Annotated in this window: 55 protein-coding genes (2 of these 55 only partly in view); 26 read left to right on the forward strand and 29 right to left on the reverse strand. The window is 71.7% G+C overall.

Features of this window, described 5'->3' with window-relative positions; translation table 11 throughout:
- Positions 1-739 carry the start of a hypothetical protein gene (locus tag ACQCO7_RS14675; protein WP_464072256.1) on the reverse strand. The gene continues 899 nt to the left of window position 1, outside the view, so 739 of the gene's 1,638 nt are visible here — the first part of the coding sequence; the start codon lies at positions 737-739; the stop codon falls past the left edge of the window.
- A 131-nt stretch (positions 740-870) separates the two neighbouring features.
- Positions 871-2,937: a hypothetical protein gene (locus ACQCO7_RS14680; RefSeq protein ID WP_464072257.1), complete on the reverse strand. Its 2,067-nt coding sequence runs from the start codon at positions 2,935-2,937 to the stop codon at positions 871-873.
- 86 nt (positions 2,938-3,023) lie between these two features.
- Here ACQCO7_RS14680 and ACQCO7_RS14685 point away from each other — a divergent pair, with 86 nt between their 5' ends.
- Entirely contained in the window at positions 3,024-3,437 is a 414-nt protein-coding gene (locus tag ACQCO7_RS14685; protein ID WP_464072258.1) for a hypothetical protein, read from the forward strand.
- Between the two features lie 57 nt (positions 3,438-3,494).
- On the opposite strand, the gene speD is transcribed toward ACQCO7_RS14685, so the two are convergent.
- A complete protein-coding gene (gene speD, locus ACQCO7_RS14690; protein ID WP_010358337.1) occupies positions 3,495-3,875 on the reverse strand; it encodes an adenosylmethionine decarboxylase in 381 nt (126 codons plus the stop codon).
- A gap of 356 nt (positions 3,876-4,231) precedes the next feature.
- Between speD and ACQCO7_RS14695 the strand changes: the two genes are divergently transcribed.
- The 4 genes from ACQCO7_RS14695 to ACQCO7_RS14710 all read left to right on the forward strand — a co-directional run bounded on the left by ACQCO7_RS14695 (position 4,232) and on the right by ACQCO7_RS14710 (position 7,875).
- On the forward strand, positions 4,232-6,103 hold the full coding sequence (locus ACQCO7_RS14695; RefSeq protein WP_464072259.1) for a GNAT family N-acetyltransferase: 1,872 nt from the start codon (positions 4,232-4,234) through the stop codon (positions 6,101-6,103).
- Complete coding sequence (locus ACQCO7_RS14700; RefSeq protein ID WP_464072260.1) at positions 6,100-7,209, forward strand: HAD-IIIC family phosphatase; 1,110 nt, start codon at positions 6,100-6,102, stop codon at positions 7,207-7,209. Before ACQCO7_RS14695 ends, ACQCO7_RS14700 begins: the two co-directional genes overlap by 4 nt.
- A complete protein-coding gene (locus ACQCO7_RS14705) occupies positions 7,206-7,502 on the forward strand; it encodes an acyl carrier protein (protein ID WP_010358341.1) in 297 nt (98 codons plus the stop codon). Before ACQCO7_RS14700 ends, ACQCO7_RS14705 begins: the two co-directional genes overlap by 4 nt.
- A gap of 82 nt (positions 7,503-7,584) precedes the next feature.
- Positions 7,585-7,875 (forward strand): chaplin, encoded by a 291-nt coding sequence (locus ACQCO7_RS14710; protein ID WP_409115984.1) that lies wholly within the window; start codon positions 7,585-7,587, stop codon positions 7,873-7,875.
- 79 nt (positions 7,876-7,954) lie between these two features.
- Here the strand turns inward: ACQCO7_RS14710 and ACQCO7_RS14715 are convergent, their stop codons facing one another.
- From ACQCO7_RS14715 to ACQCO7_RS14745, 7 genes are all read right to left on the reverse strand, one after another.
- Complete coding sequence (locus tag ACQCO7_RS14715; protein ID WP_464072261.1) at positions 7,955-8,818, reverse strand: tyrosinase family protein; 864 nt, start codon at positions 8,816-8,818, stop codon at positions 7,955-7,957.
- The gene (locus tag ACQCO7_RS14720) at positions 8,802-9,215 is read right to left on the reverse strand and encodes a tyrosinase family oxidase copper chaperone (protein ID WP_464072262.1); all 414 of its coding nucleotides are present in this window, start codon (positions 9,213-9,215) and stop codon (positions 8,802-8,804) included. Before ACQCO7_RS14720 ends, ACQCO7_RS14715 begins: the two co-directional genes overlap by 17 nt.
- 127 nt (positions 9,216-9,342) lie before the next feature.
- Positions 9,343-9,852, reverse strand: coding sequence for a hypothetical protein (locus ACQCO7_RS14725; RefSeq protein WP_464072263.1), 510 nt, complete (start codon positions 9,850-9,852; stop codon positions 9,343-9,345).
- Between the two features lie 243 nt (positions 9,853-10,095).
- A complete protein-coding gene (locus tag ACQCO7_RS14730; RefSeq protein ID WP_055718218.1) occupies positions 10,096-10,590 on the reverse strand; it encodes a DUF5949 family protein in 495 nt (164 codons plus the stop codon).
- 159 nt (positions 10,591-10,749) lie between these two features.
- Positions 10,750-11,040, reverse strand: a complete 291-nt coding sequence (locus tag ACQCO7_RS14735) for a hypothetical protein (RefSeq protein ID WP_010358350.1) — start codon at positions 11,038-11,040, stop codon at positions 10,750-10,752.
- Between the two features lie 271 nt (positions 11,041-11,311).
- A complete protein-coding gene (locus ACQCO7_RS14740; protein ID WP_464072264.1) occupies positions 11,312-12,250 on the reverse strand; it encodes a hypothetical protein in 939 nt (312 codons plus the stop codon).
- A gap of 230 nt (positions 12,251-12,480) precedes the next feature.
- On the reverse strand, positions 12,481-12,720 hold the full coding sequence (locus ACQCO7_RS14745; protein WP_050371008.1) for a chaplin: 240 nt from the start codon (positions 12,718-12,720) through the stop codon (positions 12,481-12,483).
- A gap of 266 nt (positions 12,721-12,986) precedes the next feature.
- On the opposite strand from ACQCO7_RS14745, the gene ACQCO7_RS14750 reads away from it, so the two are divergent.
- The 9 genes from ACQCO7_RS14750 (at position 12,987) to ACQCO7_RS14790 (ending at position 23,721) form a co-directional block, all read left to right on the forward strand.
- Complete coding sequence (locus ACQCO7_RS14750; protein WP_464072265.1) at positions 12,987-14,087, forward strand: DUF3344 domain-containing protein; 1,101 nt, start codon at positions 12,987-12,989, stop codon at positions 14,085-14,087.
- Positions 14,088-14,141: 54 nt separating this feature from the next.
- Positions 14,142-15,320, forward strand: coding sequence for a glycosyltransferase (locus ACQCO7_RS14755; RefSeq protein WP_464072266.1), 1,179 nt, complete (start codon positions 14,142-14,144; stop codon positions 15,318-15,320).
- A complete protein-coding gene (locus ACQCO7_RS14760; RefSeq protein ID WP_464072267.1) occupies positions 15,317-16,717 on the forward strand; it encodes an exopolysaccharide biosynthesis polyprenyl glycosylphosphotransferase in 1,401 nt (466 codons plus the stop codon). The genes ACQCO7_RS14755 and ACQCO7_RS14760 overlap by 4 nt, the downstream gene beginning before the upstream one ends.
- A 5-nt stretch (positions 16,718-16,722) precedes the next feature.
- Complete coding sequence (locus ACQCO7_RS14765; RefSeq protein WP_464072268.1) at positions 16,723-18,030, forward strand: O-antigen ligase family protein; 1,308 nt, start codon at positions 16,723-16,725, stop codon at positions 18,028-18,030.
- 185 nt (positions 18,031-18,215) lie between these two features.
- A complete protein-coding gene (gene murJ, locus ACQCO7_RS14770; RefSeq protein ID WP_464072269.1) occupies positions 18,216-20,060 on the forward strand; it encodes a murein biosynthesis integral membrane protein MurJ in 1,845 nt (614 codons plus the stop codon).
- Positions 20,044-20,790, forward strand: a complete 747-nt coding sequence (locus ACQCO7_RS14775) for a polysaccharide deacetylase family protein (protein ID WP_464072270.1) — start codon at positions 20,044-20,046, stop codon at positions 20,788-20,790. Before murJ ends, ACQCO7_RS14775 begins: the two co-directional genes overlap by 17 nt.
- The gene (locus ACQCO7_RS14780) at positions 20,787-21,920 is read left to right on the forward strand and encodes a glycosyltransferase (RefSeq protein ID WP_464072271.1); all 1,134 of its coding nucleotides are present in this window, start codon (positions 20,787-20,789) and stop codon (positions 21,918-21,920) included. The genes ACQCO7_RS14775 and ACQCO7_RS14780 overlap by 4 nt, the downstream gene beginning before the upstream one ends.
- On the forward strand, positions 21,917-22,618 hold the full coding sequence (locus tag ACQCO7_RS14785; RefSeq protein ID WP_464072272.1) for a YveK family protein: 702 nt from the start codon (positions 21,917-21,919) through the stop codon (positions 22,616-22,618). Before ACQCO7_RS14780 ends, ACQCO7_RS14785 begins: the two co-directional genes overlap by 4 nt.
- On the forward strand, positions 22,615-23,721 hold the full coding sequence (locus tag ACQCO7_RS14790) for a GNAT family N-acetyltransferase (RefSeq protein ID WP_464072273.1): 1,107 nt from the start codon (positions 22,615-22,617) through the stop codon (positions 23,719-23,721). Before ACQCO7_RS14785 ends, ACQCO7_RS14790 begins: the two co-directional genes overlap by 4 nt.
- Before the next feature lie 28 nt (positions 23,722-23,749).
- On the opposite strand, the gene ACQCO7_RS14795 is transcribed toward ACQCO7_RS14790, so the two are convergent.
- A complete protein-coding gene (locus tag ACQCO7_RS14795) occupies positions 23,750-25,111 on the reverse strand; it encodes a glycoside hydrolase family 26 protein (RefSeq protein WP_464072274.1) in 1,362 nt (453 codons plus the stop codon).
- A 172-nt stretch (positions 25,112-25,283) separates the two neighbouring features.
- On the opposite strand from ACQCO7_RS14795, the gene ACQCO7_RS14800 reads away from it, so the two are divergent.
- Positions 25,284-26,717 carry a carboxylate--amine ligase gene (locus ACQCO7_RS14800; protein WP_464072275.1) on the forward strand — a complete coding sequence of 478 codons (1,434 nt, stop codon included), beginning with the start codon at positions 25,284-25,286 and terminating at the stop codon, positions 26,715-26,717.
- Positions 26,717-28,102 (forward strand): NAD(P)-binding domain-containing protein, encoded by a 1,386-nt coding sequence (locus ACQCO7_RS14805; RefSeq protein ID WP_464072276.1) that lies wholly within the window; start codon positions 26,717-26,719, stop codon positions 28,100-28,102. The genes ACQCO7_RS14800 and ACQCO7_RS14805 overlap by 1 nt, the downstream gene beginning before the upstream one ends.
- Positions 28,103-28,215: 113 nt before the next feature.
- On the opposite strand, the gene ACQCO7_RS14810 is transcribed toward ACQCO7_RS14805, so the two are convergent.
- From ACQCO7_RS14810 to ACQCO7_RS14820, 3 genes are all read right to left on the reverse strand, one after another.
- Positions 28,216-29,184 carry a chaplin gene (locus ACQCO7_RS14810; RefSeq protein ID WP_464072277.1) on the reverse strand — a complete coding sequence of 323 codons (969 nt, stop codon included), beginning with the start codon at positions 29,182-29,184 and terminating at the stop codon, positions 28,216-28,218.
- A gap of 167 nt (positions 29,185-29,351) precedes the next feature.
- A complete protein-coding gene (locus ACQCO7_RS14815; protein WP_050371019.1) occupies positions 29,352-29,579 on the reverse strand; it encodes a chaplin in 228 nt (75 codons plus the stop codon).
- 245 nt (positions 29,580-29,824) lie between these two features.
- Complete coding sequence (locus tag ACQCO7_RS14820; protein ID WP_464072278.1) at positions 29,825-30,235, reverse strand: rodlin; 411 nt, start codon at positions 30,233-30,235, stop codon at positions 29,825-29,827.
- Between the two features lie 222 nt (positions 30,236-30,457).
- On the opposite strand from ACQCO7_RS14820, the gene ACQCO7_RS14825 reads away from it, so the two are divergent.
- From ACQCO7_RS14825 to ACQCO7_RS14835, 3 genes are all read left to right on the forward strand, one after another.
- Positions 30,458-30,859: a rodlin gene (locus ACQCO7_RS14825; RefSeq protein WP_055722897.1), complete on the forward strand. Its 402-nt coding sequence runs from the start codon at positions 30,458-30,460 to the stop codon at positions 30,857-30,859.
- Positions 30,860-31,036: 177 nt separating this feature from the next.
- A complete protein-coding gene (locus ACQCO7_RS14830; protein ID WP_464072279.1) occupies positions 31,037-32,062 on the forward strand; it encodes an LCP family protein in 1,026 nt (341 codons plus the stop codon).
- 119 nt (positions 32,063-32,181) lie between these two features.
- On the forward strand, positions 32,182-32,589 hold the full coding sequence (locus tag ACQCO7_RS14835; protein WP_355865340.1) for a rodlin: 408 nt from the start codon (positions 32,182-32,184) through the stop codon (positions 32,587-32,589).
- 58 nt (positions 32,590-32,647) lie between these two features.
- On the opposite strand, the gene ACQCO7_RS14840 is transcribed toward ACQCO7_RS14835, so the two are convergent.
- The 7 genes from ACQCO7_RS14840 to ACQCO7_RS14870 all read right to left on the reverse strand — a co-directional run bounded on the left by ACQCO7_RS14840 (position 32,648) and on the right by ACQCO7_RS14870 (position 39,834).
- Positions 32,648-34,570: an AMP-dependent synthetase/ligase gene (locus tag ACQCO7_RS14840; protein ID WP_464072280.1), complete on the reverse strand. Its 1,923-nt coding sequence runs from the start codon at positions 34,568-34,570 to the stop codon at positions 32,648-32,650.
- 76 nt (positions 34,571-34,646) lie between these two features.
- A complete protein-coding gene (locus ACQCO7_RS14845; protein WP_050371023.1) occupies positions 34,647-35,501 on the reverse strand; it encodes an ABC transporter permease in 855 nt (284 codons plus the stop codon).
- Positions 35,498-38,128 carry a CocE/NonD family hydrolase gene (locus ACQCO7_RS14850; RefSeq protein WP_464072281.1) on the reverse strand — a complete coding sequence of 877 codons (2,631 nt, stop codon included), beginning with the start codon at positions 38,126-38,128 and terminating at the stop codon, positions 35,498-35,500. The genes ACQCO7_RS14845 and ACQCO7_RS14850 overlap by 4 nt, the downstream gene beginning before the upstream one ends.
- Before the next feature lie 166 nt (positions 38,129-38,294).
- Positions 38,295-38,465, reverse strand: coding sequence for a hypothetical protein (locus ACQCO7_RS14855; RefSeq protein WP_464072282.1), 171 nt, complete (start codon positions 38,463-38,465; stop codon positions 38,295-38,297).
- A gap of 112 nt (positions 38,466-38,577) precedes the next feature.
- On the reverse strand, positions 38,578-38,781 hold the full coding sequence (locus tag ACQCO7_RS14860) for a DUF397 domain-containing protein (RefSeq protein WP_464072283.1): 204 nt from the start codon (positions 38,779-38,781) through the stop codon (positions 38,578-38,580).
- A gap of 10 nt (positions 38,782-38,791) precedes the next feature.
- On the reverse strand, positions 38,792-39,007 hold the full coding sequence (locus tag ACQCO7_RS14865; protein ID WP_464072284.1) for a DUF397 domain-containing protein: 216 nt from the start codon (positions 39,005-39,007) through the stop codon (positions 38,792-38,794).
- Positions 38,986-39,834 carry a DUF5753 domain-containing protein gene (locus ACQCO7_RS14870; protein ID WP_464072285.1) on the reverse strand — a complete coding sequence of 283 codons (849 nt, stop codon included), beginning with the start codon at positions 39,832-39,834 and terminating at the stop codon, positions 38,986-38,988. Before ACQCO7_RS14870 ends, ACQCO7_RS14865 begins: the two co-directional genes overlap by 22 nt.
- Before the next feature lie 137 nt (positions 39,835-39,971).
- Between ACQCO7_RS14870 and ACQCO7_RS14875 the strand changes: the two genes are divergently transcribed.
- Positions 39,972-40,292, forward strand: a complete 321-nt coding sequence (locus ACQCO7_RS14875; RefSeq protein WP_464072286.1) for a hypothetical protein — start codon at positions 39,972-39,974, stop codon at positions 40,290-40,292.
- Between the two features lie 41 nt (positions 40,293-40,333).
- Here the strand turns inward: ACQCO7_RS14875 and mmsA are convergent, their stop codons facing one another.
- From mmsA to iolC, 5 genes are read right to left on the reverse strand one after another with little or no spacing between them, the layout of a single operon-like run.
- The gene (mmsA, locus tag ACQCO7_RS14880) at positions 40,334-41,836 is read right to left on the reverse strand and encodes a CoA-acylating methylmalonate-semialdehyde dehydrogenase (RefSeq protein ID WP_464072287.1); all 1,503 of its coding nucleotides are present in this window, start codon (positions 41,834-41,836) and stop codon (positions 40,334-40,336) included.
- A gap of 23 nt (positions 41,837-41,859) precedes the next feature.
- Positions 41,860-43,728 carry a 3D-(3,5/4)-trihydroxycyclohexane-1,2-dione acylhydrolase (decyclizing) gene (gene iolD / locus ACQCO7_RS14885; protein WP_464072288.1) on the reverse strand — a complete coding sequence of 623 codons (1,869 nt, stop codon included), beginning with the start codon at positions 43,726-43,728 and terminating at the stop codon, positions 41,860-41,862.
- Entirely contained in the window at positions 43,725-44,537 is an 813-nt protein-coding gene (gene iolB / locus ACQCO7_RS14890; protein ID WP_464072289.1) for a 5-deoxy-glucuronate isomerase, read from the reverse strand. The genes iolD and iolB overlap by 4 nt, the downstream gene beginning before the upstream one ends.
- A gap of 7 nt (positions 44,538-44,544) precedes the next feature.
- The gene (locus tag ACQCO7_RS14895; protein WP_464072290.1) at positions 44,545-45,435 is read right to left on the reverse strand and encodes a Cgl0159 family (beta/alpha)8-fold protein; all 891 of its coding nucleotides are present in this window, start codon (positions 45,433-45,435) and stop codon (positions 44,545-44,547) included.
- Positions 45,432-46,511, reverse strand: coding sequence for a 5-dehydro-2-deoxygluconokinase (gene iolC, locus ACQCO7_RS14900; protein ID WP_464072291.1), 1,080 nt, complete (start codon positions 46,509-46,511; stop codon positions 45,432-45,434). Before iolC ends, ACQCO7_RS14895 begins: the two co-directional genes overlap by 4 nt.
- Positions 46,512-46,654: 143 nt before the next feature.
- Here iolC and ACQCO7_RS14905 point away from each other — a divergent pair, with 143 nt between their 5' ends.
- The 3 genes from ACQCO7_RS14905 (at position 46,655) to ACQCO7_RS14915 (ending at position 48,606) form a co-directional block, all read left to right on the forward strand.
- Entirely contained in the window at positions 46,655-47,572 is a 918-nt protein-coding gene (locus ACQCO7_RS14905) for a sugar phosphate isomerase/epimerase family protein (protein WP_464072292.1), read from the forward strand.
- 178 nt (positions 47,573-47,750) lie between these two features.
- Entirely contained in the window at positions 47,751-47,951 is a 201-nt protein-coding gene (locus ACQCO7_RS14910; RefSeq protein WP_010350119.1) for a helix-turn-helix transcriptional regulator, read from the forward strand.
- A gap of 55 nt (positions 47,952-48,006) precedes the next feature.
- A complete protein-coding gene (locus tag ACQCO7_RS14915; RefSeq protein WP_464072293.1) occupies positions 48,007-48,606 on the forward strand; it encodes a GNAT family N-acetyltransferase in 600 nt (199 codons plus the stop codon).
- Here the strand turns inward: ACQCO7_RS14915 and ACQCO7_RS14920 are convergent.
- Entirely contained in the window at positions 48,587-49,630 is a 1,044-nt protein-coding gene (locus tag ACQCO7_RS14920) for a zinc-dependent alcohol dehydrogenase family protein (protein WP_464072294.1), read from the reverse strand. The two genes, ACQCO7_RS14915 and ACQCO7_RS14920, sit on opposite strands and share 20 nt — an antisense overlap.
- A gap of 141 nt (positions 49,631-49,771) precedes the next feature.
- Between ACQCO7_RS14920 and ACQCO7_RS14925 the strand changes: the two genes are divergently transcribed.
- From ACQCO7_RS14925 to ACQCO7_RS14935, 3 genes are all read left to right on the forward strand, one after another.
- Positions 49,772-50,722 (forward strand): PrsW family intramembrane metalloprotease, encoded by a 951-nt coding sequence (locus ACQCO7_RS14925; RefSeq protein ID WP_464072295.1) that lies wholly within the window; start codon positions 49,772-49,774, stop codon positions 50,720-50,722.
- A gap of 80 nt (positions 50,723-50,802) precedes the next feature.
- Entirely contained in the window at positions 50,803-51,033 is a 231-nt protein-coding gene (locus ACQCO7_RS14930) for a heavy-metal-associated domain-containing protein (protein ID WP_464072296.1), read from the forward strand.
- Between the two features lie 91 nt (positions 51,034-51,124).
- Positions 51,125-53,371 carry a heavy metal translocating P-type ATPase gene (locus ACQCO7_RS14935; protein WP_464072297.1) on the forward strand — a complete coding sequence of 749 codons (2,247 nt, stop codon included), beginning with the start codon at positions 51,125-51,127 and terminating at the stop codon, positions 53,369-53,371.
- Between the two features lie 593 nt (positions 53,372-53,964).
- Here the strand turns inward: ACQCO7_RS14935 and ACQCO7_RS14940 are convergent.
- Together ACQCO7_RS14940 and ACQCO7_RS14945 are read right to left on the reverse strand one after the other, a co-directional pair.
- A complete protein-coding gene (locus tag ACQCO7_RS14940) occupies positions 53,965-54,432 on the reverse strand; it encodes an NUDIX hydrolase (protein WP_464072298.1) in 468 nt (155 codons plus the stop codon).
- A 44-nt stretch (positions 54,433-54,476) separates the two neighbouring features.
- A protein-coding gene (locus ACQCO7_RS14945) for a mannosyltransferase family protein (protein WP_464072299.1) crosses the window boundary here: on the reverse strand, positions 54,477-55,226 show its 3' portion. The gene runs 480 nt beyond the window's last position; the window shows 750 of its 1,230 coding nt (coding positions 481-1,230); its start codon lies beyond the right edge, outside the window; it ends in the stop codon at positions 54,477-54,479.

Here is a 55,226-nt window from a genome sequence, read left to right on the forward strand (position 1 = left end):
GCGGGATGACCATCAGGCCCGCGTCCATGGCCTCGCGGAGGCGTTCCAGGAGGGCGGCGCGGGTGTGTCTGGCCCAGACGTTGGGGTGGAAGACGGCGGCGACGGCGAACTCGTCGGCGGGCAGGGCGGTGACGAGGTCGAGGGGCAGGCCGGGGTGGCGGCCGAGCAGCGAGTGCTCGCTCCACGTGGAGTGCAGGACGACGAGCCGCCGCCCGTCGGTGACGCCGAACCGGGCGCGGTAGCGGTCGCGTTGGGCCTCGCTGTCCCGGATCCGCTGGGCGCACCAGTCGCCGATCACCTCGGCGCGCGGCACCGCCTCGGGGCAGGTGTCCAGCAGCCGGACGAGCTGGTCGGGATGCGAGACGCCGATCGCGGCGGGAATCACCTTGCCCCGGTGCGTCAACTCCCGCCGGGACAGCCCCGCCGGGGACGTCGCGTCGCCCGTCGACTCGCTCACCAGCCGGTTGTACCCGGCGCCGTGCGGCATCACCATCAGCGGCGCGTCGAGCCGCCGCATCGTGGGGTGTACGGCGCAGGCGACGGCGAGCTGGAAGGACCGCCGCGTCGCCTCCTCCCACGTCAGCACGCGCGGCCCCGCCACGGACACCAGGTACTCGTGCAGCCCGTCCGCGAAGGCCGAGCCGGGATTCACCGTGTAGTACTTCTCGATGCCGTCCTCGACGCGCAGCAGCTCCATCACGTCGAGCACCCGCGTCGCCGAGGTCAGCGTGCGCGCCACCCCCAACACCTCTGCCCTGGGCGGCGCTTGGGTGTCCCAGCGGGACCGGGCACGCGGCGGACGCGGACGGCGGAACACGGACAACAGGCTTCTCCAGTACGGCGGTTGCGGGATCGGCGGACGCACTCGCGCTACGGCCCCACTCCCACGTTCCTGCGCAGCTCCCCGAGCTTCGCCTCACAGGCCGCCCGCAACGGCGTGTCGCTCGCGGCCAACTCGGCGAGGACACCCAGCGCTTGGTCGAACTTCGCGTGCTGCCGGCTCCTGGACGCCTGCTCGGCGGCGCCGACCGCGGCCTCGATCGCGGGGCCGAAGCGCCCGAGGGCGTACAGGGCTTTCGCGCGGACGATGTCGAGCCGCAGCAGCATCCCCGTGTTGTCCTGGTCCACGGCCGTCGCACGCGCCTCGTCGAGCACGCCGAGCGCCTCCTGCGCCCGCCCGGCGGCGAGCAGCGCCTGTCCGACGTTGTACGACTGGACGACGATGCCATGGGTGTCGTTCCGGGACGCGTTGGCCTCAAGTGCCTTGAGGAACAAGGCGTGTGCGTCCCCGTACGCCCCCTCCGCGAGGAAGACGAGCCCCCGGGTCTCCCACAGCACGCCGCTGAGCCGCGCGTCGGTGACCCGGTCGAGCAACTCCCCGGCCGCGTCCAGGACTTGGTGCGCCTCGGCGTACGCGCCCAACTCGTAGTGCGCCCGCGCCAGTTGGTTCCGCATCCGGATCTCGGCGTCGGCACGCCCGCAGCGCCGGGCCGCCTCGATGCCGAGGGTGTGCGCCTCGATGGACTCCAGGTGGTGCTTGCGGCTGTGGTAGAGCGCCCACAGCGATTCGCAGAGCTGCCAGACGGTGTCGTCCCAGTGCTGTTCGGCGGCGGTCCTCAACAGGGCGAGCAGATTGCCGCGTTCGGCGTCGAGCCATTCGATGGCCTCGGCCTTGTCGGTGAACAGCGGTTCCCTGCCGCTCAGTTCGGCCAGGGAGCGGGCAGGCGACGGCTGGAGCCGGAAGCGGCCCGCGCCGAGCACGTGGGCGTCCGCGTGCGCGGCGGCCTCGGCGTAGTAGGCGGCCACGTCCCGCAGGACGGCCGTACGCTCCGCCTGCGGAAGTCCTTGTGCGACCTTGCGCGCGTGCGGCCGGGCGACGTCGTGCAGTTGGAAGCGCACGGGCCGGTCGAGGGACTCGACGACTTCCGCCGAGTGCGCGGAGATGAGCCGGGCCACCGCCCTGCCCGCCTCGGGGACGCCGGCCGCCGTCGCGAGGGAGCCGGTGGCCGTCGTTCCCGGCAGCAGGCCGAACAGCCGGTACAGCAGCCGCGCGGGCTCGGGGAGGGACCCGTACATCATGTCGAGCACCGTCGTCACCGCCTCGATCCCGCCCTCGCCCACGCAGAGTTCGGCCACGGCGTCGCTCAGGCCGAGGTGGGAGTGTTCGTCCAGCCAGTCGCCGACGACCCCCAGCGCCAGCGGCAGGCCGCCGCAGAACCGGACCAGTTCGGCGGCGGCGCCGTCCGCGTCCGCGTCCCGCCACCGGTGGACGAGTTCGACACCGGCCGTCTCGTTGAGCGGGTCTAGGTCGATGAGGACCGCGCCGTCCCTGGCCAGGCCGGACAGGCGGGTCCGGCTGGTGGCCACGAGCAGGCCGGCGGCCGGGACGAGCGGCCTGATCTCGGCCGCCTGCCAGACGTTGTCCACCACGACGAGCGTGTCCTGCCGGGCGGTGAGGCTCCGGAAGAGCGCGGCCCGTTCGTCCACCTCGACCGGGACGAAATCCGGGTGCACCCCCAACGCCCGCAGGAACAGGGCGAGTACGTCGCCGACGTCGACCGCGCCGTCCTGCCGCCTGCCCGCGAGGTTCACGTAGAGGTGACCGCCGGGATAGTCGAGCGCGCCCGCGGCCCACCGCGCCACCAGCGCGGTCTTGCCCACTCCGCCGAGTCCGGTCAGCACGACGACCCCCGGGGTACGCGCCGTGCGCAGCGCCCGGGCGACCGAGTCCAGGCGGCCGAGTTCGGCCGTACGGTTGACGAACTGCGGTGTACTGACCGGGACTTGACGAGGCGTCACCTGAGGCGGCCCCGGCGGCAGCGTCAACGACCCCACCCGCTCCGCCATCACGACCGGCCCGAAGAACGTCGCGCTCCCGGAGATCGAGTTGTACGTCGACCCGCTCTCGCCCACCCGCCCACCCTCCCGTTCACCCACGAGTGCCCCAACTTACTACCGTGGTGGCGCAGTCGGCGGTCGTCCCTCTACCGTGAACGGGAGGACGACTTCACAGGGGGACGCGGGTGGAAGCGGAACTGGTGGCACTCGCCGGGACGGGCGCGACGACGATCGTCGGCCTGATGGCCACGGAGGCATGGGACCAGGTGCGGCAGCGGGTCGTCCGGCTCTTCGCGCGCGGCGGCGACGCCGGCGCGACCGCCATGGACGACGAACTCACCGCGTCCCGCACGGCGTTGGTCGCGGCGCCGGAGGAGGAGACGGCCGACGTCACCGCGTCGGTGAGGATGCGCCTGCGCAGGCTCCTCGCGGAGAACCCCGAGGCGGCCGAGGAACTCCGGCTGTTGGTGGAGGAGTTCACCCCGGCCCAAAACAACTCGGTACGCAACACCATCAGCGGCGGGACTTTCAACGGCCCTGTCCTGATGGGCCGTTCTTTCGAGAACACGACCTTCAACAACAGCGGCGGCGCGAGCTGAAGCCCGAAGCCGCCGCCACCCGGGCCACGCCAGAAGCGGTCAGTGCGGCCAGTACGGTCAGTGCACCGCGCGCAGCATCCGCGTCACATTGATCCGCGTGGGCGAGAGCCCCTGCTCCACGCTCTCCATCATCCGCTCACCGTTGAGACGCCCATACGCGAGCAGGTCGACGTTGGCCAGGTTGAACTCCGGCCACGTGTGGATGCTGAGGTGGGAGGCCGAAAGGAGCAGAATCGCGGTGACCGCCCCATTCGGAAACACGTGGGACGCCTCGCCGAGCACCTTGGCGTTTCCCTTTTCGGCGGCCGTCCGGAGCACCTGGAGAAGGCGTTCCTCGTCCGTCAGAATACTGTTGTCGCTCACCCAGACATCGACGGCGTACGAGCACAGATCGTCGACGTCTATACCCTCGGTGGCAAGGCTTTCGGCGTTCGTCATGGGGGACCGGGGAGCGTGACCGAGGTCACCGTCCCCGTCTCCTTTCGCTTGGGTTCTGCGCTGGTCCGCGCGGCCGAACAGGGGAGGTCGCGAGGCCAGTCGCTGGCGCTCGTTGACGTCAGCCTAGCATCAGACGCCCCCTACGGCACTTCGTCCAGTTCGTCAAGAAGGCGGCCCGACGTGACCTGCTTCACTTTATGGAATTCCACCCCGATAAAAGATCAAGGGATTCCCTGGCGGCCCGTAACGAATTCCCGGAGTGAATACCCCCGATATTCCCGCGCATACGCCGAACCCCCGTCCCCTACACTGGATGCCGCCCTGTCCGAAACCCTCCCCCGCCCTGGAGACCCCTGGTGAGTACGGCCGCCGATCGAGTGCTCAGCGAAGTCGCCGCAGCGGTCCGGCTCCAGGAAGGCCCGCCCGGCATCCGCTCGGTGCTGCGGGCGCTGCGCCGCCTGGAACCGGCGTCGACGAAGGAACTGAGCCGGGCGACGAGCCTGCCGGTCCCGATCGTCGCGGCCGTCGGCAACGAACTGCGCCGCCGCGACCTGGTCACCAAGGAGCGCCCCTCCCGCCTGACCCCGGCCGGCCGCGCGCTCCTGGGCGAGCTGGGCATGGACCTCGCGCTGGACGCCACGTGCACGACGTGCGACGGCCGCGAGCTGGTCATCCCGGACGTGCTCGACGAGGCCGTACGGCGCCTGAGCGCGCTGATGGCCGACGGTCCCGCCGCCGACCTCGCGATCGACCAGTCGCACTGCACGCCCGAGACGAAGGTCCGCCGCGTCCTCGCCCTGCTCACCGCCGGCGTCCTGCCGGGCGGCTCGCTGCTGCTGATCGGGGACGACGACCTGGTCTCCCTCGCCGTCGCGGTCGTCGGGGACGTCCTGGGCACGCCGATCGTCGAGCGGGTGACCGTCGTCGACATCTCCCCCGAGATCCTCGGGTACATCCAGGAGGTCGCCGCCACGCTCGGCACGCGCGTCGAGACGGTCGAGCACGACCTGCGCGAGCCGCTCCCCGAACAGCTGAGGGACCGGTTCGACGTGGCGATGACCGACCCGCCGTACACCCCGGAGGGCGCGCGCCTCTTCCTCTCCCGCGCGGTCGAGGGCCTGCGCCCCGGCGCCGCGCACAGCGTCTTCTTCTCCTTCGGCGGCAAGAGCCCGGACCAGATGCTCGCCGTCCAGCGGGAGATCATGGACCTGGGCCTGGTCACCCACGGCCACATCCGCAACTTCAACGAGTACGAGGGCAGCGGCATCCTCGGCGGCGTCGGCTTCTTCCAGCACCTCCTGACGACGAGTACGACGGCCCCGACGCACACCGGCGACTTCACCGGTCCCCTCTACACCGGCGACAAACGCACCCGGGCCCGGCGCTACGAGTGCATGTCCTGCGGCACGGTGGTCGAGGTCGGCCCCGGCGCGAAGTGGGCCTCGGTCGGCGCCCTGCGCGCGGAGGGCTGCCCGAACTGCGGCAAGGGCCCTTTCCGGCCGGGGCAGTTGGTACCGGAGACGCCTACGACGACCCCGGCGCCGCCCGCTTCGGAGGCCGCCGGGCAGCAACAGCAGCAAACGGTTGCTGAAACGCAGCCGGCACCAGCGACACCCGCGCCCCTCGCGCCCCGGGAAGCCCCGGCAACACCCCCGGCACCCCCCGCCGACTCCCCCACCCCCAAACCCGGTTGGCGCCCCCCCACCCCCGACGCCCGCACCGCCCTCACCCACCGCGCCGCCCCCTACCTCACCCGCCAGGCCACCGAACCCGACCTCCCCGCGATCGGCGAGTTCGAGGCCGAGATCGCCCGCGTCTCCTTCGGCGAGGACGCCATCGACGACCCGGCGGTCTGGTCGGTCCGCCTCGGCAGGGCGATGGAGAAGAACCGCGAGGGCATGATCATCGCGGCGGCCCCGGACGGCGCCCCCGTCGGCTGGTGCTGGATCAGCATCAACACGAACGCGATGACCGGCGACCGCTACGCCAACTTCCGCTCCCTGGCGGTCTCCCCGCTCGACAACCGGGCGGCCGTCGCCGAACTCCTCCTCACGGCGGGCCTGGAGTTCTGTCTGGCGAACGGCATCAAGGAGGTCACCGGCCGGGTCCACGTCGGCAACGTCCCGATGCGCACGCTCTACCGCCAGTTCGGCTTCGACCCGACGAGCCTGACGATGAAGCTCAAGTTCCCGGCGGGCGACGACGCAGCCGCAGAGGCCGCCCGGTGACCACGTACGGCCACGTCAAGTGCGTCGTCTGGGACCTCGACGGCACCCTGTGGGACGAGGTCGCGGTCGAGACCCCGACGGACGAACTCCCCACGCCCCGCCCGGAGATGCTCGCCGCGATCGACGCCCTCACGGCCCACGGCGTCCTCAGCAGCATCGCGTCCCGCAGCGCGCCGACGGTCCTGGACCGCCTCGCGGAGAAGCTCCCGGAGGTGCACGCCCGCTTCCTGTCCCCCCAGGTCTCCTGGCAGGACAAGAGCGTCGCCCTGCGCCGGATCTCCGAGGAACTCGGCATCGCCACCGACTCGTTGCTCCTCGTCGACGACTCCCCGTACGAACGCGCCGAGGTCGAGGCCCTGTTGCCCGGCGTCACCACCCTCGACCCCGGGCAACTCCCGCTTCTGCTCGCGGAGTTGGAGGGCAAAGAGGTCACCCCGGAGTCCCGCTCCCGCGTCGACCGCTACCGCACGGAGGCGGTCCGCCGCGCGGAGGGCGACCGCTTCGAGGGCACCCGCGAGGAGTTCCTCGCCTGGTGCGACATGCGCCTGACGATCGGCCCGGCCACCCCGGACGACATCCCCCGCGCCCTCGAACTCGCCGCCCGCACTCACCGGTTGAACTCCTCGGGGCTCTCCCCTCTCAAGCTCCGCGAACTGGTCGCCGCCCCCCGGAACACGCTCCACACCGCCCGCATGTCCGACCGCTTCGGCGACTACGGCATCATCGGCGCCGCCCTCGTCGACCACTCGGTGCCGGACACCTGGTCGGTCCCCCTCCTCGCGCTGTCCTGCCGGGTCGCGGGCCGGGGCGCGGCGGCGGCGTTCCTGATCCGGCTGATGGAGAAAGCGCGCGGAAACGGCGTACACAACTTTTCCGTGACCCTGCGCCCGACGGACGCGAACCTGGAGCTGCGGATCCTGCTGCGGCAGGCGGGGCTGCGCAGGGCGGAAAGCGGGGAGCAACCGCTTGCGGCAAACCCCGCCGGGCAAGCCGCCCCCGTACTCACCCGCTCCCTCACCGGCGACCTCCCCCAGCCCCCTGCCTACCTCCACCTCACGCAGCCCCCCGAAACCGCGACCCCCGAGACAGAGACCTCCGCACCATGACCGACACCGCCCCCGGCACCTCCCCCGGCACCGACGTCGAGCGCGAGATCCGCGCCCTGGTCGCCGAGGCCACCCGCCTCGACCCCGACTACCTCGCCGCCCTCCCCGCCGACACCGAACTCTTCGGCCCGCAGATCGCGTTGACCTCCCTGGCCGGCGTCGCCCTGCTCGCCGCGGTCAAGAAGCGGTACGGCGTGGACGTAGCCGATCTGGACATCGGCCTGGACAGCCTGGAGTCGATCGGGACGCTGGCTCAGTTCGTCACTCGGGTGATCCACCCGGACGCGCCGTGACCCGTTCGCGCCGCTGACGTTAACGGGGAGTGCGATCGGCGAACCCTGCCGTCGTACGTACCGAGTCAGTGAGGAGAACGTGATGTCTCGCATCGCGAAGACCGCGGCCGTAGTGCTCAGCACGTCCGCGGTGGTCATCGGCGGCGCCGGTCTGGCCATGGCGGACGCGGGCGCGCAGGGCGCGGCTGTCGGCTCGCCCGGCGTCCTGTCCGGCAACGTGGTCCAGGTTCCCGTCAACATCCCGGTGAACCTGTGCGGCAACACCGTGAACGTGATCGGTCTGCTGAACCCGGCCTTCGGCAACACCTGCGTGAACGACGGCCACGGCGGCCCGAAGCACGGCGGTGGCTACGGCGGCGGCTACGGCGGCTGACGCTCCGTCACCTTCCGTACCTGCGCGAGAGAACCCCGGCTCCTCCGAGCGCCGGGGTTTTCCCGTGTCCCCGACTCCCTTACGCGTAGCGGTAGATGCTGCTGACGTCCTCCAGCTGGTCCGGCGTCATGTCCCACGGCGGCAGCTTCTCGCCCCGGGCCACGATCCGCCCCCGCTGGTCCCCCGACTCGGGCTGTTTCGCGGGGAGATACCGGTGCTGCGCGTGCCGCTTCTGCCAGCGGTACCAGAGCAGGTCGACGAAGGCGTGGTGCAGCCAGAACACCGGGTCGTTGACGGAGGCGCCGCCCAGCATCACCCCGCCGACCCAGCGGTGCACGCGGTTGTGGTTGCGCCACGAGACGCTCCCCCGCCCGGTCCCCCACCCCTCCAGCTTGTTGCGGAACCCCTTGGTGACCGTCGAGTCCCAGGGCGCGGTGTCGTAGACGGGGTCCGACATCGCCCACTCCAGCTCGTCCTTCGTGGGCAGCTCGATGGGGTCGCGGGCCCGCCCGAGGTCGCGCGTGAGGAAGTCCTCGTCGGTGATGTTCTCGTGGAGCGTCCAGTTGCCCGACGCGTACGCGAACGGCCCTGTCGTCACCTGCCGGTCGCCGGGACGCCCGTTGCCGCCGAGCAGATCCGCCGTCCAGGGCGCCGACTTGGCGGTGCGGTCACGCGTCCAGTCCCAGTACGGCACGGTCACCGATTCGTCGACCTTGCGCAGCGCCCGCTCCAGCTCCAGCAGGAAGCGCCGGTGCCAGGGCAGGAAGGAGGGCGCCATGTGGGCCGTACGCAGGCCCTCTTCGCCGTCGGAGACGTAGAAATCGATGTGCATGCGCACGAACTCGTCGTACTCGCCCCGGCGTTTGACCTCCAGGAGCGCCTTCACGAAGCGCTTTCGCTCGGCCGCCGTGAGGGTGCTGACGTCTTTACGCGTGTAGGCCATGGTGTACCCCCGCCTCCCTGAGCTGTTCCCCGGGGCCGAGTTCGTCGACGGCGGCGCGCGCGGCCTCCAGCGGGGTGTCGTACGAGCGGTAGTGGTCGATCATGCTCAGCCAGGTGCCGTCGGCGCGGCGCATGAGGTGCAACGGCCGTCCGTCGACGGTGACGTGCCACGGGCCCTCGCCCGAGCGGCCGGTCCGCGCCGGCATGCCCTGGATGTGCCGCCCCCGGTACATCTGGTCGAACCCCGGCCCGGGGTCCGCGTTCCTGAACCCCCGCGAGGCGACGAGCAGCGGGGTGACGGCGGCGACCGCGCCCACCCCGATCAGTCCCCGCAGCAGCGCCCGCCGCCCGGGTCTCGCCACCGCCACCGAACCCCTGCCCACACCGACGACCGCCATGCCCGACTCCTCCTCCGGTTCCGTTGTCACAGCGGTAACCGCGAAGGGGGTCGGGGAGTCACGGCGTACGGCGGCCCGGGGCCGTCCACCGCCCCGGGCCGCCGCAGGAAAGTTGTGCAACCGGTTGCTACAGGCCCTCTCCCAGGCCCAGGTCGGCCGCCGGGACGGCCTGGAGCACGGGCGTCACGATGCCGGCCGCGGGCAGCTTCGGGTCCGGGAGGCCGAAGTTGTCGGGGTTCGGCGGGGTGAGGGGGAGGTCGAGGGTCGCGCCGGGGCCGAGCGCGCGGACGTCGTTCGCGGGGGCGTCCACGCCGACGTGGTCGAACTCGTCGCCGAGGACGCGCGGGAGCGGCGTACGCAGTCCGAGGCCGGGCAGGCCCGCGCCGACCGGGAGCTGGGGGAGCGCGCGGTCGGGGACGAGGCTGCCCTCGACGTACCGGGGGCCGTCGGGGGCGCCCGGCATCGGGAGCGGGAGCTCGCCGCCGACCTTCGGCAGTTCCATGCCCAGCGCCGTCTCGGCGCCCTCCAGCGGGACGGGCACGGGGACCGTCTCGGCCGCGACGGCGGGGGTCGCGACAGCGGCACCGGCGGCGGCCAGCAGCACGGCGGCGAGGGTTCCTCGGGTGGTGGACTTCATCTCGGGTACGGGCCTTTCGGATGTCGGGGGACGCGCTCTGCGTACGGGGTAACGAGCGGGGCGGACACCCGGGAAACGAAGCCGGTTCACAATTCCCCCGGACGCGGGAATCGAACGACTAAAGCGGCGTGGTCCTCACTCATAAGGGTGACGACCACGCCGCCAGGGGCGCGGGGAACTGCGCGACAAGCCACAACGAAAGCCGCAGACAGCAGACGGCGTGTCACGGCGCCCCGCGAAGCGCTATCGCAAGCTGCGCGCCGGCAGCACGATGTGGGCCGCCGCGTTCAGCGTCTCGTCGGCTCCCGCGAACGCGGCCAGCGCCTCCAGTTCGACGGGCTTGCCCGGCTCGGCCTCGGGCCAGGGGCGGGTGGTGAACACGAGGTAGGCGTACCCCCGGTGCTCGACGGCGGCCAGCCACTCCGGCGGCGGCACGCACTGCGCGTTGAGGCTCGGCATGTTCAGCACCGCCTGGCCGGACTCGACCAGCAGGCTGACCGGCAGGCTCGGCCGCTCGGTCCCGTCGACGAGGTCGCCGCCGACGGGCAGACCGTTGTCGGTCAGGAGCCGCTCGATGGCGCTCGCGGTCACCTCGGGCCCGTCGGCCGCGTCACCGAGGGAGTAGGCGAGCAGGTAGGGCATGTCACTGCCGTCGGGGGCCTCGCCGCTCCACGGCATCACGACCAGGGTGCCGAGGTCGGCGACACGGAAGGGGCGGGTTTCGCTAGTTGAGGTCACCGCGCGACCATAGCGGCGGCCGACGCCCCGTCAGAACGCGTCCTCACCCGAGCGGAGGACGCACGGTGGGCGCGCCACTCGTACGAGGGACGGGCGGGGTTCCAGGTCGACGCGCGAGGCCGGTCCCGTGGGTGACGGGACCGGCCTTCGGTGCGGCGCTCAGCCCTGGAGCGGCAGCCCGCCCAGCAGCGGGTTGTGCTGGTTGAGCGCGCCGGTCGCGCCCTTGATGGTGTTGAGCGGGGAGTCCGCGTTCTCGGTGTTGAGCGCGTCGGACTGGTGCTGGAGCGGCATCACGTCCTTCGCGGTGAGGTTCCCCGAGGTGAGCGTGTTCACCGCGCCGGTGAGGCTGGTGGGCGTGAGGTCGGCGGTGCTGTGCGCGAACGCGGGCGCGGCGGCGCCGGCGAGGGCAATGCTTCCGGCGACGACAGCGGCAGCCTTGAGCGACTTCATCGGGTTCCTTTCATCGGCGGCTGAGAGGGGGGTCGTCACAACACGACGCCGTGCCTAACGACTGCCTCGCGCGCCGGAAACCCCGGACGCAGAAAATTTCTGCACCCCGGCCGGATTCCCGCCTGGCGGGCGGGAAATCACCGGCTATTCCGGTGCTCCTCAATTACGGCTCGCACAGGGCGAGTTCACGAAGGAGGGGCGACCGGAAAGCCGTCGGCCGGGGTGCGGAAACCTTTTTCGGATTACGGCGGTCGCCGCGCCGTACCGGTGCTTACGGCAGCTGCGGCGCGGCTACGGGTAGCGGTGGCGTCGCCGGCAGCGCGGGGGCCGCGGGGAGGGCCGGCGTCGCCGGCAGCGCGGGCGCTGCGGGGACGGCCGCCGCCGGGTCGACCGGCAGGGCGGGCGCCGCCGGCAGCGCCGGGAGCGGCGGCAGCCCCGCCAGGCTCGGCGCGGGGAGGCCACCGCCGAGCAGGGTCGCCGCGACGAGGTTCACCAGCCCCAGCAGCGTGCCGGTCGCCGCGGGGACGACGCCGGCCAGGTCAGCGGACGTCGCCGCGGCGAGCAACTTCGCGACGGCGCCCTGGAGCGCGGCGAGCGCGTCACCCTGGAGGTCGGCCATCGCGGCCTTGCTCTCGCCTCTCGCGCCGGACTTGCCGTCGTCACTCACTGAACGTTCGTCGTCCGCGGCGGGTTCCCCGGCCTCGGCACCCGACTTCGCGGCCGGCAACGGCAGCGCCGGGGTGGCCGGCAGCGCGGGGGCCGCGGGGAGGGCCGGGGTCGCCGGGAGCGCCGGGGTCGCGGGCAGGGCGGGGGTCGCCGGAAGTCCCGCCGGGTCCGGTGCGGGAGGCACCGCCGGGGTCGCGGGCAGCGCCGGTGCGGCCGGGGTCGCGGGCGCCGCCGCGGTGATCTTCGCGACCGCCGCCTTGATCGCGTCGGACAGGGCGGCGGCCTTGTCCGGCGTCAACTGGCCGTCGGGGGCCGCGAGTACGGCGTTGATGAGGTCGGTGACGGGAGTGAGCAGGGAACCGAGGTCACCGAGGCTCTTGGTCTGGGCGAGCAGCGCGTCGGCGTTGGGGAGAGGCGCCCTGGACGCCGCGGTGCGCTCAGGGGCGAGGCCGTCCGCCGCGAACGCGGTGGGGGCGGCGACGCCGAGGACGAGGGAGGCGCACAGGGCGGTGGACGCGAGACGCCGTACGGGCAGACCACGCATGAGAATTCCTTTCGATTGCGTCAGGTCTTGAGCCCACCGTGCGAGTGACACCCACTCACCGCAACAGGTCAATCACGTGCCGCAACCGTTCGCACAACCGCATCACCCCAGGTCGGACGGGTCGTCAAGCGCCGTACGCCGTGTCGTGCGGACGACCGCCCATTCGGGGGAGCGGCACGCGGAACGGCCGCCCCCCTGGCTGGGGAGCGGCCGTCCGGCGAAGAGGCGCGTCAGTCGTTGACGCAGGTGTTGCCGAAGGCCGGGTTCAGCAGGCCGATGACGTCGACGGAGTTGCCGCAGACGTTGACCGGAACGTGCACGGGGACCTGGACGACGTTGCCCGACAGCACGCCCGGGGAGTGCTCGGCGACACCCTGCGCGCCACTGTCGGCGGCGGCGATGCCGGAGGCGCCGGCGACGGCCGCTACGGCAACGGTGGTGAGGGCCAGGCCCTTCGCGATACGCGACATGGAGAGGTGCTCCTTGGGGGGTTTTGACACGAACATCCGGGCGGAGATGCCCGGCGCTGTGTCAACGCGCGACACCCCGAGGGGTTGTGCGGCCAATGGGGTGATGCACAGCCGGTCCGACTTTCACCTTTCCGACACACTTGGCCGGTATCACCGTATTAGTCCGAATACGGTCTAGAGTTGCGGCCCATCCGACGCACCCCTATAAGCCAGCAAATCGCACTGCGGAATCACCCCGCAGATTCCCCGAAAGGGCCATGCCGGTCATGCGCACTCCCACGGCTCCGCTGCTGCGCCGCGCGACGGTGGGCGTCCTCGCCCTCGCCACCTTCTGGACCTCCCACTCGGCGCTCGCGGCCCCGCCCGCACCGCCCGCGCCGGCCGCCGCCGAGGCCCCCGCCCTCCCCTTCGCCGAGCGCTACCGCGCCACCCAGCACGGCGGCATCGTCCGCGCCGCGAACACCTCGATCAGCTGCCGCGCGGAGACCCCCGGCTGCACCGAGGCCCGTGACTCCCGACTCGCCGCGGCCAACAGCGACTTCGACATGTTCTACGTCGACGTCGACGACGACCCGAACACCTACAACTCCTCCCGCGCCGAGGTCCGCCTCCCGGAGGGCTCGCGCGTCACGTACGCCCGCCTCTACTGGGGCGGCAACCTGCGCGTCGGCGAGCAGAAGCCCCCGAAGGACAACGGCCGCGTCCTGATCGCCGAGCCCGGCGGCTCCTACAAGGCGCTCCTCGCCGACACGGTCGTGGGCCACCGGGTCGCGGGCGGCGCGGACGCCTTCCAGGCATCCGCGGACGTCACGAAGCTCGTCCGGGAGAGCGGCGAGGGGCTGTACACGGTCGCACAAGTCAACGTGGCGATGGGCAGGTCGGCGGCCGGCGCCTGGGGCGGGTGGACGCTCGTCGTGGCGTACGACAATCGGAACGAACCCCTCCGCCACCTCTCCCTCTGGGACGGCTTCGACACCCTGACCGGAAAGCGGGGGCACGAAGTGACACTCAAGGGGCGCGCGCTGGCGGCGCACGCGGGTGGGTACGCCGGGCTCGTGGCGTACGGCGGCGCCCCCGGCCGAACGGGTGACTCGCTCATGTTTTCGACGGGGAAGGGCCGCGAGACCCCGCTCGGGAACGCCGTCAATCCGGCCGGTGACGTACTGAACTCCACGATCAGCGAGCCGGGGGAGGCTCCGGCGGCGCGCGAACCGGCGTACGCCCGCACCCTCGGCTACGACTCCGACGTGTTCGATCTGAGCGAGGGTTTGCGGCGCGGCGGTGACCAGGCGGCCTTCCGTCTCGTTTCCTCCCGGGACGCGGCGTGGGCCGGCGCGATCTTCGTCGCCGTCGACGCCCGGCAGTAGTCAGGCGCGTTCCCGCCCGTCCCGAGCGTCGTCCGTGAGCGAGGAAACCGCGCCATGCACCAGTCGGTACCCGAAGCCGGTCCCCGGGTCCTGCACGTCACCCAGCCCGTGGACGGCGGAGTCGCCCGCGTCGTCACGGATCTGACGGCCCTTCAGCTCGCCGCCGGATGCCACGTCACGGTCGCCCTCCCCGACAGCCCCCTCGCCGCCGACCTGGCCGCGCTGGGGGCCGTCGTACGCCGCTGGGAGGCGGCCCGCGCGCCGGGGCCCTCGCTGGCCTCCGAGGTGCGGCGGCTCAGGGGTGTACTGCGGGACGTACGGCCCCAGTTGGTGCACGCGCACTCCGCGAAGGCCGGCCTCGCGGGGCGGCTCGCGGTGCGGGGGCGGGTGCCGACGGTGTTCCAGCCGCACGCCTGGTCGTTCGAGGCCGTCGACGGGACCATGGCCGCGCTCGCCCTCAACTGGGAGCGGTTCGGGACGCGTTGGGCGCACCGGCTGGTGTGCGTGAGCGAGGGCGAGCGGGCGGCGGGTGAGCGCGCCGGGATCGCCGGGCCGTATCAGGTGATCCCCAACGGCATCGACACCGGCCGCTTCCACCCCGCGCCCGTGGACACCGTCCGCGCCGCCCTCCTCCCGGACGCCGACCCGGCCGCGCCGCTCGTGGTGTGCGTGGGGCGGCTGTGCCGGCAGAAGGGCCAGGACGTGCTGCTCGCGGCGTGGGAGTCGGTCGTCCGGCAGGTACCGCGCGCACGCCTCGTGCTGGTCGGCGACGGCCCGGACCGGTCTCGACTCGCTCTGGAAGCACCGGAGTCAGTGCTGTTCGCCGGCGCGGTCGAGGACACCGTCCCCTGGTACCAGGCCGCCGATCTGGTCGTCCTGCCGTCCCGCTGGGAGGGCATGGCGCTCGCCCCGCTGGAGGCGCTGGCGTGCGGCCGGCCGGTGGTGGTGACCGACGTGGCCGGCGCCCGCGAGAGCCTGCCGCCCGCGCTCGCCGAAAGATGCCTGGTGCCGCCCGGGGAGCCCGCCGCGCTGGCGGGCGCGGTCACCGGCCTGCTGCTCGACCCCCTGCTGCGCGAGTCCCTCGGCTCCCGGGGCCGCCGGCACGTCCTGTCCACACACGACGTGCGGCGCAGCGCCGGGACGGTCGCGGAGCTGTACCGCGAACTCCTGGGCGGCGAGCGGCCGTTGCCGCGCGTCGAGCCCACCGAGTACAGGGAGTCCATCCCCTCGTGACCGCCGAAAGCACCGTCCCCTCCCCCGGTTCGCCCGTCTCCGTCATCCCGCGCCGCGACAGCGGTACGGGGTTCCGGTTCCCGGTACGGCGGCCCTCGGCGCGGCCCCTCTCGCCGCTGCCGCTGCTGCTGGCCGACTTCGCCGCCGTGGCCGCCGGTGTCCCCGCGCTCGCCGAGGCGCAGCGCCGTCCGTTGCTGGTCGGGGCGCTGGTGGCGGCGACGATACTCCTGCGGCCCCAGCGGGCGCGGCCCGTCGCGGGGGTGCTGGACGAACTCCCCGCCGTCTGCGGGCGGATCGCGGTCGCCTGGCTGCTGCTCGCCACCCTGGTCGCCGCGAACTCGCCGCTGGAAGCGCTGAGTTGGGGGACTCTCGGGTTCGGGTGCGCGGCGCAGGCGAGTGCCGCGTGCGCCGGGCGGTCACTGGTGCACCACCGGCGCCGGCGGCTGCTGGCCCGGCGTCCGCGTGCCGCGCTCGTCGTGGGTCCCGTCGCCACCGCGCAGAAGGTCGCCGCCGCCGTGCTGCGGCAGCCCCGGTGCGGGGTCGAGCCGGTCGGGATCGTCGCCGAACAGGGCGGCGGGGGCGGCGGGTTGCCGGTTCTGACGACCGGTCAGGACGTCCAGATGGCGGTCGTGCAGAACGGGGTGCGGGACGTCCTGTGCGTCGACCCGGCCGTACGGGCCAGGCAGGCGCCGTTGCTGCGGGCGCTCGCGGAGTCCGGGTGCGCGGTGTGGGAGGTGGACGCGGAGTCGCCGTCGTACGCCTCGCGCGACCAGCTCGCCGGGTACGCGCGCCGGCCGCTGGACCTCGGGCTGCGGCGGCGGGGAAGCGCCGGTAAACGGTTGCTGGATGTTGCTGTCTCCGGGGTTCTGCTGCTGCTGATCAGCCCGTTGCTGCTGGTGTGCGCGGTCGTGCTGCGGCTCACCGACGGGCCCGGGGTGGTGTTCCGGCAGGAGCGGATCGGGAAGGACGGGCGGCCGTTCACGCTGCTGAAGTTCCGCACGTACCGGCCCGCCGACGAGCACGAGTCCGCGACGCGGTGGAGTGTCGCCGGGGACCGCGAGATGAGCCCGTTCTGCCGGTTCCTGCGGCAGACCTCGCTGGACGAGCTGCTCCAGCTGTGGAACGTGTTGCGCGGGGACATGAGCCTCGTCGGGCCGCGTCCCGAACGGCCGTATTTCGTCGGGCAGTTCAGCCAGACCTACCCCGGTTACGCGGCCCGGCACCGGATGCGGGTCGGGATCACCGGGCTCGCCCAGATCAACGGGCTGCGCGGGGACACCTCGATCGAGGACCGGGCCCGCTTCGACAACGCCTACATCGACAACTGGTCGCTGTGGCAGGACGTCTGCATCCTGCTGCGCACCGCCGCCGCCTTCGTCCGTCCGACCGGGAGCTGACGCCGATGGCCCTCGCCCTGCCTCTCACGCCGCCCCGGTCCTGGTCGCCGGTCCTGCCGGTCGCCGCCGTGATCGCGCTCATCGCCCTGCCCGTCGCCCCCGGCGGCGAGGGGGGTGCGGGCCCGGCCGACGCGCTCTCCGCGCTCGTCGTCCTCTTCTGCGTCGTACGGCTGCTGCGGCAGCGGGCCCGGCCGCTGTCCCGGCGTGCTGCCGTGCTCTTCGCGATGCCGGTCTCGGGGCTCACGCTGGCCGCGCTGGGCGCGTCCTCCGCGAGCGCCGGGATGTCCGGGCTCGGGCGCTACCTCCAGATCTTCGTCCTCGTGCCGGCCGCCGTGCTGCTGCTGATCCGCGACGCCCGTGACTTCCGGCTCCTCGCCTGGTCCTTCGTCGGCCTCGCCGGGTGGCAAGGGGCCGTCGGGGTCCACCAGTTCGTCACTCATACCAGGGCGTCCTACCAGGGTGAGGAGATCCGGGCGGTCGGCACGTTCGGGCCGCAGGACGTCATGGGGATGGCGACGGTCGTGTCCTTCGGGCTGATCTGCGCGGTGGGGCTCGCGCTGGGGCGGTCGGTGCAACGGGAACGCATGATCGCGGCGGCCTGCGCGGGCGCGCTGCTGATCCCGCTGGCCCTGTCCTTCAGCCGGGGTGCCTGGATCGCCACGGCGCTCACGTGCTCGGTCCAGCTGGTGCTGGCGGGCCTGCGAAGGGCCTTGAAAGTTGGGGCGGTTGTCGCGGCCCTCGGCATCGTCCTCGTCGGGGGCCTCGGCATCGGCTCCGCCATGCTCCAGGAGCGCGTCAGCAGCATCACCCAAGTCACCGACACGCCGGACCAGTCCGTCACCGACCGCTACACGATGTGGGCGGCGGCGATCGGCATGTGGCGCGAACAGCCCCTGACGGGCGTCGGCTTGAAGGGGTTCCCCGAACACCGGGACGCGCACGCGTCGTTGGCGCTGTCTTCCGGGAGTGACACGGAGGGCGCGGGCTCGGCGTACGTGAAACAACCCCTGCTGTCCCCGCACAACATGTACTTGCTGATCCTCAGCGAACAGGGCCTGCTCGGCCTCCTGGCCCTGGCGGGCGGCTGGCTGGCCCTCCTGACCTGCGCACTCCGCAACCTCGCCCGTGAGCACAAGCGCCAACAGGGCTCCCTGGACTGCGCGTTGATCGCGTGCGGGCTGTCGGTGTGGCAGCTCACGGACTTCATGTACGCGGACATCGGGGGGCCGTCTACGGTGCTTACGGCGATCTGCGTGGGGTTGATCGCGTGGTGGGGGCTGGCCGGCAAGTCCGAGGGGGCCAGCGCCCGATGACGGTGCCCGCTTCCCGAACACCTCGAACGGACGGCCCGGCGCAGGAGGTTGCGCCGGGGCCGTCCTCGGGGGTGTCCGGAACACTGGACACGGATGCCGGGCCCCGGGAGAAGACCGGGGGCCGAGAGGGCGCTCGGGCGCCGTCCGGCGCGCAGACGCAAGCGGATGCCGGCGCCGCGTTGGAAATGGAACGGCGACGCGGGGCCGCTGCGTGGGCAGGGGCTGGGGACGTGCCGCAAGCCGGACCACTGGACGAGGCCACCGCGCAACCGGAGGCCGGGCTGCGGGGCGAGTTCGGTGGGCCGCGCTGTGCCGTTCCCGGAGGTGCGCAGCGGGACGGCGGCGGCGCGGGTTCCGGCGTCGATCGCCTCCGGAGGTCCGTCGTACCCCTTGCCGCCAAGCCGCTCCCCGACCCCCCGGCCGACGCCCCCCACCCGTCCCCTGCCCCCGCCGAACCCTCCCACCCCACCGGCAAGTTCCTCGCCAAGGCCGCCGTCCTCACCGCGGCCCTTTCCATCGCCGGGTCCCTTCTCGGGCTCGTCCGTGACCAAGCCCTCGCCCGGCTCTTCGGGGCCGGGCAGGAGACCGACGCCTTCCTCGTCGCCTGGACCGTCCCGGAGTTCGCGGCGACGCTGCTCATCGAGGACGGGATGGCGTTCGCCCTCATCCCGGCGTTCAGCATGGCCCTCGCACGGAAGGCGCAGGGAGCCTCCGGGGACCCCGTACGGGCGCTGGTCGCCGGGACCCTGCCGAAGCTGGCGCTCGCGTTCATGGCCGTCGGAGCGCTCGTCATCGGGCTGGCACCCCAAGTCGTCGAGGCGCTCGCGCCCGGCCTGTCCAACCCCCAACTCGCCGTCGACTGCACCCGGTTGACGGCGACCTGCGTCGTCAGCTTCGGCCTCGCCGGGTATTGCAGCGCCGCATTGAGGGCGCACCGCACGTTCGGCGCCCCCGCCGCGATCTACGTCGCGTACAACACCGGCATCATCGCGGGGATGTTCGTGCTGGGCGGGCACTGGGGGGTGCGGTCGGCGGCGGCCGGGGTCGCGGTCGGCGGCGTACTGATGGTCCTCGTGCAACTGCCCGCGCTGCTCAAGCAGTTGACCACCAAAGCCGCCGTACAGGGCAAGCGCGGCGACCAGGAACCCCAGGCACTCGACACGGCCCTCCTTGCGACCGTCCTGCTGTTCGCGCTCTGCCGGCAATCGCAGGTTCTGATCGAGCGGTTCCTCGCCTCCCGCCTCCCCGAGGGCGCCATCTCGCATCTCAACTACGCCCAGAAGGTGGCGCAGATGCCGATGCTGCTGTCGATGATGCTGATCACGGTGACGTTCCCGGTGGTCGCGAGGGCGCTCGCGGAGGGGGACACCGAGCGGGCGCGCAAGCGGGTGGAGAGCGACCTCGCGCTGGCGACGTGCGTCGTCCTCCTCGGTACGGCGGCCATCGTCGCCTGCGCCCCGCAGATCATCCAACTCCTGTTCCAGAAGGGCGCGTTCACTCCGGAGGACACCGCGGCGACCGCAAAGGTGATGCGCGTGTACGCGCTGGGCCTGCTGGGCCAGACCCTCACCGGCGTCCTCGTGCGCTCGTACTTCTCGGCGGGCCGCCCGAGCTGGTACCCGGTGGGTGCGATGGCCACGGGGATCGTGGTGACGTCGTGGATCGGCGCGCTCAGCGTGGGGAGCCTGGGGGTCACCGGCATCGCCGTGGCGAACGCGGCCGGTATCTCGGTGACCGCGCTGGTGCTGCTCGCCGGGCTGGGCCCGAAGAGTGTCCCGGTCCATGTCCGGGGCGTGCTGCACGAGTTGAGCCGGCCGCTGCGGGCCGCGCTGGTCGCGACGGTCCTCGGCGCGTACGCGGCGGGCCATGTCGCCGGGGGGCCGATCGCGGGGGCGTTCGCCGGGGGGCTGACCGTGACCGCCGTCTTCCTCGTCCTCGGCTGGGCGCTGGACGCCCAGGGGGTCGAGCCCGTCCTCAGCTCCGTCCGTTCCGCATCCCGAAGGCTGGCAGCCCATGTCCGTTCCCGTTGAGACCAGAAGCAGACGCCAGGCACCCAACTCCCTTCCCTGGGTGGCGATGTACCACTCGGTGGGCGACTGCTCCGACGACCCGTACCGCATCACCGTCACCCCGCAGCGCCTCGCCGCGCAGCTCGCCTGGTTCGCGCGCGGCGGCCTGCGGGGCGTCTCCATGGCCGAACTGCTCGCGGCCCCCGACCGTGCGGGCCTGATCGGCCTCACCTTCGACGACGGCTACACGGACTTCGTCACGGGCGCGCTCCCCGTCCTGCGCGCGCACGGCATGAACGCGACCCTCTTCGTCCTCCCCGGCCGCCTCGGCGGCGACAACGCCTGGGATCCACTGGGCCCCCGCAAGCCCCTCCTCACGGCGGACGGCATCCGCGAGGCGGCGGCACAAGGCGTAGAAATCGGTTCCCACGGCCTTACCCACGTCGACCTCACGAAGGCCGACGACGAGACGCTCACGGCAGAAACGACAGAAAGCCGTTACCTCCTCCAAGATCTCCTGAAAACCGACGTAACCGGTTTCTGCTACCCGTACGGCACGATCGACGAGCGCGCCATGACGGCCGTGCGCGACGCCGGTTACGCCTACGCCTGCGCGATCGACCCCGGCCCCCTGAACGGTGTCCACGCCCTCCCCCGCGTGCACATCGGCCAGAACGACACCGCCGCCCGCCTCTTCCTCAAGCACCGCCTGCACAGGCTGCGCCGGCGTCCGGTGGAGGGTCTGCGGTGAGGGCGCTGCACATCATCACGGGCCTGGGCACGGGCGGCGCCGAGCAGCAACTCCGGCTGCTGATCCGGCATTTGCCGGTCGAGTGCGACGTGGTGACGCTCACCAACCCGGGCGCGGTCGCCGACGGCCTGATCGCGGACGGGGTCCGGGTCACGCACCTCGGCATGTCCGGCAACCGCGACCTGGGCGCGCTGCCCCGTCTGGTGAGGCACATCAGGTCCGGCGGCTACGACCTCGTCCACACCCACCTGTACCGCGCCTGTGTGTACGGCCGCCTCGCGGCGCGCCTCGCGGGGGTGCGGGCGATCGTCGCGACCGAACACTCCCTGGGCGACGCGCAGATGGAGGGCCGCAGCCTCACCCAGGGGGTGCGCGCCCTGTACCTGGCGAGCGAGCGGCTGGGGAGTTCGACGGTCGCCGTCTCCCCCACGGTCGCCGACCGCCTGCGCCGCTGGGGCGTGCCCGCGCCGCGCATCGAGGTCGTCCCGAACGGCATCGACCTGGACCGTTTCCGCTTCGACCCGGTGGCCCGCCACCGCACGCGCCGCCGTCTTGGCCTGCCCGAGGACGCGTACGTGATCGGTGGCATCGGCCGCCTGAGCGCCGGGAAACGTTTCGACGTCCTGATCGAGGCCCTGGCTCAACTCCCGGACGACCACTGGCTGTTGCTGGTCGGCGGCGGCCCCGAGGAGAGCGTCCTGCGGCGGACCGCGCACGAAGCCGGCGTCGCCGACCGGGTGTTGTTCACCGGCGAGCGCCCGTACGTCCCGGACGGCTCCCCCGGCCCCGACCTGCCGTCGCTGACCTCGGCGATGGACGTCCTGGCGTCCCCCTCGCCGGACGAGGCGTTCGGCCTGGCGGCCGTGGAGGCGCTCGCCGCCGGGCTGCCGGTGCGGTACGCGTCGTGCCCGGCGATCGAGGACCTGCCGGGGCAGGCGCCGGACGCCCGCCAAGTGCCGTGCGGCGCCAAGGAGTTCGCCAACTCCCTGCGCAGACCCTCGACTTGCGGCCCGCGCACCCCGCCCGAGGCCGCCCGCCACTACGACATCGCCCGCAGCGCCGCACGCCTCATGGACGTCTACACGGCCACCCTCTCCGTCCCGTCACCCCAGAAAGCCACCGCCACATGACCGAGAACACCTCTCGCCGCCCAGCCCTCCTCACCCGCGCCAAGGCCCTCCCGCCCTGGACCCTGCTCGCCGCCGGCGCCCTCGCCGGGGGCCTGGCGGGCGGCGCGTACGGCGCGCTGGAGCCGCCCGTCTACACGGCGACCGCGTACGTCGTCGCCGTCCCCGCCGAGAAGTCCGACCCGTCCTCCGCGCTGGGCTTCGCGCAGGCGTACGGCCGGGTCGCGACCCAGCTCGCGGTGCTCGGCGACGCCCAGGTGTGGGCCGGGGTGCCGGTGGACACGCTCCGCAAGAGCGTGCAGACGGCGACCTCGCCGGACGCGCCGATGGTGTCGATCACCGCGACCTCGGGGCGCGCCGACCTCGCCGCCGACATGGCGAACGCGGTGTCGCGGGCGCTGACCCAGCACGCGAAGGGCAGCGAGAAGACGACGAACGTCGAACTCCAGCAGTTCGCGCGGGCGTTGAAGCCGACCGACCCGTCCTCGCAGTCCCCGGCGGTCACCGGCCTGGTCGGCGCGAGCGCGGGCGGACTGCTGGGCGGGCTGGTGCTGCTGGTCCGCCCGAAGCGGAACTCCAGGGCGGTGACGCGGACTTCGGCCGACAAGCGCGCCCCGGAAGAGACGCGGACCACCGAGGAGACCAAGGCGGCTCCCGTCCCCGGCCCGGCTCTCGCCGCCGACGTCCACGGGGCGCGATGAACACCGAACTGGTCGCGGACGAGGGTGAGTTCGCGGCCCTCGCCGCCGACTGGGCCGACCTGTACGGGCGTTGTGCGACGGCGACGCCGTTCCAGAGCCACGCCTGGCTGCACTCCTGGTGGCTGTCCTACGGCAGGCGCGGCCGGCTGCGCCTGCTCCTGGTGCGCGACAGGGGCGGTCGGCTCATCGCCGCCGCGCCCCTGATGGCCGTACGCAGTCCGTTCCCCTCGCTGGTGCCGCTGGGCGGGGCGATCTCCGACTACGGGGACGTCCTGGTCGACGACGAGCGCGCGGAGGAGGCCGTCGCCGCGCTCACCGAGGGGCTCGCGGCGGCGGCGCGGACCGCTCTGATCGACTTCCGCGAGGTGCGGCCGGGGGGTGCCGTCGAGCAGGTGTACGAGCACTGGCGGGGCCCTCGGCGGCGGGTCGGCGACTCGGTGTGCCTGGAGCTGCCCGCCGTACCGATGGAGGAGCTGGTCGCGCGGCTGCCGTCGGCGAAGGCGCAGCGGGTGCGGGCCAAGCTGCGCAAGCTGACCTCGCTCGGGGTGGAGCGCAGCGTCGTACCGGCCGACGACGTGGACTCGGCGCTGCGGCGTCTGCTCGACCTGCATCAACTCCAGTGGCAGGGCCGGAAGGTGACGTCCGAGCATCTCCAACAGCGGTTCTGCGAGCACCTGGTGAGGTCGGTCGGGCCGATGGTGCGGTCGGGGGACGCGGTGGTGACCGAGTTCCGGCTCGACGACGACGTCGTGGCCGTCGATCTCACGCTGCTGTCCCGGGAGTTGGCCGGTGGCTACCTGTACGGGGCGCATCCGCGGCTGCGGGAGCGGAAGGCGGATGTCGCGGTGATGCTGCTGGACGCGTGCGCCGAGCACGCCCGCCAGCGGCCCCGGGGAGCCTTGAGCCTGCTGCGTGGGAACGAGCCGTACAAGCACCACTGGCGGCCCGAACCCGTCGTCAACCAGCGGCTGTTGCTCGCCCGGCGGCGCACCGCGCCGTTGCTGTCGGCGGCGCTGTGCGACGTGGCGGCCCGGCGGCACGGCAAGGAATTACTGCACCGCTGGGAGTCCTTCAGGGAGCGGTCCGGTGGCGGCGGGACCTGAGCGTGCGGGCCCGCCGCCACCGGCCGGGTCACCGGTTGCGGGAGAACCAGTCGAACTTGAGGCAGAGCTTCCCGCCGAGCCAGTGCTCGACCCAGCCGCCGAGGTCAACCGGCGAGCACTCCGGCTGGGGTTGGGGCTGCGGCAACGGGACCGGTACCGGTTCCACCGGAGGCGTCGGGTCGACCGGCGGCACGACCGGCGGCTCCACCGGGGTGACCGGCTCGTCCGTCCGGCCGGACAGCATCGACCGGTAGACCTCGGAGGAGCGCGGGTTCGATCCGCACTGCCACACGCCGTGCGGGCAGTAGTCGGTGACGGTGTTGTACAGCGGTTTGTGCTCGTCCATCCAGGCGAGCATGCGCCGCATGTACTCCGGGTTGTCGCCGTTGCGGAAGAGCCCCCATTCCGGATAGGAGATGGCCTTGTTGTGGGATTTCGCGAAATCGACGTGGCTCTGAAGGCCGTAGGGCTCCGTCACCTGTTCGTCGAACGTCCGGCCGGTCGGCTGGTCGTACGAGTCCATTCCGACGATGTCGACCGTGTCGTCACCGGGATAGCACTCGGTCCACGGAACGGCGTCCCGGCCCCGGCTCGGGGTGAAGTCGAACTTGAACCGCTGGCCCGGCACCGAACGCATGGTGGTGACGATCCTGTTCCAGTACGTCTTCCATGCCTGCGGGTCCGGGCCGCAACGATGGGTGTACGTCGTGCCGTTCATCTCCCAGCCGAGCACGATGACCGTGTCCGGCACCTTCAGGGCGACGAGGCGTTCGGCGAGGGCCTTGTAGTGGTGGTCGAACTGCCCGGCGGCGCCCTGCCGCAGCAGCCGGCGCACCTCGGAGTCGGAGACGCCCTCCTCGTTGCGCTCCAGCATCGGCACGTTGAGGACGAACAGCCGGTCGTCCTTCTCGCGCCGCCAGTCCGCCCACACGTCGAGGAAGCCGGGGGCTCCCTCGATGTTGCTCCACCGGTCGCCCGGCAGGTAGGTGTGGCCGACCTTCAGCTCCGACCCGCCGAGCCAGCGGCTCAGCTCGGCCATCCGGGACACGCCCCGGGGGCCGTAGTCGAGGTAGGCACCGAAGGCGGGGTACTTCTTGGCGGGGGTCGCCGGGTCCCTCGGAGGTACTACGGGGTCTACGGGGCCTACGGGTACTACGGGCGCGGGGGCCGGGGCCGGCTCCTCGGCGGGGGCCGGCTCGCCGTCGTCCCCCCACCACCCGTCGTGCCACCGGCCGCTCTCCCACCACGCGGGAGCGGGAGGATCGGCGCGTTGCACCACCCCCGCACTCGCGGCGAAACCAGGACCGGAGGCCAGGGCGGCCGATACGACGACTGCCGTCGCGACAACGGCCAGCCGACGGGACCGGGTACGTCGCTTTCGTGGGGCCATGCCTGCTCCTTTCTCCACTCTCACGCGTGATGACCGCACCATTCGCGCGTTATGACAGCGTCAGGAATTCCTGACAGACAGTCACATATAAGTCATACGAAAAGGAAGTACGCCACCGCCGTTACGGCTTTCGAGTGATCCGCTCGTCCGCACCGGTGAACGAACCGAAGGAATGCCCGTGCCCCTGCTCGACACCCGCGTCCCCGCAGTGCTGCTGCGGATCGACCGGAATCCCTTTCACCACGGAACGCTGGGTGCCGTGCGCTCGCTCGGCCGCGCCGGGGTCGAGGTCCACCTCGTCGCGGACGTGACGGGGAGCCCCGTACGCCACTCCCGGTTCGTACGGCAGCTGCATCCGCCGCCGCTGCCCGGGGCCGCCGACGCGGAGATCGCGGCCGTGCTGCTGCGGGTCGCCGCGCGCGTGGAGCGGCCCGCCGTGCTGATCCCGATGGACGACGCGGGCGCGGTCGCGGTGAGCCGGCTGCGCGAGGAGCTGGCGCCGGCGTACCTGCTGCCGCAGCAGCCCGGCGAGCTGCCGCAGCGGGTCGCGGACAAGGCCGAGCTGGCGGGGCTGTGCCGGGCGGCGGGCGTCCCGCATCCCGAGACGGTCGTCCCGGAGAGCGAGTCGCAGGCGGCGCAGGCCGCGTGGCGGCTGGGCCTGCCGGTGATCGCGAAGTGGAGCCGCCCGTGGCTGCTGCCCGGCGGCAGCGGACTGCGCAGCACGGTCGTCCTGCGCTCCACGCAGGAGGCGCGCGAGCTGTACCTCCGTACGGAGGAAGCCGGCTGCCCCCTGCTGCTGCAAGAGTTCCTGGCGCCCGGCGCGGGGCTGGACTGGTTCTTCCACGGGTACGCCGACCGCGCCGGAGCCGTCCGCGCGGGCGGGCCCGGCCGCAAGCTGCTGTCCTGGCCGCGCGGCGCCGGGCTCACGGCCGTCGGCGAGTGGGTCCCGAACGCCACGGTGACCTCGCTCGCCGAGCGCCTCACCGGCGACCTCGGCTACCGGGGCATCCTCGACCTCGACTTCCGCCGCTGCGCCGCCACCGGCCGCTACCACCTCCTCGACTTCAACCCCCGCCCCGGCGCCCAGTTCCGCCTCTTCACGGACGCGGCGGGCCTCGACGTCGTCCGCGCCCAGCACCTCGACCTCACCCACCGCCCCCTCCCGCCGGGCGCCCCCCGCCCCGGCCGCGCCTTCGTCGTCGAGAACTACGCCCCCCTCACCGCCCTGCGCCCCGCCCCGCACGGCCGCGAACTCGCCTGGTACGCCGCCGACGACCCCACGCCGGGCCACACGATGTGGGGCCTGTGGTGCCGCCACGTCGCGACACGGGTCGCCCAGCGGCTGCGACGGACGGGTATCGGGTCCGGCGGTACGGGGGGTACGGGGGTACGACCCCGGGTGGTACGGCAGTCGCCCTCACCGCCGGTATCCCGTACCGGGCTACCTCAGGGTGACAGCCGTCCGGCGTCACTCCCAGGTCTCACGGGTACGACGGCCTCCCCCACGGCCTCCCCCGCGATCTCCCCTTCGGCTTCCCCCCACACCTCTCCGATCACTCCCCCGAACACTCCTCCGACCGACGACTCGAAAGCGAGCAGTTGCTGATGTTCGACCTGCTGGTGGTGGGTGCCGGCCCGTACGGCCTGTCCATCGCGTCCCACGCCGCGTCCGCCGGGCTGAGCCTGCGCGTCTTCGGCCGGCCCATGGCGTCCTGGCGAGACCACATGCCGCGCGGCATGTTCCTCAAGTCGGAGCCGTGGGCGTCCAACCTGTCCGACCCCGCCGCGCGCTGGCGCCTCGACGCGTACTGCGAGACGCGCGGCGTCTCCGCGCGCCACGGCGAGCCGATCCCGGTGGAGGTGTTCGCCGAGTACGGCCTGTGGTTCGCCCGCAACGCCGTCCCCGAGGTGGACGAGCGGACCATCGTCCGGATCTCCCCGCACCCCGGCGGCTTCGAGGCGGTGACCGACGACGGGGAGACCGTCCACGCCCGCACGGTCGCCCTCGCGGTCGGCGTCATGCCGTTCGTGGAGATCCCCTCCGCGCTGCACGGCGTCTCCCCCGACCTCGTCACCCACAGCAGCCACCACAGCAGCCTCGACCGCTTCCGGGACCGCGACGTCACCGTCATCGGCGGCGGCCAGGCGGCCCTGGAGACCGCCGCACTCCTCGCCGAACAGGGCACGAAGGTACGGGTGTTGGCGCGCGCGGAGCGGCTCGACTGGAACGACGTCCCGCCGCCCTGGGAGCGGCCCTGGTGGCAGTCCCTGCGCTCACCGCACAGCGGGCTGGGCTGCGGATGGCGGAACTGGTTCTACTCCGAGCGGGCCGGGTGGTACCGGCGCCTGCCGGAGGAGACACGGGCCCGGATCGCCGCCGACGCCCTTGGCCCCGCCGGGGCTTGGTGGGTACGGGACCGGGTGGAGGGGATGGTGGAAGTACTGCTGGGGCACGAAGTGACGGCGGCGGAAGGGGAGTTGACGAACTCGGCCGCCGACAAGGGCGCTTCCGCGCCGGGCAAGGGCAAGTCAGGGCCCGGCAAGGGCAAATCGGCCTCAGCCAAGGGGCGTTCGACGTCCGGTAAGCCCCAGCCCGGCACCGAGAAGCTCAAGCTGGAGATCACCGACTCCGTCGGCCGCGCCCGCTCCATCGAGACCGACCACGTCATCTCCGCCACCGGCTTCAAGGCCACCCGCGACCGACTCGCCCTCCTCTCCCCCGAGTTGCGCGGAGCCCTCGCCGCCGTGGCCGACGGATCCCCCTCCGTGGGACGGGAGTTCGAGTCCTCCTGGCCCGGCCTCTTCATGGCCGGCCTCGTCACCGCCTCCGGCTTCGGCCCCGCGATGCGCTTCGTGCACGGCGCGACGTTCACGTCCGGCACGCTGGTACGAGGCGTACGCCGCCGCCTGCGCACCGGGGTGCCCGGCGGGGCGATCCCGGCGCCGGGGCGGAGCGGGGAACGGGGCACGGCGGACACCGTACGGCGTTGACCGCGAGATCGGTTGATCCCGGAGTCAGCTGATCCCAGGGCCAGTTGACCCACAAACGCGGGTGCCGGCCGCTTCCAGGAGCGTCCGGCACCAAGGCGTGTGCGAAGGGTTCGTCACCGACGGGAAGCGGCCCTGCCACGTCGGTAGAGAACGGCGCCGCCCGCGATCATCGCGGCGCTGAAACCCGCGGCGGCGAGCAGGTCGCTCGTACCGGTGTGGGCCAGGACCGGCGGCTTGGCGGGGGGCTGGTCGTTACCCATGGGGGGCTGGTTGGTGCCGGTCGGCGGCTGGTTGGTGCCCGTGGGGGGCTGGTCGTTGCCGGTCGGGGGCTGGTCATTGCCGCCGGGAGGCTGATCGTTGCCCGTCGGGGGCTGATCGTTCCCGCCAGGGGGCTGGTCATTGCCGGTGGGAGGCTGGTCGCCACCACCGGGGGGCTGGTCGTTGCCCGTCGGGGGCTGGTCGCCACCACCGGGCGGCTGGTCATTGCCGCCGGGCGGCTGCTCGCCACCACCGGGAGGCTGCTCGCACGTCTCCCCGTTGGAATCCGGCCCACCGATCACATCCCCGGGGCTGTCGCACTCCTCCCCGCCCCCGGGCGGCTGATCGTTGCCGGTCGGCGGCTGGTCACCCCCACCCGGAGGCTGGTCACCCCCGCCCGGCGGCTGGTCATGGCCCGACGGAGGCTGGTCCCCGCCGCCCGGCGGCTGCCCGGTCCCGTACCCCGAGTCGTCGTCCCAGTCGCCGGCCCCGTACCCGTGATCGTCGCCGTAGGACCCGTACCCCCCGTACGACTCGTCGTCATCGTCCGCCCCGTACCCGGCATACTTCTGAGCCACCTCCGAAGAGGACCCGCAGGAGTTGCCGAAGGTCGGGTTGAACCCGGCCGCCGCGTCGGCCGTGTTGCCGCACGCGTTGACCGGAACGTCGACAGGGACCTCGACGTTGTTGCCGGACAGGACGCCGGGCGAGCCGGCCGTGGTGCCGCTGGTGTGCGAGTCGGCGAACGCCGGGCTGCCGCACAGGGACAGAATGCTCGTCGCGGCAGCCGCCGCGACCATTCCCCTGCTCAGGGTCTGTCGCAATCTCGTTGTCTTCCTGCTCGAACTGCCATGAATGCTGGACTCGGCGTGAACGGACCTCGACGGCGGCCACGACTGGCGCGGGAGTGCCGAAGGCCGGCCTCGGAACGTTGGGCAGGTGTCCAAGGCCGGCCTTCGACCAAGCCGTTCAGCCTGGTATGACGCGAACGTCAGTCGTTGACGCAGGTGTTGCCGAACGCCGGGTTCAGCAGCCCGATCACGTTGACCGTGTTGCCGCAGACGTTGACCGGGACGTGGACCGGGATCTGGACGACGTTGCCGGAGAGGACACCCGGCGAACCGATGGCCGCACCCTCGGCGCCCGCGTCAGCGAAGGCCGGAACCGCACCGCCGAGGGCCAGTACCAGACCCGCGATGACAGCAGCGCTCTTCTTCATGTCTATCCCTTCTCCGTGGTCATGCCTCCCATGACCTACAGGCTGCAAACGAGAGATAGACAGCGAAAGAAACTGAGCAACATGGGCCGAACGGGAATTCACTCGAACGCATTCATATAATCAGCAGTTTGGCGTGACAGAACGATTCTTCACAGGAAAGCAAAGCGAATTGACGGCGTGTCACAAAAAAACGCCCGGACGGCCCACACAGAGCGGACCGCCCGGACGCGACACACCGGCGGACGTCAGCCGTTGGAGACGCCGTTGCCCGACAGAGCGGAGATGTCGCTCGCGAGGTGCGACAGCGGCTCGTCGCCCTTGGCCTGCGTCGAGTTCTCGGCGCACTGCTGGTTCTGCGGGGCCGACAGGATCGGGATGTCCTGGACGGCGATCGGCACCACGCCGACGACGGAACCGACGTTGGCCTTCAGCGGCACGCCGGCGCAGAGCTTGTTGACCGAGCCCTGGACCAGGGTGGCCTGGGGGCTCATGTCGCCCTTGGTCACCGAGTTGCCGAACGCGGACTGCGCGCCGTTGCCGCTGGCCGAGGTGGTCCCGCTGTCGTCCCCGATGGCAAGCGCCTGGGGGGCCACCGCCGCGCCAGCGCCGACGACGGACGCGGCTACCGCCGCCACGGCCATTGCCTTCTTCAGCATTTCGCTCTCTTCTCTTTCCCGATCCCGGCCGTGGAGCCGGGACCTTGTGCCTGCCCCCGACACAACAGCGGACGCGGGAATTGGTTGCGGCACATCACCCGATCGGTTTTCCGACACGCCGGTCTTGAGCCGTACGGGTGAATGGGGGAAACCGACGGGCCCCTTCGTCGGTTGATCAGCACGCTCCGGTGGACGGGGTGTCTCCAGAAGGGATTTATTCACGTGATCAAGAAGGTACTCGCCGCTGCCGCTGTCGCCGCGTCCGTCGTCGGCGCGGGCGCCGGCCCGGCCCTCGCCATCGGCAACGACCACGGCACGACCTCCGCGAGCGGCAACGGCGCCTCTCAGGCGTTCGGCAACTCGGCGACCTACGGCAACATGAGCCCGCAGATGGCGCTGATCCAGGGTTCGCTCAACAAGCCCTGCATCGGCCTGCCGGCCAAGGTCAACGCCGGTTCGATCGTCGGCCTCGTGCCGATCGCGGTCCAGGACATCAACGTCCTGTCCTCCCCGCAGAACCAGCAGTGTGTCGAGAACTCGACGCAGGCCAAGGGCGACGAGCCGCTGTCGCACATCCTCGACGACATCTCGGTCCTCGCGGGCAACGGCGCGGCCAACCACTGAGCCGTCGAACGGGTTCACTTCGCTGAGCCCAGGGGTTGATTTCCGCCCCGTCGCAGCGGGCCGCCGGTTCACCGGCGGCCCGTTCTGTCTACGGTGCCCGGCGTGACGAGCGACAGAGCATCGACCCCAGCCGAGAGAAACCTTTCGCCACTCCTACGACCGTCCCGGCGCCGTCTCTTGACCGCGCGCCCGGGTGTGCGCCGCCTGGCCCTCCCCGCCGTCGTCCTCACCACGGCAGGCGCCCTGCTCACCGGCGCCGCCCTCCCCGCCGCGCACTCCGCCCCTCGCCGCCCCCTGAACATCCTCGTCCTGGGCACCGACGAGCGGGACACCATCACGGCCGCCGAGAAGCGCCGCTTCCACGCGGGCGGCGAGCCCTGCGGCTGCTCCGACGCGATGATGCTGGTGCACCTCTCGGCCCGCCGGGACCGGATCAGCGTCGTCGGCCTGCCCCGCGACTCCTTCGCGACGATCCCGGCGTACCGCGACGACGCGGGCCGCACCCGCCGCGCGCACCCCGCGAAGCTCAACTCCGCCTACCAGGAAGGCGGTCCGGAGCTGGCGGTGAAGACCGTGGCGGCGATGACGGGCGTACGGATCGACAAGTACCTCCAGGTGGACTTCCGGCGCTTCATGGACACCGTGAACCAGGTCGGCGGCGTCGAGGTGTGCACGCCCCGGCGGCTCAGGGACTCCGCGACCAAGATGGACCTGCGGCCCGGCAAGCACCGGCTGCGCGGTGGTCCGGCGCTCCAGTACGTACGTTCGCGGCACTTCGACAGCAGCGCCGACCTCGGCCGTATCCAGCGTCAACAGCGGTTCCTCGTCCAGGCGTTGCGCGGACTCCAGGCGCGCAGGCTGCTCGCCGACCCGGTGCGTACCGTCAAGTGGGCGCGGACGCTGCTCGGTTCGGGGCCGCAGGGGTTCGGGGTGAGTGAACTCGTGCGGCTGGCCGGGGAGTTGCGCAAGCTGCCGGTGGGGGCGACGGAGTTCACGACCGTGCCGATCGCCGGGTTCAACCCCGTACGCAGGGACGTCGGTTCGACGCTCGGGTGGGACAGGGGGAAGGCGCGGGCGGTGTTCTCGAAGGTCGCCAGGGACCAGCCGCTGCTGGTGAAGCGGGCGAACCCCCGGCCGAAGGATCCGCCGAGCCTGCTGGGGGCGCCGGTGCCGGTGCGCGGGAGCGCGTACAGCTGCGAGTAGTGAACAGGCGCTGCGCGCTGCGCCGAACGGGTCATCCTGCGCAACCTTCGACGGGGGTCGGCAGTTCTCGATCACGCAGCTCCTCCCCCGGAGTCCGCTTTTCGAAGGGAACAAGAACCATGAAGAAGCTGTGGGCAACCGCCGCTGTAGCCGCGTCCGTAGCCGGTATCGCGGCCGGTGCCGCGCCCCAGGCGCTGGCCATCGGTGACGACAGCGGTACCACGTCCGCCAGCGGCAACGGTGCCTCGCAGGAGTTCGGCAACTCCGCCACCTTCGGCGACATGAGCCCGCAGCTCTCGCTGGTCCAGGGCTCGCTCAACAAGCCCTGCGTCGGCCTGCCGGCGAAGATCAACGCCGGTTCGATCGTCGGCCTCGTGCCGATCGCCGTCCAGGACATCAACGTCCTGTCGGCGCCGCAGAACCAGCAGTGCGTGGAGAACTCGACGCAGGCCAAGGGCGACGAGCCGCTGTCGCACATCCTCGACGACATCTCCGCCCTGTCGGGCAACGGCGCGGCCAACGGCTGAGCCGTACCGCTCCTCGTCGTACGGCGGGTCACCGGTCTTCCCGGTGGCCCGCCGTCCGTCATTTCCTGCGGTAGATCGCCTCGACGTGCTCGGCGTACGCCTGTAGTACTACGTCCCGCTTCACCTTCAGGGACGGGGTCAGCATTCCGTTCGCCTCGGTGAACTCCCCTTCCACCAGCGCGAATTCGCGGATCGACTCGGCGCGGGAGACGGCCTGGTTGGCGTACTCCACGGCCTGCTGGACGGTCTCGCGCATCCTCGGGTCGGCGGCGATCCGCGTGAACGGGGTGTCGGCGGGGAGCTTGCGTACGGCGAGCCAGTGGGCGACCGCGTCCGGGTCGAGGGTGATCAGCGCGGCGATGAAGGCGCGGTTGTCGCCGACGACCAGGCACTGGCCGACGGGGGCGCGGCTGCGCAGGCGGTCCTCCAGGACGGCCGGGGAGACGTTCTTGCCGCCGGAGGTGACCAGGAGGTCCTTCTTGCGGCCGGTGATCGTGAGGTAGCCGTCGTCGTCGAGCGCGCCGAGGTCGCCGGTCTCGAACCAGCCGTCCTTCAGGGCCTCTTGGGTCGCCTCGGGGTTGTTCCAGTACGCGCGGAACACCGCGCCGCCCTTGATCAGGACCTCGCCGTCGTCGGCGATGCGGATCGCGGTGCCGGGGACCGGGCGGCCGACCGTGCCGGGGCGGGGTTCGAGCGGCGGGATCATCGTCGCGGCGGCCGTCGTCTCCGTCAGGCCGTAGCCCTCGTAGACGATGATCCCGGCGGCCTGGAAGAAGAGGTTGAGGGTGCGGTCGAGTGGACTGCCGCCGCTGATCGCGTAGTTGAGCCTGCCGCCGAGTTCGTTTCGGATACGGCGGTAGACCAGTACGTCGTACAGGGCCCAGGCGGCGTACAGCTTGAGGCCGGGGCCTTTGGGGGTCCGGTTCAGGAACTTGGCGAGGTACGCCTCCGCGAACTCGACGCCGATGCGTTCGGCGCGGTCGAAGGAGGCGCCTCGGCCGATCTTCTCGGCGGTGGCGCGGCCGGCGTCGTGGATGCGCTCGAAGAGGTAGGGCACGCCGACCAGGAACGTGGGCCTGAACTCCTTGAGGGCGGGGCGGAGTTCGTCCGGTTTCACACTCGGGAAGTGGCCGACCTCGATGCGGCCCGTGAGGCAGGCGATCTGGAGGACGCGGCCCATGATGTGCGCGAGGGGGAGGAAGAGGAGGGTGGAGGCGGTGCGGCCGGTGACCGCCTTGAAGACGGGGTGGAGGAGTTCGAGGACGTTGCCCGCCTCCTCGTGGAGGTTGGTGTGGGTGAGGACGCAGCCCTTGGGTCGTCCCGTAGTACCTGAGGTGTAGCAGATGGTCGCGGTGGCGTCGGGGGTGAGTTCCCGGCGGCGCTTGGTGACCTCGTCGTCGTCGACCTCCCGGCCGAGGTTCCTCAGGTCGGCGAGCGCGCCCGCGTCCAGCTCCCAGAGGCGGGGGTCGCGGCCGGCGGTGGCCGCTACGGCCGTGGCGGTGTTCGCGGGGTTCTCGGTGATGACGTGCCGGGCGCCGGAGTCGCGGACGATCCACTCGACCTGTTCGGTGGAGGAGGTCGCGTAGACGGGTACGGTGACGCCGCCCGCCGACCAGATCGCGAAGTCGAGGACCGTCCACTCGTACCGGGTCCGCGACATCACCGCGACCCGGCCGCCGGGTTCGACACCGGCCGCGATCAGGCCCTTCGCGACGGCGGTGACCTCGGCGGCGAACTCCGCCGCCGTGATCGGGCGCCAGGTTCCCGCGGAGTCGCGGCGGCGGAGGATCACGTCGCCGGGGGCCTCGGTGGCGTTCTTGTACGGCAGGTCCGCCATGCTGCCGGTCGTCAGGGGGGCTGTGAGGGAGGGGACCGCCGCCTCGCGGACCGTACCGGTGTCGTCCCGGACCAGGTCCAGGGCGGTACGGGCCGCGAGGTCGGTGCGCCGCTTGGCTTTCCTGAGGTCCCTGCGTACGCCCATGACGGCTCCCCTGACTTCAACTGGCTGGAAGTGAGGGCAACTTACTCGTGCGTAGCCTTCCGAGGCCAGAGGTTGGTCAAGAGACCACGTCCTTCTTCGCGAACCCCCGGAACGCCAGCGCGAACAGGATCACCGCGTACGTCACCGACACCGACGCGCCCTGCGCCATCCCCGCCCACTCCGGGGTCGGCTGGACCGCGTCCGCCCAGGCGTACTGCCAGTGCGCGGGGAGGAAGTCGCGCCAGTCGCCGAGCGCGGTGACCTGGTCCAGGACGTTGCCGACGATCGTCAGGCCGACCGCGCCGCCGACCGCGCCGAGCGGGGCGTCCGTCCTGGTCGAGAGCCAGAACGCGAGCCCGGCGGTGACCAGTTGGGAGACGAAGATGTACGCGACGACGATCAGCAGCCGCTGCGCCGCCGTACCCGGCGCGAGCGCGCCGCCCGTCGGGAGGTCCAGCGAGCCCCAGCCATACGCGGCCGTGCCGACCGCGAGCGCGACCAGCGGGAGCAGGACCATCGCGGCGAGGCTGAGGCCGAGTCCGACGACCAGCTTCGACCACAGGAGCCGGGCTCTGGGGACCGGCGCCGCGAGCAGGTAGCGCAGGGAGGACCAGCCGGCCTCCGAGGCGACCGTGTCCCCGCAGAACAGGGCGACCGGGATGACCAGGAGGAAGCCGGCCGACACGAACAGGTTCACGGCGGCGAAGTTGGCGCCCGACGCGGTCGCCGTGTCCATCAGGGTGACCCGGCCGTCGCGGCCGTCCGGTGTGCCGCCGATCAGGAACGCGATCCACAGGACGAACGGCAGCGCGGCGAGGATGCCGCCCATGACCAGCGTGCGGCGACGCTTGAGCTGGCGGGCGAACTCCACCTTCAGCGGCAGGGTCTTGGCCGCCCGGTAGCCGGAGGCCGTCTCGGTGAGCGTGCTCATGCGGAACCTCCGATCAGGGTGAGGAAGGCGTCCTCCAGGCGGCGGTGCGGGCCGACGGACTCCACCGGTACGTCGAGCCGGACCAGCTCGGTGATCAGGCGCTGGGCGCTGCCGTCGGGGCCGAGGCGGACCAGGATGCCGCCGTCCGCCTGCGTCGCCGAGACGATGCCGGGCAGGGCCGCGATCTTCTCGACGATCGGCTCGTCGACCGGCGTCGCCGTACCGACCAGGAGCGTGTCCCCGGAGCCGACGATCTCGGCGACCCGGCCCGCCTGGACGAGCTGGCCGCGGTCCATGACCACGAGGTGCGTGCAGGACTGCTCGACCTCGGACAGGAGGTGGCTGGAGACGATGACCGTACGGCCCTGGGCCGCGTACCGGATCATCACCTCGCGCATCTCGCGGATCTGCGGCGGGTCGAGGCCGTTCGTCGGCTCGTCGAGGATCAGCAGGTCCGGCAGGCCGAGCATGGCCTGGGCGATCGCGAGGCGCTGGCGCATGCCCTGCGAGTACGTGCGCACCGCGCGGGCGAGCGCGTCGCCGAGGCCCGCGATCTCCAGGGCCTCCTCCATGTGCGCGTCCTGCGCCGGGCGGCCGGTCGCCTGCCAGTACAGCTCCAGGTTCTCGCGGCCCGACAGGTGCGGGAGGAAGCCCGCGCCCTCGACGAACGAGCCGACCCGGGAGAGCACCGGCGCGCCCGGGCGGATCGCGTGCCCGAAGACGCGGATCTCGCCGCCGTCGGGCCTGATGAGGCCCATGAGCATGCGCAGGGTGGTGGTCTTGCCGGCGCCGTTCGGGCCGAGCAGGCCGAGGACCTGGCCCTTCTCGACGGTGAAGCTCAGGTCCTTGACGCTGTAGCGGTCGCCGCCCTTGTACTTCTTCGTCAGGCCGGTGATCTGGAGGGGTACGTCGCTGCGCTCCGGGTCCGGCGCCGGGGTCGCCGTGCGGCGGCGGGCCGTGAGGAGCAGGGCGGCGGCGACGCCCGCGCCCGCGAGGGGGAGCCACCAGACCCAGGCGGGCAGGGTGGATGCCGTGCTTTCGAGGGCCGGGTCCGTCGGGACGGTCAAGGTCTGGCCGGTCAGGGAGACCGTGTACGACGCCGCTGCCGCCGGGGAGGCGTAGCCGAGGTCCGTCGAGGCGAGGACCAGGCGCAGGCGGTGGCCCTGCTCGATCTTGCGGTCGATCGCGGGGAGGGTGATCTTGACGTCCTGGCCGTCCTTCGCGTTGTCCACGCGGATCGGGGTGACCAGTTGGGAGGGGAGGACCTGGCTGCGGCCGTCCGCGCCGACGTCGTACACCTTCGCGAAGAGGACGGCTTCGTCGCTCGTGGACTTGACGTGGACGGTGGCCGTCGGGGAGCCGGTGATGCGGAGGTCGTCCGTGACCGGCTGGGAGGTGAACGCCGCGTACTGGCCCGGGAAGTCCAGGGAGAGGCCGACGCCCAGGGAGGAGAGCTGGGCCAGGCCGCCGCTGCCCGCGCCGAGGCCCGGGAGCGCCGAGATGGCGGGCGGGTTGGCGCCGGGCGGGTTGGTGAACGTCTGCGCTTCGCCGGTGAGTTGGATGTTCCTGGTGTCGTTGCCGAGGCCCGGGTACGTGTCCGCGCTCGCGCCCCTGAGCTGCGCCGCGCCGTCCGTGGAGTCGACGCCGCCTGTGCGCGTGACGCGGAACGCCGGGCCCGTGTCCGCCGCCTTGTCGTCCTTCAGGTAGCGGTCGAACCAGTTCCATACGCGGGTCTGGACGCGGTCCGACTCCAGGTTGCCGCCGTCGTGGCCGCCGGCGATCCAGTCGACGTCCACGGGGGCGCCGTTCGCCTTGATCGCCTTCTGTGCGGCGTCCGACTGTGCCAGCGTGAAGAGGGAGTCCGTCTGGCCCTGGATCAGGAGGGTCGGGACCTTGATGCGGGTGCCCACCGCCGAGGGTGAGCGGGCTTCGAGGAGCTGTTGTGCCTGCGCGTCCGGGACGCCGGATTCCGCGACCCTGTCGTACATCTCGCACAGCGCCGGCTCGAACTTCGCGCAGCCGCCCGCCGTGTTGAAGAAGACGCCGGTCCAGAGTTTCTTGAACACGCCGTCGGGGAACAGGGCGTCGGCGAGGTTCCAGTACGTGATGGAGGGGGCGATCGCGTCTACGCGGTTGTCGTAACCGGCTGCGAGGAGAGAGATCGCGCCGCCGTACGAGCCGCCCGCTATGCCCACGCGCGGGTCGTTGTTCTTGTCCAGCTCGACCTGGGGCTGTTTCGCGAGCCAGTCGATCAGCTTGGAGACGTCCGCGACCTCGGCGTTCGGGTCGTTGAGGCCGATCTTGCCGGTGGACTTGCCGAAGCCGCGGGCGGACCAGGTGAGGACGGCGTAGCCGTCGCGGGCGAGGTCTTCGGCCTGGTCCTTGAGGTCGTCCTTGCTGCCGCCGAAGCCGTGCGCGAGCAGGACGGCGGGGCGCTTTTCGTCACCCTTGGCGGTGAAGTACGAGGTGTCCAGCTTGACGCCGTCCACGTCCATGACGCGGCTCGCCTCCTGCACAGCGGGCTTGCCGTCCGACGCGACAGCCGTCCACGTACCGGCGCCGGCCAGCACCACCACCGCGGCTGCCCCGGCCAGCAGCCGCCTCCGCCTGGGCGGCTCCCACCTCATGTGCGGCCCCGGTGCGTGTGCCGTCGCGGCAGTCGATCATCCATGTGTCAACGGTACGGGGTGAGTCTGACAATGGGCTGTCGACCGTGGGGCGAGGTGGGGGCCATCCTTGGGGTGGACGGGGTGGTGGGGTGTACTGCGGGCGCGGTACACCGAGTGGAGTCACTCAGTCGCGTTCGCGGCGTCGGAGCACCGTCTGCCAGACGCGGTCCGCGACCGTACCCGTGGCCAGGGCCGCCACCGCCGCGACGTACCAGGGGAGGTCGAGGGCGACGCAGGGGGCGATCGCCGCGGCGAGGGCGATCAGGTTCAGCCACCACGGGGTGCGCACGATCATCGGGGAACCTCTTCGGCACTGGAGGTACGGACTCCGCCGGCGCACGGGGGCAGTCCACGGAGCGGCTGGACGTTGGCTGCGCCCGCAGGGGAGGTGAGGCGGGGAGGGTTCGTCAGCGGCTTGAGGTGGCGGTGATGAAGGTGTGCCAGGCGTGGGGGGTGAAGGTGAGGGGGGTGGTGTGGGGGGTTTTGCTGTCGCGGACCGGGATGAGGTTCGGGATGTTGTGGGCCACCTCGACGCACTCGCCGCCCGGCTGGGCGTCGCTGTGGGTGGACTTGCGCCAGACGGCGCCGGTCAGGTCTGGGGTAGGTGGCATCGGTCCGGGCTCAGGCGGTAGGGGGGTTCTTGGTCGCCGCGACGAAGGCTTGCCACGCCGGGAGGGCGAAGGTCAGCGGGGTGGCGTGGGGGATCTTGCTGTCGCGGACCGGGGTGAGGTTCGGGATGCCGTCGGCGACTTGCACGCAGTTGTCCGACCCGTCCTGGCCGCTGCTGTAGCTGGACTTGCGCCACTGGGCGGTGCTCAGGTCTGGGGTGCCTCGCATCGGTCGAACCTTTCGATTGCCTCTTCGATCAGCGCCGTGGACGCCTTCGGCGAGAGGGCGCAGGCTTGCAGATGATCGTACTCGCGGACGCGCCTGGTCACGATGGCTCGTTCGTCGAACGCCTCCCCGCTGCCACCACCCTCGTTGTAGACGGTGATCGAGTTGTCCGGGGACGTGAGCAGAACGAAGAAGCCGTTCATGCAGACGTACTCCCCCACCTCGAAGGGGATGATCTGGATGGCTGTGCGCTCCGTTTCCATCAGAGGAAGAAACGCCGCGAGTTGATCGCGCATGACCGCCGGACCACCCACCGGACGCCGGATAACCGCCTCGTCGAGGACCGCCCAGTAGTCGGGCGGGGTGTCGCCACGCAGCACTTCTTGGCGGCTCAGCCGCTTCGCGATCCAGTCGTCGATCTCCTGGGCGTTCGCGCCAGGGTTGTTACGGCGGAACAGCGCCCGCATGTACAACTCCGTCTGGAGCAGGCCCGGTACGAGCGTCGCGCTGAACTCCTGAATACGGATCGCCTTCGCTTCCAGTTCCAGGCAGTGGTCGAACCTCTTCTGGGGCTGCTCCTTGAGGATCGTTTCGTACATGCCCTGAAACAGGAACTCCGTTCCGAACGCGACGTCGAACTTCGCCGAGATCGGCGGCAACGGCATGCGCGTCCCCATCTCGATGCCGTACACGTGAGGCTTGCTGTAGTTGACGACGTCCGCCAACTGCTGGAAGGACAGGCACGCGAGAATGCGCTGCCGGTGAAGTTCCCTGGAGTACAACTCCCTTGCAGTGCACGGGACTTCGATGCCGTTCGCGTCGGTGGTCATGTCGCCGGACTCCTTCGTCCTCAGCCGAACCTCGTTTCAACGGCCGACGGAAACGGCCGCCCCCTACCCGAGGCTAGCGACAGACCGCAACCATGGAGGCACAAACAGTCAATCCCCCCATATTCGGAGGCACCCCCATGGACCCCAAACTCCGCCTGCTTCCCTGGACCACCTTCGACGGCCGGCCCTGCTACCTCTCCCCCGACCCCAGCGGCAACGGCCACATCACCCAACTCGCCGATGAGATCGAGGCGATGCAGATGGACACCGCCGTCGAAGTGCTCGGGCACGCCAAGGTCGTGCTGGGCGACCCCGACTCGGCGCCGCGCGAAGTGCGGTTCGCCGGGCGGCGGTTGGTCGAGTGTTTGCGGGACACGGTGCGGGTCGCCGAGTCGCGGGGACGGCGGCTCGGGGGCGGGGGCGAGGAGGACGACGACGCCCCGCTCGACCCCAAGTAGGGGCGAGCGGGGCGTCGTTCAGCTACGGCTACGGCTACGGCTCAGTGGTTGCGCGGGAAGCCCAGGTCCACTCCCGACGGGCCCTCCGACGGGTCCGGCCAGCGGGTCGTGATGACCTTGCCGCGTGTGTAGAAGTGCGTGCCGTCGTTGCCGTAGATGTGGTGGTCGCCGAAGAGCGAGTCCTTCCAGCCGCCGAAGCTGTGGTAGCCGACCGGCACCGGGATCGGGACGTTGACGCCCACCATCCCTGCCTCGACCTCCAGTTGGAAGCGGCGAGCCGCGCCGCCGTCGCGCGTGAAGATCGCGGTGCCGTTGCCGAACGGGGACGCGTTGATCAACGCGATGCCCTCGTCGTACGTGTCGACGCGCAGGACCGTGAGGACCGGGCCGAAGATCTCGTCCTGGTACGCCTTCGCCGTCGTGGGGACCTTGTCCAGGAGGGAGATGCCGATCCAGTGGCCGTCCTCGAAGCCCTCGACCGTGAAGTCGCTGCCGTCCAGGACCACTTCGGAACCCTCGGCCGCCGCACCCTTCACGTACGACGCCACCTTGTCGCGGTGCGCGGCGGTGATGAGGGGGCCCATCTCGGACGTCGGGTCGTTGCCGGGGCCGATCTTGATCTTCTCGGCGCGCTCGCGGATCTTCTCCACCAGCTCGTCGCCGATCGAACCGACCGCCACGACAGCGGAGATGGCCATGCAGCGCTCACCGGCGGAGCCGTACGCCGCGCTGACCGCGGCGTCCGCAGCCGCGTCGAGGTCCGCGTCCGGAAGGACCAGCATGTGGTTCTTCGCGCCGCCGAGTGCCTGGACCCGCTTGCCGTTCGCGGAGGCGGTGGTGTGGATGTAGCGGGCGATCGGGGTCGAGCCGACGAAGGAGACGGCCTTCACGTCGGGGTGTTCGAGGAGCCGGTCGACGGCCACCTTGTCGCCGTGGACGACGTTGAAGACGCCGTCCGGCAGACCCGCTTCGGCCAGCAGCTCGGCGATCTTGAGGGACGCCGACGGGTCCTTCTCGCTCGGCTTGAGGACGAACGTGTTGCCGGTCGCGATGGCGATGGGGAACATCCACATCGGCACCATGGCGGGGAAGTTGAACGGCGTGATGCCCGCGACGACGCCGAGCGGCTGGCGGATCGACGCGACGTCGACGCGGCTGGCGACCTGCGTCGACAGCTCGCCCTTCAGCTGGACGTTGATGCCGCACGCGAGGTCGACGATCTCCAGCCCCCGGGCGACCTCGCCGAGCGCGTCGGAGTGGACCTTGCCGTGCTCGGCGGTGATGAGTTCGGCGATGGCGTCGCGGTTGGCGTCGAGCAGCGCGCGGAACTTGAAGAGGATCTCGGTGCGCTTGGCCAGCGAGGACTGGCCCCAGGACACGTACGCGTCCTTGGCGGCGGCCACGGCGGCGTCGACCTCGTCGACGGTGGCGAACGCGACCTTCGTGGTGACCGCGCCGGTCGCCGGGTCCGTGACCGGACCGAACGTTCCCGACGCGCCTTCGACGGTCTTGCCGCCGATCCAGTGGTTGACGATCTTCGTCATGACCAGATGCTCCTTCTTGTCGATCAGAGGTGGCGGCGACGGGTGGCGACGTGCCGTTCGTACTGCTCACGGGCCTTGACGGCGGACGGTCGGGTCGCGGTCTCGGCCACGGGAACATCCCACCAGGCCTGCGCCGGGGGCGCTCCCGACACTGTGTCTGCCGTTTCGGTCTCGACGTAGACACAAGTGGGGGTGTCGGCGGCGCGTGCCTCGGCGAGGGCCTCGCGCAGTCCGCCGACGGTCTTGGCGCGCAGGACGCGCATCCCGAGGCTCTCGACGTTGGCCGCGAGGTCCACGGGGAGGGGTGCGCCGGAGAAGGTGCCGTCGGGCGCGCGGTAGCGGTAGGCGGTGCCGTACCGCTCCCCGCCGGTCTCCTCGGAGAGGCCGCCGATGGACGCGTACCCGTGGTTCTGGATGAGGAGCATCTTGATCGCGATGCCCTCCTGTACGGCGGTGACGATCTCGGTCGGCATCATCAGGTACGTCCCGTCGCCGACCAGCGCCCACACGTTGCGCTCGGGAGAGGCGATCTTGACGCCGATGGCCGCCGGGATCTCGTACCCCATGCAGGAGTACCCGTACTCCAGGTGGTACCCGTCCTTGGACCGGGCCCGCCACAGCTTGTGCAGGTCGCCGGGGAGGGAGCCGGCCGCGTTGATGACGATGTCCGACTCGTCGGAGAGGGCGTCCAGTACCCCTAGTACCTGAGTCTGAGTCGGCCGCACGTCCTGCTCGGTCGCCTCGTACGCCGCGTCGACGCGCTGCTCCCAGCGCTCCTTGTCCTGCGTGTACTCGTCTACGTACGAGGTACTGACGCGGTAGTCCTCAAGAGCTACGGCCAGCTGAGCCAGCGCACTGCGTGCGTCCGCGACCAGCGGGAGGCCCGCGAGCTTGTGCGCGTCGTACCCCGCGATGTTGAGGTTGAGGAAGCGGGCGTCCGCGTTGAAGAGGGTGTTGGAGGCGGTCGTGAAGTCGGTGTAGCGGGTGCCGACGCCGATGATCAGGTCCGCCGTGCGGGCCAGTTCGTCGGCGGTGGCGGTACCCGTGTGACCTACCCCGCCCACGTCCTGAGGGTGGTCGTAGGAGAGGGAGCCCTTGCCGGCCTGGGTGGAGGCGACGGGGATACCCGTAGTACTCACGAGGGACGCGAGCGCCTCCTCCGCGCGGCTGTGGTGGACGCCGCCGCCCGCGACGATCAGGGGGCGCCGGGCCGCCTTGACCGCCTCGACCGCCGCCGACAGCTCGACCGGGTCGGCGCCGGGGCGTCGTACCGTCCACACCCGGTCGGCGAAGAACTCGTCCGGCCAGTCGTACGCCTCGGCCTGCACGTCCTGCGGGAGCGCGAGGGTGACCGCGCCGGTCTCCACCGGGTCCGTGAGGACGCGCATCGCCTGGAGCGCGGCCGGGATGAGGGCCTCGGGGCGGGTGACGCGGTCGAAGTAGCGCGATACGGGGCGCAGCGCGTCGTTCACCGACACGTCCCCGGCGTACGGGACTTCGAGCTGCTGGAGCACCGGGTCGGCGACGCGGGTCGCGAAGATGTCACCCGGGAGGAGGAGGACCGGAAGGTGATTGACCGTCGCGAGGGCCGCGCCCGTCACCAGGTTCGTGGCGCCGGGGCCGATCGACGTCGTCACCGCGTGGGCGGAGAGCCGGTTCGACTGGCGGGCGTAGCCGACGGCCGCGTGGACCATCGACTGCTCGTTGCGGCCCTGGAGGTACGGCATGTGGGTGTCGTACTCAAGTAGGGCCTGGCCGAGGCCCGCCACGTTGCCGTGGCCGAAGATGCCCCAGGTCGCGCTGATCAGCCGCTGCCGCTGTCCGTCGCGTTCGGTGTACTGCGCGGCCAGGAAGCGCACGAGCGCCTGGGCCACTGTGAGCCTGGTGGTCATCGGTAACCCTCCGTGTGGTCCGGGTGGAAGCAGATCCGCCATTCGCGGGTGGCACCCGGTCCGGCCATGACGTTCAGGTAGTACATGTCGTGGCCGGGCTGCGCGATCGACGGGCCGTGCCAGCCGTCGGGTACGAGGACGGCGTCACCCGAGCGGACCTCGGCCAGGACGTCCGCGCCGCCCTCGCGGGAGGGGGACACGCGCTGGTAGCCGAAGCCGTGCGGGCCGTCGATCTCGAAGTAGTAGATCTCCTCCAACTCGGCTTCCTCGCCCGGCCGGTGCTCGTCGTGCTTGTGCGGCGGGTACGAGGACCAGTTGCCGCCGGGGGTGACGACCTCGACGGCGATCAGCTTGTCGCAGTCGAAGGCGTCGGCCGAGGCGAAGTTGCGGACGTGGCGCAGCCGGTTGCCGCTGCCGCGTGCTTCGAGGGGGACCTCCGGTGCGGGGCCGTAGCGGGCGGGGAGTCGTCGCTCGCACTTCGCTCCTGCCAGGGCGAAGCGGCCTCCCGCACCGGAGGCGATCGTTGCCTGGGCGTCCCGGGGAACGTACGCGAAGTCGGTTACCCCCGCGAAAACGCTTTCCCTGCCCAGGAGTTGGAACTGTTTTCCCTCTGTTTGCACGGTACATCCGCCTTCGAGGGGGAGCACGATCCACTCCGTGTCCCCGGTCTCGAAGGTGTGCGCGTCGCCTCGGCCCAACTCGACGATACGCAGGGCGCTGTAACCCCACCCCGCGCTTTTCGGGTCGATGTCGAGCGCGTAATCGCCTTGCGCGGAGGCGCCCTTGGGTACGTACAGGTCGTTGTTCATGCGGCCCTCACAGCAGTCCTACGGCGGTGTCCACGGCGGCGGCGACGTCCCCGTCCGCCGGGTACAGCAGCGAGCGGCCGACCACCAGGCCCCGTACGGTGGGGAGTTGGAGGGCGCCGCGCCACTTCTCGTACGCGCCGTCCTGGTCGCCGCCGACCTCGCCGCCGAGCAGGACGGCGGGGAGCGTCGACGTCTCCATGACCTGGGCCATGTCGTCGGGGTTGTCGGTGACGGGGAGCTTCAGCCAGGTGTAGGCCGACGTGCCGCCCAGGCCCGAGGCGATAGCGATCGAGCGGGTCACCGCCTCCGCCGACAGGTCGTTCTTGACCTTGCCCTCGGGGGTTCGGCTGCTGATGAACGGCTCGACGAACAGCGGGAGTTGACGGGCCGCCATGTCATCGATCGCGCGGGCCGTGGTCTCCAGGGTGGTGAGGGAGCCCGGGTCGTCGTAGTCGATGCGCAGCAGGAGTTTGCCCGCGTCGAAGTTCAACCGCTCGATGTCCTCGGCGCGGTGGCCGGTGAAGCGGTCGTCCATCTCGAAGACCGAGCCCTGGAGGCCGCCGCGGTTCATCGAGCCCATGACGACCTTGCCGTCGAGGGCGCCGAGGAGCAGCAGGTCGTCGAGGATGTCGGCGGTCGCGAGGACGCCGTCCACGCCGGGGCGGCTGAGCGCGAGGCACAGTCGTTCGAGGAGGCCGGCGCGGTTCGCCATGGCGAGCTTGTCGCCGCCGACGCCGAGGGCGCCGCGCGCGGGGTGGTCGGCCGCGACGATCATCAGGCGGCCGGTACCGGTCACGAGGGGGCGGCGGGTGCGGGCCGCCGCCGCTTCGGCGACCGCCTGGGGGCGTTCGGCGCGGAGGCGGACGATCTCGCCGATGTCCACGGCTACGGGGCTCATCGGCCGGCTCCGGTCTGGGTGTCGGGGGTGGTGCCGGTCGCGCCGGCGTCGAAGGCGGCGCCAGAGGTGGCGGCGGCCGTTTCAGCAACCGTTTGCACAACCGCTCCCGCCGCGCCGGAGATCTCCGGCGTGACCTCGCCCGCCTCGACGGCCGCCTCGATCTCGGCAGTGGTCGGCATCGCCGAACTGCACTCCAGGCGGGAGGCGACGATGGCGCCGGCCGCGTTGGCGTGGCGCATGATCTTCTCCAGGTCCCAGCCTTCGAGCAGGCCGTGGCAGAGCGAGCCGCCGAACGCGTCGCCCGCGCCGAGGCCGTTGAGGACGGTCACCGGCAGCGGCGGGACCTCGGCCTCCTCGCCCTTGCTGTTGACCGCGAGGACGCCCTTGGGTCCCTGCTTGACGACGGCGAGTTCGACGCCCGCGTCCAGCAACGCCCTTGCGGCGGCGCGGGGTTCACGGACACCGGTCGCGACCTCGACCTCGTCGAGGTTCCCGACGGCGACGGTCGTGTGCTTCAACGCCTCGGTGTAGAACGGCCGCGCGGCCTGCGGGTCGGACCAGAACATCGGGCGCCAGTCGAGGTCGAAGACCGTCGCGGAGGACTTCGCGCGGTGGGCGAGCGCCGCGAGGGTCGCCGTACGGCTGGGCTCCTCGCTGAGTCCCGTACCCGTGACCCAGAACAGGCGCGCTTCCTGAAGGGCCGCCAAGTCCAGGTCGTGGGCGTCGAGTTCGAGGTCGGGGGCCTTCGGGCGGCGGTAGAAGTAGAGCGGGAAGTCGTCGGGCGGGAAGACCTCGCAGAAGGTGACCGGGGTCGGGAGCCCGGCGACCGGGGTGACCCAGCGGTCGTCCACGCCGAAGCGGCGCAGCTCCTCGTGGAGGTAGGTGCCGAACGGGTCGTCGCCGGTGCGCGTGATCACGGCCGTACGCCGTCCCAGGCGGCTCGCGGCGACCGCGACGTTCGTCGCCGAACCGCCCAGGAACTTCCCGAACGAGGTGACCTGCGGGAGTGGGACGCCCGTCTGGAGCGGATAGAGGTCCACTCCGATCCGTCCCATGGTGATCAGGTCGTACGCCATCGGGTTCCCTTCGCGTCGGCTCGCCACGGCAATCGGCTCCGCAACCGTTTTCTAGCCCTGGTCTCCGAGCCCTGTCAATACTTTGTCCAGACATTCGGACCAGGTCTTGACACCTCTCGCGGGGACACCGCACGCTGACGCTCATGACGACGCTGTCCTCATCCCCCTCACTCTCCCGCATCCGGATCGGTTCGGCCCCCGACAGCTGGGGCGTCTGGTTCCCGGACGATCCCGCGCAGGTGCCCTGGCGGCGGTTCCTCGACGAGGTCTCCGCGTCCGGGTACGAGTGGATCGAGCTGGGCCCATACGGGTACCTGCCGACCGACCCCGCAGTCCTGACGAGGGAGGTCGCCGAACGTGGCCTGAAAGTGTCGGCCGGCACGGTCTTCACCGGGCTGCACCACGGCGAATCCGTCTGGGAGAAGACCTGGGCGCACGTCGCCGACAACGCGGTGCTCGCGCAGGCGATGGGTGCGAAGCACCTCGTCGTCATCCCGTCCTTCTGGCGCGACGACAAGACCGGCGAGGTCCTGGAGTCCGACACACTGACGCCGGAGCAGTGGCGGAACCTGAACACGCTGACCGAGCGGCTCGGCGAGCGGGTGCGGGACGAGTACGGCCTGAAGATCGTCGTCCACCCGCACGCCGACACGCACATCGACAGCGAGGAGAACGTCGTCCGGTTCCTGGACGGCACCGACTCCGGCCTGGTCTCGCTGTGCCTCGACACCGGGCACTACGCGTACTGCGGCGGCGACAGCGTCAAGCTGATCGAGACGTACGGGGAGCGGATCGGGTACCTGCACCTCAAGCAGGTCGACCCCGAGATCCTCGCCGACGTGCGCGCGAAGGGGACGCCGTTCGGGCCCGCCGTCGCGCAGGGCGTCATGTGCGAGCCGCCGACCGGGGTGCCGGAGCTGGGGCCCGTCCTGGAGGCCGCCGGGAAGCTGGACGTCGACCTGTTCGCGATCGTCGAGCAGGACATGTACCCGTGCGAGCCGGACAAGCCGCTGCCGATCGCCCAGCGGACGCGGGCGTTCCTGCGGTCCTGCGGGGCGTGAGGGTCTTCTGTCCGCCGTGTCCGGAACGCGCTCCCCAGAGGCGTGCGTTCCGGACATTTTTCGTCAGTCGTGTCACAAACACCTCCCCCGTGTCACGCATGTCCCGTGTACGCGGGCTTTCGGTCACACGTGATCAACCGGCGCTTCCCTGTGGTCGCCCGGTGTCGTTCAGCAGTTCATGACAGACCGTCAGCTCTGGTCCTACAGGGACATCGCCGCTCACATCCGCGTCCAGCCGGACACCGTCCGCTCCTACCGCAAGCACGGGCTCCTGCCACCCCCGGACCACGTCGAAGGGGGCAAGCCGTTCTGGTACGCCGACACGGTCCGGGCGTGGGCCGCGTCGAGACCCCGGAGCCAGACCCGCCGGGAGGAGTGACCGGCCCCGGAAAACCCCTCTGTGCCCCGCCTCCGGGTGGGGCACAGTGCCGTTCATGGACTTCTCCGTGAAACCCGTTCTCAGCGGCCCCCTGACCGTGCTGCGCCCCTTCACCGAGGCCGACGCCGAGGTCATGGCCCACCTCATGGAGGACCCGGAGGTCGTCCTGTTCACCGGGGCCTCGCCGAACCCGATCACCCCCGAGTCGCTGCGCGCCTGGTACGGCTCGCGCGGCGCGCAGGACGACCGGCTCGACCTCGCCGTCACCGACCGGGAGACCGGGGAGGTCGTCGGCGAGGCCGTCCTCAACGAGTGGGAGCCGGCGGCCCGCAGCTGCACGTTCCGTACGTTCCTCGGGCCGCGCGGGCGCGGGAGGGGGTTCGGCACCGAGGCGACGCGGCTGATCCTGGGGTACGGGTTCGATCAGCTCGGGCTGCACCGGATCGGGTTGGAGGCGTACGCGTTCAACTCTCGCGCCATAAGGGTTTACGAAAAGGTCGGATTCGTGCACGAAGGGGTGCGCAAGGAGATCGAGCTGAGGGACGGGACGTGGGTCGACGAGGTGGTGATGGCGGTCCTGGAGGACGAGTGGGCCGTCCACCGGGGGCACCCCGACATCACCGGGGTGCCTGACGTCACGCCCACGGCTCGATGACCGTCACGCCCGCGCCGGGCGCCGTTCCCATCGCCTCCAGGGCCTGCGGGACGGCGTCCAGGGCGATCGTCGAGGTGACGAGCCGGTCGGGGCGCAGGGCGCCCGTACGGACCGCCTCCAGCATCTCCGGGTAGGTGTGCGCGGCCATGCCGTGGCTGCCGATGAGGCGCAGTTCCAGGGCGATCGCGCGGGCCATCGGGACGGGGGTCGTGCCGGTGTCGGAGGGAAGGAGGCCGACCTGGAGGTGGCGGCCCCTGCGGCGCAGGGAGTCGACCGAGGCCGCACACGTCGCCGGGGAGCCGAGGGCGTCCAGCGAGAGGTGGGCGCCGCCGCCGGTCAGCTCACGGACGTACGCGGCCGTGTCGTCGACGGCGCTCGCGTCCACGCACTCCGTCGCGCCGAACGTCCGCGCGAGGTCCAGCGCGCGCGGGCTGACGTCGACGGCCACCACGCGCGCGCCCGAGGCCGCCGCGATCATCACCGCCGACAGGCCGACGCCCCCGCACCCGTGCACGGCGACCCACTCCCCCGCCGCGACGCGCCCCTGCTGCACCACCGCGCGGAACGCCGTCGCGAACCGGCAGCCCAGGGAGGCCGCCGTGGCGTACGAGAGGCCCTCGGGGACGGCGACGAGGTTGACGTCGGCGTGGTCCAGGGCGACGTACTGCGCGAAGGAGCCCCAGTGCGTGAAGCCGGGCTGCGTCTGGCGCTCGCACACCTGGTGGTCGCCGGCCTGGCAGGCGGGGCAGCTTCCGCAGCCGCACACGAAGGGGACGGTGACGCGGTCCCCCGCGCGCCAGCGGGTGACGTACGGGCCGGTCTCCTCGACGACACCGGCGAGTTCGTGCCCGGGCACGTGCGGGAGGGCGATGTCCGGGTCGTGGCCCATCCACCCGTGCCAGTCGCTGCGGCACAGACCGGTGGCCTCCACGCGTACGACGACGCCGTGCTCCCGCGCGCGCGGGTCGGGCACCTCCCGTACCTCGGCCCGCTCGCCGTACCGCTCGAACACCACTGCCCGCATCTCGCGCTCCCTTCCGGTCCGACGATCATGCAGGAAGCGGAGGTGAGGGGGTAGCCCGTGCGCGCCGCCCGGACTGCGATGCCCGGCACACCCCCCTAAAGTGCGACGAAAGCCACCCTCCCCGCCTCCTGAGGGGCCTCTGTGACGTACTCCCCGCCGCCCGGTGCGCCCCGCGCGCGTATTCCTGGTCCGCAGCAGCCGCCGCCCACGTATCCGCGCATTCGCGAGGGGCTGTGGAAGCACGCGCTCGCGGGCGGGCTCACGCTGTGGGCGCTGACCGCGCTCACGACGTACGCGACGGGGAACACGACGCTGCTGCCGACGCTGATCCTGCTCGGGAGCTTCCTGGTGCCCGTGACGTTCGTGCTGTGGGCGTACGAGCGGCACGGGCGGGATCTCGGGGTGAGCGTGCTGCTGGGGTGCTTCCTGACCGGGGGGACGCTCGGGGTGCTGGGCGCGTCGGTCATGGAAACGTATCTGCTGCACCCCTCCGCGTGGATGTTCGTGGGCGTGGGGCTGATCGAGGAGGGCGTGAAGCTCGGGGCGCTGATGCTCGTGGTGCGGCGGCAGGTGCGGCTGCGGGGGATGCGTGCGGGGCTGGTGCTGGGGGCGACCGTCGGGTTCGGCTTCGCGGCCCTGGAGAGCGCCGGGTACGCCTTCGACGCGGCCGTTTCGACCCAGGGGGTGGATCTGAGGGCGCTGGTCGAGACGGAGGTCCTCAGGGGCCTCCTGGCGCCTTTCGGGCACGGGCTGTGGACGGCGATCGCCGGGGGCGTCCTGCTGTCGTACCGGATGCCCAACGGGCGCTTCCGGATCACCGGCCCGGCCGTGGGCGCGTTCCTCGGCGTGTCGCTGCTGCACGCGCTGTGGGACTCGACGCACGGGATCGCGGTCTGGCTGGTCACGCGGCTGACGAGCGTCGACCTGGAGCGCGAGCTGTTCGAGGTGGGGTACCTGGCCGACGCGACCCGGCAGCAGGAGCACCTGTTCACGCTGTTCTCGGTCGGCGGGATGGCCTGCGTGGCGCTGTTCGGACTGTCGTGGGCGCGGTCGCTGGCCCGCCGGGACCCCTCTTGGAGAAATACCCCCTAGGGGTATACAGTCGAAGGAGAAGGAGCACCGTGGGCCCCAGCCGGCCCCCGCTCCCCCACGCCCTCCCGAGGAGTAACGACATGACCGCCACCACCGACACCGTCACCGCCGTCTACAAGGTCAGCGGCATGAGCTGCGGCCACTGCGAGGGCGCCGTCTCCGGCGAGATCTCGGAGATCGAGGGCGTCAGCTCGGTCAAGGCCGTCGCCTCCAGCGGCGAGGTCACGGTCGTCTCGGCCGCCGCGCTGGACGAGGAGGCCGTCCGCGCGGCCGTCGACGAGGCCGGCTTCGAGCTGGTCGGCCGGGTCTGAGGCCCGCCCGAGAGCGACTCCCCCATCCCTCCGACGGGCCGTGACGACCGACCGGTCGGGTACGGCCCGTCGCGCTTCCTGGAGTACGGAGATGTCCAGCACGCACGCACCGGCGGCCCCGCAGACGGCCGAGGTCGAACTGATCATCGGCGGCATGACCTGCGCGTCCTGCGCCGCCCGGATCGAGAAGAAGCTCAACCGGATGGACGGCGTCGAGGCGACCGTCAACTACGCGACCGAGAAAGCCAAGGTCAGCTACCCCCTGGGGGTAGCCGTGACCGATCTGATCGACACCGTCGTCAAGACCGGGTACACCGCCGAGGAACCCGCGCGCGTGGAGCACGATACGGACAACGGCGTCCCTGAAGAGGACGGCGATCCGGAACTCGGCGCGCTCCGGCACCGCCTGCTGGTGTCGGTCGTCCTCGCGCTCCCCGTGATCCTCCTGTCGATGATCCCGTCGCTCCAGTTCGACAACTGGCAGTGGCTGTCACTGACGCTCGCCGCGCCGGTCGTCGTCTGGGGCGGGTGGCCGTTCCACAAGGCCGCGTGGACGAACCTGCGGCACGGCTCCTCGACGATGGACACGCTGGTGTCCGTCGGGACCGCCGCCGCGTTCGGCTGGTCCCTGTGGGCGCTGTTCTTCGGGGACGCCGGGATGCCGGGGATGCGGCACGGCTTCGACCTGACCGTCGCGCGCGGGGGTGCGTCGTCCGCGCTGTACCTGGAGGTCGCCGCCGGGGTCACCGTGTTCCTGCTGCTCGGGCGGTATCTGGAGGCGCGCGCGAAGAGGCGCTCCGGGGCCGCGCTGCGGGCCCTGATGGAGCTGGGCGCCAAGGACGTCGCCGTCCTGCGCGACGGGCGCGAGATACGCGTTCCGATCGGCGACCTGACGGCCGGTGACCGGTTCGTCGTGCGGCCCGGCGAGAAGGTCGCGACGGACGGGGTGGTCGTCGAGGGGGCGTCCGCCGTGGACGCGTCGATGCTGACCGGGGAGTCCGTGCCGGTGGACGTCGGGCCCGGGGACGCCGTCGCCGGGGCGACCGTCAACGCCGGGGGGCGGCTCGTCGTCGAGGCCACGCGCGTGGGCGCGGACACGCAGCTCGCGCGGATGGCGCGGCTCGTGGAGGACGCGCAGAACGGGAAGGCGCAGGTGCAGCGGCTGGCCGACCGGATCTCCGCCGTGTTCGTGCCGGCCGTGCTGCTGATCGCCGCCGCGACCTTCGGGGGGTGGCTGGGGGCGACCGGTGACACGGTGGCCGCGTTCACCGCCGCCGTCGCCGTCCTGATCATCGCCTGCCCGTGCGCGCTGGGGCTCGCCACGCCGACCGCGCTGCTCGTGGGGACCGGGCGGGGGGCCCAGCTCGGGATCCTGATCAAGGGGCCCGAGGTGCTGGAGTCGACCCGGCGCGTCGACACGGTCGTCCTGGACAAGACCGGGACCGTGACGACGGGGCGGATGACGCTTCAGGACGTGTACGCCGGTGAGGGGACCGACGAGGGGCAGGTGCTGCGGCTCGCGGGGGCCCTGGAGCACGCCTCCGAGCACCCGGTCGCCCGGGCGATCGCCTCAGGGGCCGCCGAGCGGGTCGGGGAGCTGCCCGAGGTGTCCGGGTTCGAGAACGTGCCCGGGAGGGGCGTACGCGGTCGTGTGGACGGCCTGGAGGTGGTCGTGGGGCGACTCCTCGAAGGCGCTGCGGAGGTGCCCGAGGACCTGGCCCGGGTCCGGGACGAGGCCGAGCGCGAGGGCCGTACCGCTGTCGTCGTCGGGTGGGACGGGAAAGCGCGTGGTGTGCTCGCCGTCGCCGACGCCGTGAAGGAGACCAGCGCGGAGGCCGTGCGCGCGCTGCGCTCGCTCGGGCTCACGCCGGTGCTGCTCACCGGGGACAACCGGGTCGTCGCCGCGTCCGTCGCCGCCGAGGTCGGGATCGACGAGGTGATCGCCGAGGTGCTGCCCGAGGACAAGGTGGCCGCCGTCCAGCGGCTCCAGGGCGAGGGGCGGGTCGTCGCGATGGTCGGGGACGGGGTCAACGACGCCGCCGCGCTCGCGCAGGCCGATCTCGGGCTCGCGATGGGGACCGGGACCGACGCGGCCATCGAGGCGGGCGACCTCACGCTCGTGCGCGGGGACCTGCTCGTCGCCGCCGACGCGATCCGGCTCTCCCGCAGGACCCTCTCGACCATCAAGGGCAATCTCGTATGGGCGTTCGGCTACAACGTCGCCGCGCTGCCGCTCGCCGCGGCCGGGCTGCTCAATCCGATGATCGCCGGGGCCGCGATGGCCTTCTCCTCGGTGTTCGTGGTCACGAACAGCCTCCGGCTGCGCACGTTCCGCTGAACTCCGGGCCGAGTTACCAGAGGTTACGGGGAGTTCGTTCAATTTGATACGACCGGATATGACAATCTCCCTGGAGTCCGGGCAGCGCCTCACATAAGCTCTTCACAAGGCTCGCGCATCTTCACCACGCGAGAGCCCCGATCGCCGTATCCGGTCACTTGCGCACCAAACGGGACGCGCGCGAGAGACACAGATCACAGTGATGTGAACGTAACCATCGAAGGGGTTCGAAGGTCTAAGTTGACGGTGTCGGGAAGCGTCTTGGGGGGCGCCTACCGGCATCTGGGGATGTCTTGGGGGACCTCCTCAGAGATGCGTTGCCGGGACACGTACAACGGGAAGCTTTGAGCGGCCCTCCCAGCGTGCGCGTCCCGGCAGATCGCAGAACCCCGCGGTGCGGCGACTTTTGCTCGTTCCGCTCACGCACAACCGCATACGCAGTACACAGCACAGCGATTCAGGCGCTGTCCTCCGAAACGCCCGGCCGGATCCCGTGGGGGGAATCCGCACCGGGACATGGGAAGGCGCCCTGGACGTCGGCCCGTGGGGGGACCGGCGCCAGGGCGCCTTCTGCTGTCTGTTGTGTGTTTACGTCAGTGCTGGACCAGGCCGCCGACCTGTACGGGCTCGGTGTGGCCGGTCGCCGGGCGCGTACGCGCGAGCGCGATCCCGACGTCCACCAGGGACGACCGGCGCAGCCGGGTGACCTCGGCGAACGGCGTCCACACCGACTCGGCCACCTCCCCGCCGGGCTCCGGCCTCAGCCGGCCGCCGGTGATCCGTACGGCATAGAAGACGCCGACGTTCTGATGCGTCACGCCCGCGCGCGCCTCCGTCGCCGGGATCACCCGCGAATCGACGCCCAGCAGCCGCTCCACCACCCCGGTACACCCCGTCTCCTCAGCGACCTCCCGGACCACCGCGTCGTACGGGTCCTCCCCGTGCTCCACCCCACCTCCCGGAAGCGTCCAGAGCGGCTCGCCCTCCCGGGGTACGCATCGCGCGAGGAGCACGCTGTCGTCCTTGACGCACACGGCGTACGCCGCCAGCCGGAAAGTCATACGCGGGATTGTCACCGGTTTCCCTCGCGCGCGGGCGCTGGTTGCTAGATCGCGAAGTGCCAGACCGTGAGCATGTACGCGCCGTACCAGGAACCGAAGAGGGCGGCGGTGGCCAGGGTGATGATCGCTGTGCTCGTGCGCACGCGCGCGAGGGCGCGTGCCGCCGGGATGGTGAAGATCAGGGCGGGGATCAGGAGGCGGAGTTTCGAGTGGTAGAAGTTGCTCTGGCCGAGGGTGATCACGAGGACGACCGTGCCGTAGACCGTCAGCGGGGGCCAGACTCCGTCCCGCCAAGCCGCCGCTGTGGCCGCCATCAGGGCCAGGAGCAGCAGGGCCGTGCTGATCGGGACCCAGCCGTCCGACTTCGTGAACGCGTCGCCCAGGAAGCTGAAGAACGCGTCGCCGTTGTCCCAGCGGGTGCCCCAGCCCGCCTCCTGGATCTTGAACCAGGCGTCGAGTTCGCCGGTGCGGTGGGCCACCCACAGGACGTAGGCGGGGACCCCGCAGTAGGAGAGCAGGAGGGCGGTCAGGGGGCGCCAGGTGACGCGGGCCTCGCGGCGGAAGTGGAGGACCGCCGCTACGCCCAGGGCCGCCATCAGGGCGACCGCCACGGGGCGGGTCAGGCCCGCCAGGAGGATCAACGTGCCTGCCGTCAGCCAGTGTTTGCGGTGGAGCGCCAGCAGGGCCGCCGCCGCGAAGGCGAGGAACAGGGACTCGCTGTAGGACATCAGGAAGACCAGCGCCATGGGCTGGGCGCAGGCGACAAGGAACGTCGCTATGTGGGCCGTGCGGCG

It is taken from the genome of Streptomyces saintjeani (genome assembly GCF_055409605.1).

Excerpts from the sequence above, each read along its gene's own strand:
- ACQCO7_RS14930 (WP_464072296.1), top strand. The coding sequence starts at position 50,803 with ATGACCGCCACCACCGACACCGTCACCGCCGTCTACAAGGTCAGCGGC.
- ACQCO7_RS14855 (WP_464072282.1), bottom strand. The coding sequence starts at position 38,465 with ATGATCGTGCGCACCCCGTGGTGGCTGAACCTGATCGCCCTCGCCGCG.
- ACQCO7_RS14815 (WP_050371019.1), bottom strand. The coding sequence starts at position 29,579 with ATGAAGAAGAGCGCTGCTGTCATCGCGGGTCTGGTACTGGCCCTCGGC.
- ACQCO7_RS14860 (WP_464072283.1), bottom strand. The coding sequence starts at position 38,781 with ATGCCACCTACCCCAGACCTGACCGGCGCCGTCTGGCGCAAGTCCACC.
- ACQCO7_RS14845 (WP_050371023.1), bottom strand. The coding sequence starts at position 35,501 with ATGAGCACGCTCACCGAGACGGCCTCCGGCTACCGGGCGGCCAAGACC.
- ACQCO7_RS14940 (WP_464072298.1), bottom strand. The coding sequence starts at position 54,432 with ATGACTTTCCGGCTGGCGGCGTACGCCGTGTGCGTCAAGGACGACAGC.
- ACQCO7_RS14805 (WP_464072276.1), top strand. The coding sequence starts at position 26,717 with ATGTTCGACCTGCTGGTGGTGGGTGCCGGCCCGTACGGCCTGTCCATC.
- ACQCO7_RS14865 (WP_464072284.1), bottom strand. The coding sequence starts at position 39,007 with ATGCGAGGCACCCCAGACCTGAGCACCGCCCAGTGGCGCAAGTCCAGC.
- ACQCO7_RS14740 (WP_464072264.1), bottom strand. The coding sequence starts at position 12,250 with ATGCGTGGTCTGCCCGTACGGCGTCTCGCGTCCACCGCCCTGTGCGCC.
- ACQCO7_RS14775 (WP_464072270.1), top strand. The coding sequence starts at position 20,044 with ATGTCCGTTCCCGTTGAGACCAGAAGCAGACGCCAGGCACCCAACTCC.
- murJ (WP_464072269.1), top strand. The coding sequence starts at position 18,216 with ATGGAACGGCGACGCGGGGCCGCTGCGTGGGCAGGGGCTGGGGACGTG.
- ACQCO7_RS14910 (WP_010350119.1), top strand. The coding sequence starts at position 47,751 with ATGACAGACCGTCAGCTCTGGTCCTACAGGGACATCGCCGCTCACATC.
- ACQCO7_RS14795 (WP_464072274.1), bottom strand. The coding sequence starts at position 25,111 with ATGGCCCCACGAAAGCGACGTACCCGGTCCCGTCGGCTGGCCGTTGTC.
- ACQCO7_RS14745 (WP_050371008.1), bottom strand. The coding sequence starts at position 12,720 with ATGTCGCGTATCGCGAAGGGCCTGGCCCTCACCACCGTTGCCGTAGCG.
- ACQCO7_RS14710 (WP_409115984.1), top strand. The coding sequence starts at position 7,585 with ATGTCTCGCATCGCGAAGACCGCGGCCGTAGTGCTCAGCACGTCCGCG.
- iolC (WP_464072291.1), bottom strand. The coding sequence starts at position 46,511 with ATGGCGTACGACCTGATCACCATGGGACGGATCGGAGTGGACCTCTAT.
- ACQCO7_RS14835 (WP_355865340.1), top strand. The coding sequence starts at position 32,182 with ATGAAGAAGCTGTGGGCAACCGCCGCTGTAGCCGCGTCCGTAGCCGGT.
- ACQCO7_RS14705 (WP_010358341.1), top strand. The coding sequence starts at position 7,206 with ATGACCGACACCGCCCCCGGCACCTCCCCCGGCACCGACGTCGAGCGC.
- ACQCO7_RS14725 (WP_464072263.1), bottom strand. The coding sequence starts at position 9,852 with ATGAAGTCCACCACCCGAGGAACCCTCGCCGCCGTGCTGCTGGCCGCC.
- ACQCO7_RS14800 (WP_464072275.1), top strand. The coding sequence starts at position 25,284 with ATGCCCGTGCCCCTGCTCGACACCCGCGTCCCCGCAGTGCTGCTGCGG.
- ACQCO7_RS14840 (WP_464072280.1), bottom strand. The coding sequence starts at position 34,570 with ATGGGCGTACGCAGGGACCTCAGGAAAGCCAAGCGGCGCACCGACCTC.
- ACQCO7_RS14755 (WP_464072266.1), top strand. The coding sequence starts at position 14,142 with ATGCACCAGTCGGTACCCGAAGCCGGTCCCCGGGTCCTGCACGTCACC.
- iolD (WP_464072288.1), bottom strand. The coding sequence starts at position 43,728 with ATGACCACCAGGCTCACAGTGGCCCAGGCGCTCGTGCGCTTCCTGGCC.
- ACQCO7_RS14920 (WP_464072294.1), bottom strand. The coding sequence starts at position 49,630 with ATGCGGGCAGTGGTGTTCGAGCGGTACGGCGAGCGGGCCGAGGTACGG.
- ACQCO7_RS14820 (WP_464072278.1), bottom strand. The coding sequence starts at position 30,235 with ATGCTGAAGAAGGCAATGGCCGTGGCGGCGGTAGCCGCGTCCGTCGTC.
- iolB (WP_464072289.1), bottom strand. The coding sequence starts at position 44,537 with ATGAACAACGACCTGTACGTACCCAAGGGCGCCTCCGCGCAAGGCGAT.
- ACQCO7_RS14750 (WP_464072265.1), top strand. The coding sequence starts at position 12,987 with ATGCGCACTCCCACGGCTCCGCTGCTGCGCCGCGCGACGGTGGGCGTC.
- ACQCO7_RS14765 (WP_464072268.1), top strand. The coding sequence starts at position 16,723 with ATGGCCCTCGCCCTGCCTCTCACGCCGCCCCGGTCCTGGTCGCCGGTC.
- ACQCO7_RS14875 (WP_464072286.1), top strand. The coding sequence starts at position 39,972 with ATGGACCCCAAACTCCGCCTGCTTCCCTGGACCACCTTCGACGGCCGG.
- ACQCO7_RS14715 (WP_464072261.1), bottom strand. The coding sequence starts at position 8,818 with ATGGCCTACACGCGTAAAGACGTCAGCACCCTCACGGCGGCCGAGCGA.
- speD (WP_010358337.1), bottom strand. The coding sequence starts at position 3,875 with ATGACGAACGCCGAAAGCCTTGCCACCGAGGGTATAGACGTCGACGAT.
- mmsA (WP_464072287.1), bottom strand. The coding sequence starts at position 41,836 with ATGACGAAGATCGTCAACCACTGGATCGGCGGCAAGACCGTCGAAGGC.
- ACQCO7_RS14790 (WP_464072273.1), top strand. The coding sequence starts at position 22,615 with ATGAACACCGAACTGGTCGCGGACGAGGGTGAGTTCGCGGCCCTCGCC.
- ACQCO7_RS14785 (WP_464072272.1), top strand. The coding sequence starts at position 21,917 with ATGACCGAGAACACCTCTCGCCGCCCAGCCCTCCTCACCCGCGCCAAG.
- ACQCO7_RS14915 (WP_464072293.1), top strand. The coding sequence starts at position 48,007 with ATGGACTTCTCCGTGAAACCCGTTCTCAGCGGCCCCCTGACCGTGCTG.
- ACQCO7_RS14850 (WP_464072281.1), bottom strand. The coding sequence starts at position 38,128 with ATGAGGTGGGAGCCGCCCAGGCGGAGGCGGCTGCTGGCCGGGGCAGCC.
- ACQCO7_RS14905 (WP_464072292.1), top strand. The coding sequence starts at position 46,655 with ATGACGACGCTGTCCTCATCCCCCTCACTCTCCCGCATCCGGATCGGT.
- ACQCO7_RS14735 (WP_010358350.1), bottom strand. The coding sequence starts at position 11,040 with ATGAAGTCGCTCAAGGCTGCCGCTGTCGTCGCCGGAAGCATTGCCCTC.
- ACQCO7_RS14935 (WP_464072297.1), top strand. The coding sequence starts at position 51,125 with ATGTCCAGCACGCACGCACCGGCGGCCCCGCAGACGGCCGAGGTCGAA.
- ACQCO7_RS14870 (WP_464072285.1), bottom strand. The coding sequence starts at position 39,834 with ATGACCACCGACGCGAACGGCATCGAAGTCCCGTGCACTGCAAGGGAG.
- ACQCO7_RS14895 (WP_464072290.1), bottom strand. The coding sequence starts at position 45,435 with ATGAGCCCCGTAGCCGTGGACATCGGCGAGATCGTCCGCCTCCGCGCC.
- ACQCO7_RS14720 (WP_464072262.1), bottom strand. The coding sequence starts at position 9,215 with ATGGCGGTCGTCGGTGTGGGCAGGGGTTCGGTGGCGGTGGCGAGACCC.